The sequence below is a fragment of the Streptomyces sp. NPDC002573 genome (assembly GCF_042889625.1).
GTDB classification, from domain to species: domain Bacteria; phylum Actinomycetota; class Actinomycetes; order Streptomycetales; family Streptomycetaceae; genus Streptomyces; species Streptomyces gibsoniae.
This window is the reverse complement of record NZ_JBIARC010000005.1, coordinates 113,124-170,068: the sequence shown is the minus strand read 5'-3', so window position 1 is coordinate 170,068 and position 56,945 is coordinate 113,124. Positions and strand designations below refer to the sequence as shown.

The 56,945-nt window shown below is 71.3% G+C and carries 53 protein-coding genes and 1 pseudogene (2 of these 54 cut by a window edge); 25 read left to right on the top strand and 29 right to left on the bottom strand.

Features of this window, described 5'->3' with window-relative positions; translation table 11 throughout:
* Positions 1-117, bottom strand: partial view of a hypothetical protein gene (locus ACFYX0_RS07275; RefSeq protein WP_388967355.1) — the 5' portion only. It extends 354 nt beyond the left edge of the window; the window shows 117 of its 471 coding nt (coding positions 1-117); the start codon lies at positions 115-117; its stop codon lies off the left edge, out of view.
* Between the two features lie 154 nt (positions 118-271).
* Positions 272-751 carry an ATP-binding protein gene (locus tag ACFYX0_RS07270; protein WP_388967352.1) on the bottom strand — a complete coding sequence of 160 codons (480 nt, stop codon included), beginning with the start codon at positions 749-751 and terminating at the stop codon, positions 272-274.
* Between the two features lie 293 nt (positions 752-1,044).
* Between ACFYX0_RS07270 and ACFYX0_RS07265 the strand changes: the two genes are divergently transcribed.
* Together ACFYX0_RS07265 and ACFYX0_RS07260 are read left to right on the top strand one after the other, a co-directional pair.
* Complete coding sequence (locus ACFYX0_RS07265; protein ID WP_388967348.1) at positions 1,045-1,920, top strand: helix-turn-helix domain-containing protein; 876 nt, start codon at positions 1,045-1,047, stop codon at positions 1,918-1,920.
* A 95-nt stretch (positions 1,921-2,015) separates the two neighbouring features.
* Complete coding sequence (locus ACFYX0_RS07260) at positions 2,016-2,831, top strand: SAM-dependent methyltransferase (protein WP_355906036.1); 816 nt, start codon at positions 2,016-2,018, stop codon at positions 2,829-2,831.
* 15 nt (positions 2,832-2,846) lie between these two features.
* On the opposite strand, the gene ACFYX0_RS07255 is transcribed toward ACFYX0_RS07260, so the two are convergent.
* Positions 2,847-4,343 (bottom strand): aromatic amino acid ammonia-lyase, encoded by a 1,497-nt coding sequence (locus ACFYX0_RS07255; protein WP_388967345.1) that lies wholly within the window; start codon positions 4,341-4,343, stop codon positions 2,847-2,849.
* Between the two features lie 10 nt (positions 4,344-4,353).
* On the bottom strand, positions 4,354-5,313 hold the full coding sequence (locus tag ACFYX0_RS07250) for an ABC transporter substrate-binding protein (protein WP_388967342.1): 960 nt from the start codon (positions 5,311-5,313) through the stop codon (positions 4,354-4,356).
* A gap of 429 nt (positions 5,314-5,742) precedes the next feature.
* Between ACFYX0_RS07250 and ACFYX0_RS07245 the strand changes: the two genes are divergently transcribed.
* From ACFYX0_RS07245 to ACFYX0_RS07230, 4 genes are read left to right on the top strand one after another with little or no spacing between them, the layout of a single operon-like run.
* On the top strand, positions 5,743-8,199 hold the full coding sequence (locus ACFYX0_RS07245) for an ATP-binding protein (protein ID WP_388967339.1): 2,457 nt from the start codon (positions 5,743-5,745) through the stop codon (positions 8,197-8,199).
* The gene (locus tag ACFYX0_RS07240; RefSeq protein WP_355906048.1) at positions 8,196-8,672 is read left to right on the top strand and encodes a roadblock/LC7 domain-containing protein; all 477 of its coding nucleotides are present in this window, start codon (positions 8,196-8,198) and stop codon (positions 8,670-8,672) included. The genes ACFYX0_RS07245 and ACFYX0_RS07240 overlap by 4 nt, the downstream gene beginning before the upstream one ends.
* Before the next feature lie 36 nt (positions 8,673-8,708).
* On the top strand, positions 8,709-9,143 hold the full coding sequence (locus ACFYX0_RS07235) for a DUF742 domain-containing protein (protein ID WP_311699768.1): 435 nt from the start codon (positions 8,709-8,711) through the stop codon (positions 9,141-9,143).
* A complete protein-coding gene (locus tag ACFYX0_RS07230; RefSeq protein ID WP_388967336.1) occupies positions 9,130-9,729 on the top strand; it encodes an ATP/GTP-binding protein in 600 nt (199 codons plus the stop codon). Before ACFYX0_RS07235 ends, ACFYX0_RS07230 begins: the two co-directional genes overlap by 14 nt.
* Positions 9,730-9,780: 51 nt before the next feature.
* On the opposite strand, the gene ACFYX0_RS07225 is transcribed toward ACFYX0_RS07230, so the two are convergent.
* The 8 genes from ACFYX0_RS07225 to ACFYX0_RS07190 all read right to left on the bottom strand — a co-directional run bounded on the left by ACFYX0_RS07225 (position 9,781) and on the right by ACFYX0_RS07190 (position 16,525).
* Entirely contained in the window at positions 9,781-10,449 is a 669-nt protein-coding gene (locus ACFYX0_RS07225) for an ABC transporter permease (RefSeq protein WP_388967333.1), read from the bottom strand.
* Positions 10,446-11,162: an ABC transporter permease gene (locus ACFYX0_RS07220; protein WP_388967330.1), complete on the bottom strand. Its 717-nt coding sequence runs from the start codon at positions 11,160-11,162 to the stop codon at positions 10,446-10,448. Before ACFYX0_RS07220 ends, ACFYX0_RS07225 begins: the two co-directional genes overlap by 4 nt.
* Positions 11,159-12,325 carry an ABC transporter ATP-binding protein gene (locus ACFYX0_RS07215; RefSeq protein ID WP_388967327.1) on the bottom strand — a complete coding sequence of 389 codons (1,167 nt, stop codon included), beginning with the start codon at positions 12,323-12,325 and terminating at the stop codon, positions 11,159-11,161. The genes ACFYX0_RS07220 and ACFYX0_RS07215 overlap by 4 nt, the downstream gene beginning before the upstream one ends.
* A gap of 164 nt (positions 12,326-12,489) precedes the next feature.
* Positions 12,490-12,972 (bottom strand): molybdopterin-dependent oxidoreductase, encoded by a 483-nt coding sequence (locus ACFYX0_RS07210; RefSeq protein WP_388967324.1) that lies wholly within the window; start codon positions 12,970-12,972, stop codon positions 12,490-12,492.
* A gap of 168 nt (positions 12,973-13,140) precedes the next feature.
* A complete protein-coding gene (gene msrB / locus ACFYX0_RS07205; protein ID WP_355906064.1) occupies positions 13,141-13,548 on the bottom strand; it encodes a peptide-methionine (R)-S-oxide reductase MsrB in 408 nt (135 codons plus the stop codon).
* A 14-nt stretch (positions 13,549-13,562) separates the two neighbouring features.
* On the bottom strand, positions 13,563-14,951 hold the full coding sequence (murC, locus tag ACFYX0_RS07200) for a UDP-N-acetylmuramate--L-alanine ligase (RefSeq protein ID WP_388967321.1): 1,389 nt from the start codon (positions 14,949-14,951) through the stop codon (positions 13,563-13,565).
* 84 nt (positions 14,952-15,035) lie between these two features.
* A complete protein-coding gene (locus ACFYX0_RS07195) occupies positions 15,036-15,509 on the bottom strand; it encodes an indole-3-glycerol phosphate synthase (RefSeq protein ID WP_311699760.1) in 474 nt (157 codons plus the stop codon).
* A gap of 185 nt (positions 15,510-15,694) precedes the next feature.
* Positions 15,695-16,525 carry a pyrimidine reductase family protein gene (locus ACFYX0_RS07190; protein WP_388967319.1) on the bottom strand — a complete coding sequence of 277 codons (831 nt, stop codon included), beginning with the start codon at positions 16,523-16,525 and terminating at the stop codon, positions 15,695-15,697.
* Here ACFYX0_RS07190 and zapE point away from each other — a divergent pair.
* From zapE to ACFYX0_RS07150, 8 genes are all read left to right on the top strand, one after another.
* Positions 16,524-17,666, top strand: a complete 1,143-nt coding sequence (zapE, locus tag ACFYX0_RS07185) for a cell division protein ZapE (RefSeq protein ID WP_388967316.1) — start codon at positions 16,524-16,526, stop codon at positions 17,664-17,666. The two genes, ACFYX0_RS07190 and zapE, sit on opposite strands and share 2 nt — an antisense overlap.
* Positions 17,667-17,822: 156 nt before the next feature.
* The gene (locus tag ACFYX0_RS07180; protein WP_355906076.1) at positions 17,823-18,206 is read left to right on the top strand and encodes a hypothetical protein; all 384 of its coding nucleotides are present in this window, start codon (positions 17,823-17,825) and stop codon (positions 18,204-18,206) included.
* A 149-nt stretch (positions 18,207-18,355) separates the two neighbouring features.
* Positions 18,356-18,937: a carbonic anhydrase gene (locus ACFYX0_RS07175; protein WP_355906078.1), complete on the top strand. Its 582-nt coding sequence runs from the start codon at positions 18,356-18,358 to the stop codon at positions 18,935-18,937.
* An 8-nt stretch (positions 18,938-18,945) separates the two neighbouring features.
* Positions 18,946-20,403, top strand: a complete 1,458-nt coding sequence (locus ACFYX0_RS07170) for a SulP family inorganic anion transporter (RefSeq protein WP_388967313.1) — start codon at positions 18,946-18,948, stop codon at positions 20,401-20,403.
* 168 nt (positions 20,404-20,571) lie between these two features.
* On the top strand, positions 20,572-21,627 hold the full coding sequence (locus ACFYX0_RS07165; protein WP_388967311.1) for a slipin family protein: 1,056 nt from the start codon (positions 20,572-20,574) through the stop codon (positions 21,625-21,627).
* Between the two features lie 152 nt (positions 21,628-21,779).
* Positions 21,780-22,622, top strand: a complete 843-nt coding sequence (locus ACFYX0_RS07160) for a polysaccharide deacetylase family protein (protein ID WP_388967309.1) — start codon at positions 21,780-21,782, stop codon at positions 22,620-22,622.
* A 77-nt stretch (positions 22,623-22,699) separates the two neighbouring features.
* A complete protein-coding gene (locus ACFYX0_RS07155; RefSeq protein WP_388967307.1) occupies positions 22,700-23,449 on the top strand; it encodes an aminoacyl-tRNA hydrolase in 750 nt (249 codons plus the stop codon).
* Positions 23,450-23,515: 66 nt separating this feature from the next.
* Positions 23,516-23,809 (top strand): hypothetical protein, encoded by a 294-nt coding sequence (locus tag ACFYX0_RS07150; protein WP_311699751.1) that lies wholly within the window; start codon positions 23,516-23,518, stop codon positions 23,807-23,809.
* 64 nt (positions 23,810-23,873) lie between these two features.
* On the opposite strand, the gene ACFYX0_RS07145 is transcribed toward ACFYX0_RS07150, so the two are convergent.
* A complete protein-coding gene (locus ACFYX0_RS07145) occupies positions 23,874-24,785 on the bottom strand; it encodes a glycosyl hydrolase family 16 (protein ID WP_388967304.1) in 912 nt (303 codons plus the stop codon).
* Positions 24,786-25,157: 372 nt separating this feature from the next.
* On the opposite strand from ACFYX0_RS07145, the gene ACFYX0_RS07140 reads away from it, so the two are divergent.
* Positions 25,158-26,525, top strand: coding sequence for a DUF692 domain-containing protein (locus ACFYX0_RS07140; RefSeq protein WP_388967301.1), 1,368 nt, complete (start codon positions 25,158-25,160; stop codon positions 26,523-26,525).
* A gap of 308 nt (positions 26,526-26,833) precedes the next feature.
* Positions 26,834-27,607 carry a DUF4142 domain-containing protein gene (locus ACFYX0_RS07135; RefSeq protein WP_388967298.1) on the top strand — a complete coding sequence of 258 codons (774 nt, stop codon included), beginning with the start codon at positions 26,834-26,836 and terminating at the stop codon, positions 27,605-27,607.
* Between the two features lie 42 nt (positions 27,608-27,649).
* Here ACFYX0_RS07135 and hemQ read toward each other — a convergent pair whose 3' ends face one another.
* Together hemQ and hemG are read right to left on the bottom strand one after the other, a co-directional pair.
* On the bottom strand, positions 27,650-28,381 hold the full coding sequence (gene hemQ / locus ACFYX0_RS07130; RefSeq protein ID WP_388967296.1) for a hydrogen peroxide-dependent heme synthase: 732 nt from the start codon (positions 28,379-28,381) through the stop codon (positions 27,650-27,652).
* 4 nt (positions 28,382-28,385) lie between these two features.
* Entirely contained in the window at positions 28,386-29,843 is a 1,458-nt protein-coding gene (gene hemG / locus ACFYX0_RS07125) for a protoporphyrinogen oxidase (RefSeq protein WP_388967293.1), read from the bottom strand.
* Between the two features lie 123 nt (positions 29,844-29,966).
* Here hemG and ACFYX0_RS07120 point away from each other — a divergent pair, with 123 nt between their 5' ends.
* On the top strand, positions 29,967-31,364 hold the full coding sequence (locus tag ACFYX0_RS07120; RefSeq protein ID WP_388967290.1) for an FAD-dependent oxidoreductase: 1,398 nt from the start codon (positions 29,967-29,969) through the stop codon (positions 31,362-31,364).
* 49 nt (positions 31,365-31,413) lie between these two features.
* On the opposite strand, the gene ACFYX0_RS07115 is transcribed toward ACFYX0_RS07120, so the two are convergent.
* Positions 31,414-31,755 (bottom strand): hypothetical protein, encoded by a 342-nt coding sequence (locus ACFYX0_RS07115; RefSeq protein ID WP_355906110.1) that lies wholly within the window; start codon positions 31,753-31,755, stop codon positions 31,414-31,416.
* Between the two features lie 125 nt (positions 31,756-31,880).
* On the opposite strand from ACFYX0_RS07115, the gene ACFYX0_RS07110 reads away from it, so the two are divergent.
* A complete protein-coding gene (locus tag ACFYX0_RS07110) occupies positions 31,881-32,699 on the top strand; it encodes a rhomboid family intramembrane serine protease (RefSeq protein WP_355906113.1) in 819 nt (272 codons plus the stop codon).
* A 19-nt stretch (positions 32,700-32,718) separates the two neighbouring features.
* Here the strand turns inward: ACFYX0_RS07110 and hemE are convergent, their stop codons facing one another.
* Positions 32,719-33,786 (bottom strand): uroporphyrinogen decarboxylase, encoded by a 1,068-nt coding sequence (gene hemE / locus ACFYX0_RS07105; protein ID WP_388967287.1) that lies wholly within the window; start codon positions 33,784-33,786, stop codon positions 32,719-32,721.
* A gap of 233 nt (positions 33,787-34,019) precedes the next feature.
* On the opposite strand from hemE, the gene ACFYX0_RS07100 reads away from it, so the two are divergent.
* The 5 genes from ACFYX0_RS07100 to ACFYX0_RS07080 all read left to right on the top strand — a co-directional run bounded on the left by ACFYX0_RS07100 (position 34,020) and on the right by ACFYX0_RS07080 (position 40,922).
* On the top strand, positions 34,020-34,688 hold the full coding sequence (locus ACFYX0_RS07100) for a DUF3000 domain-containing protein (RefSeq protein WP_388967284.1): 669 nt from the start codon (positions 34,020-34,022) through the stop codon (positions 34,686-34,688).
* A gap of 311 nt (positions 34,689-34,999) precedes the next feature.
* Positions 35,000-35,662, top strand: a complete 663-nt coding sequence (locus ACFYX0_RS07095) for a response regulator transcription factor (protein ID WP_003993737.1) — start codon at positions 35,000-35,002, stop codon at positions 35,660-35,662.
* 235 nt (positions 35,663-35,897) lie between these two features.
* Positions 35,898-37,172 carry a ribonuclease D gene (locus ACFYX0_RS07090; RefSeq protein WP_388967282.1) on the top strand — a complete coding sequence of 425 codons (1,275 nt, stop codon included), beginning with the start codon at positions 35,898-35,900 and terminating at the stop codon, positions 37,170-37,172.
* 406 nt (positions 37,173-37,578) lie between these two features.
* Complete coding sequence (locus tag ACFYX0_RS07085; protein WP_355906125.1) at positions 37,579-38,796, top strand: acetyl-CoA C-acyltransferase; 1,218 nt, start codon at positions 37,579-37,581, stop codon at positions 38,794-38,796.
* Positions 38,793-40,922, top strand: a complete 2,130-nt coding sequence (locus tag ACFYX0_RS07080) for a 3-hydroxyacyl-CoA dehydrogenase NAD-binding domain-containing protein (RefSeq protein ID WP_355906128.1) — start codon at positions 38,793-38,795, stop codon at positions 40,920-40,922. Before ACFYX0_RS07085 ends, ACFYX0_RS07080 begins: the two co-directional genes overlap by 4 nt.
* Positions 40,923-41,019: 97 nt before the next feature.
* On the opposite strand, the gene ACFYX0_RS07075 is transcribed toward ACFYX0_RS07080, so the two are convergent.
* From ACFYX0_RS07075 to ACFYX0_RS07065, 3 genes and pseudogenes are all read right to left on the bottom strand, one after another.
* Positions 41,020-41,229, bottom strand: a complete 210-nt coding sequence (locus ACFYX0_RS07075) for a hypothetical protein (protein WP_388967280.1) — start codon at positions 41,227-41,229, stop codon at positions 41,020-41,022.
* 181 nt (positions 41,230-41,410) lie between these two features.
* A complete protein-coding gene (locus ACFYX0_RS07070; protein ID WP_388967277.1) occupies positions 41,411-42,280 on the bottom strand; it encodes a hypothetical protein in 870 nt (289 codons plus the stop codon).
* Positions 42,281-42,725: 445 nt separating this feature from the next.
* A pseudogene (locus ACFYX0_RS07065) lies at positions 42,726-43,610 on the bottom strand (stealth conserved region 3 domain-containing protein); the annotation flags it as partial.
* A gap of 405 nt (positions 43,611-44,015) precedes the next feature.
* Here ACFYX0_RS07065 and ACFYX0_RS07060 point away from each other — a divergent pair.
* Positions 44,016-45,092, top strand: a complete 1,077-nt coding sequence (locus ACFYX0_RS07060) for an LCP family protein (protein ID WP_388967275.1) — start codon at positions 44,016-44,018, stop codon at positions 45,090-45,092.
* Positions 45,093-45,128: 36 nt separating this feature from the next.
* Here ACFYX0_RS07060 and ACFYX0_RS07055 read toward each other — a convergent pair whose 3' ends face one another.
* The gene (locus ACFYX0_RS07055; protein ID WP_388967576.1) at positions 45,129-46,142 is read right to left on the bottom strand and encodes a hypothetical protein; all 1,014 of its coding nucleotides are present in this window, start codon (positions 46,140-46,142) and stop codon (positions 45,129-45,131) included.
* A 79-nt stretch (positions 46,143-46,221) separates the two neighbouring features.
* Between ACFYX0_RS07055 and ACFYX0_RS07050 the strand changes: the two genes are divergently transcribed.
* Positions 46,222-46,620 (top strand): NTP pyrophosphohydrolase, encoded by a 399-nt coding sequence (locus ACFYX0_RS07050; protein ID WP_388967273.1) that lies wholly within the window; start codon positions 46,222-46,224, stop codon positions 46,618-46,620.
* Between the two features lie 15 nt (positions 46,621-46,635).
* Here the strand turns inward: ACFYX0_RS07050 and ACFYX0_RS07045 are convergent, their stop codons facing one another.
* The 8 genes from ACFYX0_RS07045 to ACFYX0_RS07010 form a co-directional block, all read right to left on the bottom strand.
* The gene (locus ACFYX0_RS07045) at positions 46,636-48,156 is read right to left on the bottom strand and encodes an amino acid permease (protein ID WP_388967271.1); all 1,521 of its coding nucleotides are present in this window, start codon (positions 48,154-48,156) and stop codon (positions 46,636-46,638) included.
* A gap of 145 nt (positions 48,157-48,301) precedes the next feature.
* Positions 48,302-50,272 carry a 1-deoxy-D-xylulose-5-phosphate synthase gene (dxs, locus tag ACFYX0_RS07040; RefSeq protein WP_388967269.1) on the bottom strand — a complete coding sequence of 657 codons (1,971 nt, stop codon included), beginning with the start codon at positions 50,270-50,272 and terminating at the stop codon, positions 48,302-48,304.
* Positions 50,273-50,517: 245 nt separating this feature from the next.
* Positions 50,518-51,810, bottom strand: coding sequence for a sugar ABC transporter permease (locus ACFYX0_RS07035; protein ID WP_355906153.1), 1,293 nt, complete (start codon positions 51,808-51,810; stop codon positions 50,518-50,520).
* On the bottom strand, positions 51,807-52,598 hold the full coding sequence (locus ACFYX0_RS07030) for an ATP-binding cassette domain-containing protein (RefSeq protein ID WP_355906156.1): 792 nt from the start codon (positions 52,596-52,598) through the stop codon (positions 51,807-51,809). The genes ACFYX0_RS07035 and ACFYX0_RS07030 overlap by 4 nt, the downstream gene beginning before the upstream one ends.
* Positions 52,599-52,778: 180 nt before the next feature.
* Entirely contained in the window at positions 52,779-53,882 is a 1,104-nt protein-coding gene (locus ACFYX0_RS07025) for a substrate-binding domain-containing protein (protein ID WP_355906325.1), read from the bottom strand.
* 133 nt (positions 53,883-54,015) lie between these two features.
* The gene (locus tag ACFYX0_RS07020; RefSeq protein WP_355906159.1) at positions 54,016-55,215 is read right to left on the bottom strand and encodes an ROK family transcriptional regulator; all 1,200 of its coding nucleotides are present in this window, start codon (positions 55,213-55,215) and stop codon (positions 54,016-54,018) included.
* 197 nt (positions 55,216-55,412) lie between these two features.
* On the bottom strand, positions 55,413-56,336 hold the full coding sequence (locus ACFYX0_RS07015) for a carbohydrate ABC transporter permease (RefSeq protein WP_311692131.1): 924 nt from the start codon (positions 56,334-56,336) through the stop codon (positions 55,413-55,415).
* A 15-nt stretch (positions 56,337-56,351) separates the two neighbouring features.
* Positions 56,352-56,945: the 3' portion of a sugar ABC transporter permease gene (locus ACFYX0_RS07010; RefSeq protein ID WP_355906162.1), read on the bottom strand. Its footprint extends 342 nt past the window's final position; the window shows 594 of its 936 coding nt (coding positions 343-936); its start codon lies off the right edge, out of view; its stop codon occupies positions 56,352-56,354.

Genomic DNA, 56,945 nt, shown 5'->3' with positions numbered 1-56,945 from the left:
GGCGTCGTAGCCCAGGGTGGCGGTCAGGTCATCGGGCAGGACGAGCCGCCCGGCGGGGGCGGACGACCGGTCGGGGGACGGATGCGGCGGCGGGTCGCAGGCGTGCAGTCGGTTCATGGGGGTCCTTGGTGCTCGTACGCCTCCGGGGCCGTGCGCCGGGGTGGAGGGGTCCGGACGTGCTTCCCCTCTCCCACCGGTGCGCCCCGTCGGCTCGGTCGGCCGGGTGGGTGGGGGACAGGCCTAGTGCTGCGACCGGAAAGGTTCACCGGCACTAGAGATGCGGGTCGGTCGTGATCACCTCGCCGGGTTCCGGGGCCAGCTCGGCCCAGACCACGCGCCCGGAGTCGTGCGGGGCGTCCCGCATGCCCCAGTCGCCGCTCAGCGCGCCGACCAGGACCAGCCCACGGCCGCCCTGGTCGTCGGGGCCCGGGCAGCCCCGGGCGGGCACGGTGCCGCTGAGGCTCTGGTCCTCGACCTCGATGCGCAGCCGGTGGCCGTCGGTGCTCACCCGGCACAGGACACGTTCGCTCGCGGTGTGCAGCACCACGTTGGTGACGAGTTCGGAGACCACCAGGACCGCGTTGTCGCCCGTGCCCACGCCGGTGCCCCACCGGCGGAGCAGCCCGCGGACACTGCTGCGGGCCGCGCGGACCGCGGACGGGACGGCCGGAAGGTCGAAGACACCCGATCTACGGGGGGAAGCGCCCGCGGGAAGGCGGGCGGAGGACTGGGGGAGGGAGGGCGGAGCCATCGCCGTACGCCTTTCGTCTGCCTGGGCACCCTGGCCGGTGCCCCGCCGCCGGACGCCCGGACGCGTGCCCCGTGTCCCTCGCGCCGCATATACCGACGCACAGCCCCGTCTCCCCCAACTGGGCTGCTCAGCCGCTCCGTTCAGCGGTCTCCGGCGACAGGAACACTCTGGCATCCGCCAACAGCGGCTCGCAACCGGCAAGTTGAAAATTGCAATTCAAGAGGTGCATGCTGCTTCGGTCGGCGGCTGATCGTGACGGACGGCGACCGTGCATCCCGTGCGAGGGGGTAGGCATGACGGCGGAGACCGACTGGGGCGGCGCCCCCACCGTCCTGCGCATGATCCTCGGCCGGCAGCTGGAGGAGCTGCGGATCCGGGCCGGACTGAGCTACGAGCAGGCCGGCGAGGCGATCGGCGTCAGCCACTCCACGATCCGCCGCATGGAGGCCGCCAAGGTGGCCCGGCTGCGGCTCGCCGACGCCGAGAAGCTGCTGCAGACGTACGGCGTCACGGACCGGCGGGAGATCGACACCTTTCTGCGGTCGGTCCGCGAGGCCAACAAACGCGGCTGGTGGCACACCTACCGCGATGTGCTCCCGGACTGGTTCGACGCGTATCTGAGCCTGGAGCAGGCGGCGCTGCAGATCCGGGCGTACGAGCCGGAGTTCGTGCCCGATCTGCTGCAGACCGAGGACTACGCGCGTGCCCAGCTGAGCGCCACCGATCCGCACGCCCCGGCCGAGGCGACCGAGCGGCGGGTGGCGCTGCGCATGCGGCGCCAGGAGCTGCTGGCACGGCCCGCGCCGCCGCGCGTGTGGGTCGTGCTGGACGAGACGGTGCTGCGCTGGCCGGTCGGCGGCGCGGACGTGATGCGCGGTCAGATCGACCGTCTGAGCGCGATGAACGCACTCCCCCATGTCACCGTGCAGATCATGCCGTTCGGCAACGGCCCGCACCCGGCCCTGCGCTCCGGTGCGTTCCATCTCTTCCGGTTCAGGGCGCCCGAGCTGCCGGACGTCGTATATCTGAGCGGCCTCGTGGGCGCGGTCTACCTCGACAAGACCGACGACGTCGTCGTCCACCGCGAGGCCCTGGACCGGCTGGGCGCGCAGGCGGCGCCCGCGAAGAAGACCGAGGCCGTCCTCGGCGCGCTCCGCAAGGAGTGGTGAGGTGCAGCAGCAGCCGTCCTGCGCGGCTGTGTGCCCTGCCACGCGCCCGGCGTCCTCGACCCCCACCCCCACCACCCCCGACACAGGAGGCAGCGTTGTCCGACAACGGATGGCCGGCCGACCGCATCGACACCGAGAGCGCCCATTCGGCGCGTATCTACGACTACATCCTGGGCGGCAAGGACTACTACCCGGCCGACCGGGAGGCGGGCGACGCCATGACCCGGGAGTGGCCCGCCCTGCCCGTCCATATGCGGGCCAACCGCGACTGGATGAACCGGGCGGTGCGCCGGCTCGCGGAGCGGGAGGGGATCCGCCAGTTCCTGGACATCGGCACCGGCATCCCCACCTCCCCCAACCTCCACGAGATCGCCCAGTCGGTGGCCCCCGAGTCCCGGGTGGTCTACGTCGACAACGACCCGATCGTGCTCACCCTCTCCCAGGGCCTGCTGGCCAGCACGCCCGAGGGAAGGACCGCGTACATCGAGGCCGACTTCCGTGACCCGGAGGCGATCCTCGGGGCCCCGGAGTTCCGCGAGACCCTCGACCTCACCCGGCCGGTCGCCCTCACGGTCATCGCCATCGTCCACTTCATGCTGGACGAGGACGACGCGGTGGGGATCGTACGGCGGTTGCTGGAACCGCTGCCGTCCGGCAGCTGTCTGGCGATGACCATCGGCACGGCCGAGTTCGCGCCCGAGGAGGTGGGAAGGGTCGCGCGCGAGTACGCGGCGCGCGACATGCCGATGCGGCTGCGGACGATCGGCGAGGCCCATGAGTTCTTCGAGGGACTGGAGTTGATGGAGCCCGGCATCGTGCAGGTGCACAAGTGGCATCCGGACGGCATGGGCGAGCAGGACATCCGGGACGAGGACATCGCGATGTACGGAGCGATCGCCCGCAAGCCGTGAGTTACGCGGCGGCCGCTACAACTCAGCGAGCCCGGTGAGGAGTTCCGCGGCCGTCGTCACGTCCGCCGTCAGGGGGCGGTCCTCCGTGTCGTCGGGGAGCGCCGCCGCGGCGGATGTGAACACGGGGACGTCCGGCGGGGCGGGATGCAGGCGCAACGCCCGGACGGCGACGACCAGTTCGCAGGCCAGGACGGTGCGACAGGCGTCGGCCGCCCGCATGGTCTGGCGGGAGGCCTGGGAGGCGAAGCTGGCCGCCTCCTCCAGGCCGTGCGAGAGGACCGCGTGCCCCTCGGACGCCGGTGCCGCGCAGGCGCGCAGTTCGGCGAGCGCCGAGTTGGCGGTGTATTCGAGGATCATCGTGCCCGAGCTGCTCGCGGGCCCCGAGGCGAGGAACGCGGGCAGCCCGGTGAGGTCCGGCCGGCCGAGCGCGGTGAGCCGTGCGACGGACAGCCGGGCGGTGCCCAGCAGGGCGAGGCACAGCCCGTCCAGGGCGAGACCCAGCGGCGCCGCGAAGAAGCCGCCGTGGTGGTGGGCGGTGCCGTCCTCGCCGATCAGCGGGTTCTCCGACGGGCAGTTGATCTCGACCTCGAGGACCCCGCGCAGCCGGTCCGCGGCCTCCAGGGCCGGGCCGTGCACCTGGGGAAAGGCCCGGAAGCCGTACGGGTCCTGGATACGCCCCGGCGCGGGTCCCGGCCGGTCGGGGGCGGCGAGCAGCCGGCGCACCTCCGCGGCGGCACGGGCCGCTCCCGGGTAGGGGCGCAGGGCGTGCACGGGAGCCGCGTACGCCTCCAGGGAGCCGGAGACCGCGGCCAGCGACAGGGCGGCCACCGCGTGCGTGGCGCGCAGCAGCACCGTCAGCTCGTGGCAGGCCAGCGCGGACCGGCCGAGTGCGAGGGCGTTGCTGCTGAGCAGGGCGAGCGCGTCGCCGGGCCCCGGGGTCACGGGTGCGGGCAGACCGTCGGCCAGGTCGCCGAGCCAGGGGCGTTCGCCGATCAGGGTCAGCCCGGTCTGGGCGAGCGCCGTCAGATCGCCGGTGCCGATGCCGCCGTACTCGTTGACGGCGGGGTGCACACCGAGACGCAGCGCCTCGGTGAGCGCGCCGACGAAGGCGGGCTGTATGCCGGAGCCGCCCGCCAGCAGCTGGTTGGCGCGTACGGCGAGCATGGCCCGCACCTCACGCGCCGGGAGCAGGGCGCCCGCACCGCCCGCGTGGCTGCGCAGCACCCGAAGGCCGTGGCCTACCTCGTCGTGTGCCGCGACGGTCACCGAGCGGTGGGCGCCGACTCCGGTGCCCCGGCCGTACAACCGGCCCGTGGCGGCGAGCCGCCGGGCCGCGCGCCAGGACCGGCGGGCGCGCTCCAGCGCCTCCGGGGACACGACGGGCTGGGCCTTGCCGTCGGCGAGGCGGACCACCCCGCCGACGTCGAGGCCGCTGCCGTCCAGGACGACGCGAGGGACCGTGTCCCCGGGGGGCGGAGGCACCCGCGTCGGTCCGTCCGCGGCGGTGTCCACGGCGGGCGGGTCAGTCCAGGCCGGCCGACTTCAGCCAGGCCTTGGCGACGTCGAGCGGGTCCTTGTTGTCGAGCTGCACCTGGCTGTCCAGGTCGAGCAGGGCCGCGGTGTCGAGCTTGGCCGAGACCGCGTTGAGCGCCTCGACGCCCTTCTGGGACAGCCCCGACTTGTAGACCAGCGGCTGCACGTTCTCGAACCCGAAGAGGTTCTCCGTGTCCTGCAGGACGACGAACTTCTCCTTGGAGATGGTCGGGTCCGTGGTGAAGAGGTCCGCGGCCTGCACGGTGTCCTTCTGCAGCGCGGCCTGGGTCAACGGGCCGCCCGCGTCGAGCGCCTTGAAGGACTTGAAGTCCAGCCCGTAGACGTCCGTCAGGCCGGCCAGGCCCTGGTGCCGGGTCTGGAACTCCGGCGAGGCGCCCATGACCAGGTCCTTGGCGACGCTCTTCAGATCCGCGATGCTGGACTTGCCGGTGAGGTGGTACTTCTGCGCGGTGGCCGCGTTGACGGTGACCGAGTCCTTGTCCTGCGCGGGCGCCGGATCGAGCAGCGTCAGCTTGGAGTCGAGCTTGGCGTTGATCGCGGCCGTGGTGGCGGCGACCGTCTTCGGGGCCGCGGTCTTGTCGAGGTAGGCCAGCAGGGCGCCGTTGTACTCCGGAAGGACCGTGACGGAGCCGTTCTTGAGCAGGCCGTAGGTGGTCTCGCGGCTGCCGATGTTGGGCTTGTAGCTGACCTTGACACCCTTGGCCTTGAGTGCCTCACCGTAGATGTCGGCGAGCAGGATGCTCTCGGCGAAGTTGTTGGAGCCGACGACGACGCTGTCACCGCCCGCCTGGCCGCCCCCGAGCGGGTCGCCGGACTTGTCGGAGGACGAGGAACACCCCGCGAGCAGTGCCGCCGTGGCGGCGAGGGCGACGACGGCCGCGCCGGGGAGTCTCCTGCTGGACGTGCTGGTGTTCGCGGTAGAAGTCACGATTCCCGTTCCGGGCTCGGGGGGTTGAGACAGGACATGGCTGAGCTGTGCGGAGATGCGGGCACCGCACCCATCGATCCAATCCAGCCGGTTCTCGGTCAGTCAAGCTCATTCTGGTCACCGATTGGCCTCGAAGCGGGGCCAGTTGTGAATGACCGGTTGTGAAGGAGTGACGCACGGACCGGAACGGAACCAGGCGCTCTTTGTAATGGATTCTTGACGTAGGGCGATCGGATGCGTGGCCTGAAGAGGCGGTAGTCTCCGCACGTCGGCGACGGGCTGCGGTCCTGGTCGGCATCGGCGTTCCAGGCCGCCGCATACCGTTCCGTGTCGACCACGTCCGGTTCCGATGGTGACCCGGGTCGGCCGATCAGTGTCACTTTCCTGTGCAATCCTCGCGCACTCCGAGCGGCCTTCGAAGGAGACTTGGTGTCCACGAACGAGGTGGACGCGCCGGCCCGGCCGGCGCCGTCGTCGCCGCGGACCGGCATCCGCGCCTTCGCCGACCGATGGCCGTTCCGGCGCAAGCTCAACGTCCTCGTCGGCGTCCCGCTCGCGATGGTCGCCGTACTGCTCGCCTACCTCATCACCGACCTGCTGCAGCAGTCGAGCAGCGCCGAGTCGGCGGCCCGGCTCGTCCGGGACAGCACCCAGGTCGCGCGGCTCGTCGACCGGGTGGAGGCCGAGCACCAGCAGGCCGTCCTGCTCTCCGTGCGCTACGAGGCCACCTTCGACGGCGGCACTCCCTCCCTGTCCGACTACCGCGACGCCCAGCGGGCCGTCGACGCCCAGATCCGTACCGTGCGCAGCACCTTCGGCGACCGGCTGCCGGCGACGGAGGACCAGGCCCTGAAGCAGGTCGAGGGGCTCACCAGCCTGCGTGACCGGGTCGAGCAGAGCTATCTGCCCGCCGACAGCATCGACCCGGCCTACACCAACGCCGCCAAGGACCTGATCGACGGACTCGCCCTGGAGCACAACGCGGATCTCGCGACGAGCTTCACCGGCAATCTGCTCGACTCCCTGCTGCGCGCCGATGCCGCCCACGCGGCCTTCGAGACCGGCGTGTTCTCGGCGACGACCGGGGACGCCAACGCGCTCATCGAGTTCACGGGCGCGGTCGGCTCCCACGGGCTGTACACCTACCAGGCCGACCGCTTCGGCCGGTTCGCCGCCGACGACCAGACGGACGAGCTGTCCGGCATGGAACACAGCGCGGCCCAGCAGGAGATCGCGCAGGCCTACGCCGAGCTCCAGATCGACCCCAGCGGACTGCAGGCCGGCACGACGACGCAGGTCCGGCAGACGTTCCTGAACGCGCTGGCCGAGTATCCCGCCTTCCCGAAGCAGGCCGACAGCCGGCTCAGGATCACCTCCTCGCTCATCGGGCAGATCGCCGACCGGGCCGAGGGCGCCTCGAACACGGCGCAGTGGCGGGCGGGACTGCTGCTCAGCCTCGCGCTGATCGGCTTCGTCGTCTGGATCGCCTTCTCCGTGGCGGTGCGCCGCTCGGTGGTCCGCCCGGTGCAGGCCCTCACCGCCGCCGCGCAGCAGGTCGCGGAGGTCGCCGGCCGCGAACTCGCCCGGGTGGCCGACGACGACGCCGAGGACGACGGCCCGTCCCGCCTGCGGGAGATGCCCGTCACCGCGCGCGACGAGATCGGCGAACTCGCCGAGGCCTTCAACCATGTGCAGACCACCGCCGCCGCGCTGCTGGAACGCCAGGTGCTCAGCCGCCGCAACGTCGCCGAGATGTTCGGCAGCGTCGGCCGCCGCGTCAGCAACCTGACGACCCGCCAGCTGTCCCTGATCGACGCGGTGGAGCGCGGCGAGACCGATCCCGCGCTCCTGGAACGCCTCTATTCCATCGACCACATCGCCGTACGCCTGCGCCGCAACGCCGACAGCCTGATGCTGCTCGCCGGCATCCGCGAGACGGTCCTGGACTCCGGCCCCACGGCGCTCACCAATGTCGTACGCGCCGCTCTCGGCCAGATCGAGGGCTTCCAGCGGGTGCGGCTGCGGGCCGGGACCGATGTCATGGTGGAGCCCGACATCATCGGCGATCTGACCCTCATGGTCGCCGAACTCGTCGAGAACGCCGTCTCGTTCTCGCCCGCGGGCAGCCCCGTCGAGGTCACGGTGGCGGCGGGCGCCGAGGGCGCGGTGGTCTCGGTCGCCGACCAGGGCCTGGGCATGAGCGCCGAGCGGCTGGCCGAGGAGAACGCCCGGCTGATCCGCCGCGAGCGCCTGGACGTCGTCCCGACCAAGGTGCTCGGCCTGTTCGTGGTGGGTACGCTGGCGCGCCGCTGGGAGGTCGGGGTCGTGCTGTCCCGTACGCCCGGCGGCGGTGTCACGGCGACGGTCGAGATCCCCTCGTCGCTGCTGCTGAGGATGAGCCCGGTGAGCGCCCCGGCGGCCGCCCTCACCTCCACGCCGGTACCCGCGTCCGCCGTGTCCGGGCCGGTGCCCGCGCGGGCCGCCGTCGCGAAGGAGGCGACGCCCGCGCGACGGACGGACACCGTCGCCGGGGACGCCACGGCGCCGGGATCCGAGCCCGCCCTTGGGAACGGGACGGGATCCCTGCCCCGGAGGGTCCCCCGCCGCGACGCCGACCCGGACCCGGGCACGCCCCGGCCGCTGCGCCGTCGCGTGCGGGGCGCGACGCTGCGGACCACGGCCGACGCCGCCGAGCGGGCCGCATGGCAGGTCTCCCGGTCCACGGACGCGGAGGCCGTACGCGCCGCGCTGGAGGAGTTCGAGGCCGCGGTGGAACGCGCACACCGCGACAGCCCCGCCCCGGCCCGTGCGCACGGCACAGAGGCCATGCACCACACGCAGGACCCGCACGATGAGAACCACCTCCCGGAAGGAGCGGAGCAGTGAGCACGTCGACAGGTGACACCCCCGCAGGAGGCACCACGCCGGCCGACCTCCAGGCCGCCGCAGCAGACTTCACCTGGCTGCTCAACCGTTTCGCCACCGAGACCGCGGGCGTCGTCGACGCCATCGCGGTGTCCTCGGACGGACTGCTCATCGCCGTCTCCGAACTGCGCGAGCCGGCCGATTCGGAGCGGCTCGCCGCCATCGTCTCCGGCATCACCAGCCTGGCCGCCGGTGCCTCCGGCAACTACGGCCTGGGCGGTCTCAACAAGGTCATCATCGATCTGGAGGGCGGCCATGTGCTGGTCTCCGCGATCGGCAGCGGCGCCGTGCTCGGCGTGGTCACCGACAAGGAGGCCAAGCTGGGCAACATCGCCTACGAGATGACCCTGTTCGCCAACCGGGCCGGTGCCGCGCTCAGCCCCCAGCTCGTGCTGGAGCTGAAGAACAGCGTCGGCGCCGCGTCGACGGGGTGACCGGCCTCCGCCCGGTCGAGGAAGGAAGTAGCACCCATGGCGGACGGCCGCACTGCGCGCGGTGCCGGCGCGGAAGGCGAGCCGGGGCCCGTCGGTCCCGCCTCCGCCGTACGGCCGTTCCTGGTCACCGCCGGCCGGGTGGCGCCCACGGCGTCCGGCCGGCCGGTTCCCGTCGAGACCCAGGTGGTGGCCACCGCCGCCGGCCTTGAGGCACTCGACGGGCTGTCGTTCGAGCAGCACGACATCGTGGCCGCGTGCAGACAGCCGCAGTCCATCGCGGAGATCGCGTCCCGGCTGCGGCTGCATCTGAACGTGGTCCGGGTCCTGGCCGAGGACCTGCGCGCCGCCGGGCAGCTGACGGTGCATGTGCCGCAGGCCGACGTCACCCACCACGCATCCGTGCTGCGCAGGGTTATCGATGGCCTCCGGGCCATTCCCGACTCCCGGGGGGTACTCCGTGACACCGACTGAACCCGTCACCCGCGGTGCCGGGACGCAGACCGTCGTACGACCGCCACTCCCGGTCAAGATGGTGATCGCGGGCGGCTTCGGGGTGGGCAAGACCACCGCCGTCGGGTCGATCTCGGAGATCGTGCCGCTGACCACCGAGGCGGCCATCACCGAGGTCGCCGCGGGCGTGGACGACGTCACGCACACCCCGCGCAAGACCACGACCACGGTCGCGATGGACTTCGGCTGCATCACCATCGACCCGACCCTGAAGCTGTATCTGTTCGGCACGCCGGGCCAGGAGCGGTTCGGGTTCATGTGGGACGACATCGTGGAGGGCGCGGTCGGCGCGCTCGTCATCGTCGACACCCGCCGCCTCGACGACTGCTACGCGGCCGTGGACTACTTCGAGCACCGGCAGATCCCGTTCGCGGTCGCCCTCAACGCCTTCGACGGCAAGGTGGAGTACGACGTGGACGAGGTCCGCTGGGCGCTGGACGTCGCCGCGCACGTGCCGGTCATCGTCTTCGACGCGCGCGAGCGCGGCTCGGTGCGGGACGCGCTGCTCGTCGTACTGGAACAGGCACTGGCCCTCACGGAGGCCTGAGCCGGACGGGCGAGGGCCCGGAGGTAGTTCCCTCCGGGCCCTCGCGCGTCGTCAGGCGCTTCTGCGCACCCCGGCCGACACTGCGGTCCGCGCCACGGCCCAGAACACGCCGAGGGTCACCAGCGCCAGTACGGCGACCAGCGTGGCGCCGCCCACGACCTTCTCGTAGTCGCGCTGGTAGAGCCCGTCCACGATGTACCGGCCGAGGCCGCCGAGGCTGACGTACGCGGCGATGGTGGCCGTGGAGACGATCTGGATGGCCGCCGAGCGCAGACCGCTCAGGATCAGCGGCAGCGCGACGGGCACCTCCACCTGGAAGAGGATCCGCGGTTCGGTCATCCCCATGCCCCGCGCGGCGTCCACGGGCGACGGGTCGACGGAGCGCACGGCCTCGTAGGTGGTCACCAGGATCGGCGGCACGGCGAGCACGACCAGCGGGATCATCACGGGCAGCAACCCGAACCCGAGCAGGATGAACATCAGCACCAGCAGGCCGAAGCTGGGGAGCGCCCGGGCCGCGGTGGCGATCAGGGCGAGCGTGTTGCCGCCGCGTCCGGTGTGACCGGTGATCAGGCCGATCGGCAGCCCGATCGCGGCCGCGACGGCGAGCGCGATGAGCGAGTACCGGACGTGTTCGAACAGACGGTGCGGGATGCCGTCGTAGCCGTGCCAGTGGGCGCTGTCGCTGAAGAAGGCGTTGACGAAGTGGAGTACGTTCACCGGACGGCCTCCTCAAGGGCGGGCGGGGCCGGCTCGGGCCGGGCCTCGACGCTCTTCGCCCGCCCGCGGCCCGTGCCCCGCGGCATCCAGGGGGTCAGCAGGACGCGTACGAGGACCAGCAGGCCGTCGGCGAGGATGGCGAGGACCGCCGTGGTGAGCACGGAGTTCCAGGCCAGCTCGGGCCGGTGGTAGATGTTCGCGTCGTTGAGCAGGTTGCCCAGCGCGCCCTGGTTGCCGATCAGCATGCCGACGCTGACCAGGCTGATGCTGGACACGGTCGCCACCCTGAGGCCCGCGAGGATGGCGGGCACGGCGATCGGCAACTGCACCTGGACATAGCGGCGCAGCGGCCCGAAGCCCATGGCGGCGGCCGCGTCGAGGGTCTCCTGCGGCACCGAGCGGACGCCGTCGACGATCGCCGGGACCAGCACGACCAGGCTGTAGACGGCCAGCGGGATCATGACGGTCAGCTCGGTCTGGCCGGTGTAGTCGATGAGGACGACGAAGAACGCCAGCGACGGGATGGCGTACAGCACGGTCGTCACGCCGAGCACCGGCGGGTACAGCCAGCGGAACCGCACGCACAGCTGGGCGATCGGCAGGGCCGCGACCAGACCGGCCAGGACGGGCAGCAGGGCCTCGCGCAGATGCAGCCCGATCAGGCCGAGCCAGCTGTGCTGGAGGTCGCTCGGGATGTCGAAGAACCGGTTCATCCGGCGGCCTTCTCCTTCCGCGCGTCTTCCTGCTCGTCATCGCGCTCGCCCACCGACGCGCCCGCGGCGTGGGCGCTGCGGATGGCCTCGCCGACGGTCTGCTGCGAGACGACCCCGGCCACCCGGCCCTCGTCGTCCACGGCGACCGCCCAGCCGGTGGGAGAGAGCACGGCGCCGTCGAGCGCGGCGCGCAGCGAGTCCCTGCCATGGACGAACGGCCGCCCGTACGGCAGCAGTCGCTCCGGCGCGATGTCCCCCGCGACCAGCTTCTCCGGCTCGCTCCAGCCGAGCGGCCTGCCGTCGAGGTCGGTGACGAGCAGGTACGGCGCCTGCGAGGTGACGCGGGAGGCGATCTGTTCGGCGGTCGAGTCGACGGCCACGATCGGGCTCTTCGTCAACTCCAGTTCGCCGGAGGTGAAGAAGGACAGCCGCCGGATGCCCCGGTCCGTGCCGAGGAAGTCCTCCACGAAGGAGTCGGCCGGGGCGGAGAGCAGTTCGGCGGGCGGGGCGAACTGGGCGAGCCGGCCACCGGTGCGCAGCACGGCGACCATCGTGCCGAGCCGGATCGCCTCGTCGATGTCATGAGTGACGAAGACGATCGTCTTGCCCAATTCGTCCTGGATTCGGAGCAGTTCCTCCTGAAGGCCCTTGCGCACGATCGGGTCGACGGCGGAGAACGGCTCGTCCATCAGCAGCACCGGCGGGTCCGCGGCGAGCGCGCGCGCCACACCGACGCGCTGCTGCTGCCCGCCGGAGAGCTGATAGGGGTACCGCTTGGCGAGCGAGGCGTCGAGGCCGACCCGTTCCATCAGCTCCCGGGCGCGCGTGCGGGCGCGGTCCTTGCTCCAGCCGAGCAGCCGGGGCACGGTCGCGATGTTGTCGACGATGGTGCGGTGCTGGAAGAGGCCCGCGTTCTGGATGACGTAACCCATGGACCGGCGCAACGAGTTCACGGGCTGCCGGCCGATGTCGACGCCGTCGATGGTGATCGTGCCCTCGCTCGGCTCGACCATCCGGTTGATCATGCGCAGGGTCGTGGTCTTGCCGCAGCCGGAGGGACCGACGAGGACGGTGATCGAGCGGTCCGGTATCTCCAGGGACAGCCGGTCGACCGCCACCGTGCCGTCCGGGTACCGCTTGCTGACTGAATCTATCCGTATCAAAGCGCCGAATACCCTTCGGGTGTGGCAGGAGCGGCCCGTTCCCGGCCGATGTCGCACGGGCCGTTGCGGGGAAGAGTGTAGACGGCCGGTGTTGCGGCCCTATGGCGGGTGACCTGGCGGTCGGCCCGGGTCCTACGCCGGGAACGCCGCCGTCGCCGCCGTCGTCAGGCCCACGCCCGGAAGGCGCCGTCCACCCGGATCGCGTTCACGCCACTGACGTACCGCGCCCCGCAGCGGTCCTGGGGCAGGACCAGTTGGGGCCCCGCCCGGTCGAGCGGGGTGTCGTCGATGCTGCCCGCGAGCAGCACGGGCGCACGCCCGAAGTCGGGGTCGATCTCGGCCCAGGACAACAGCACATGATGACCGTCGGCGCCGGTCACGGCGATCAGGAAGCGGAGCCGGTCCTTGCGCCGGGCGGGGTCGAAGCCGGGGCCCGCGGCGGACAGCACGTCGTACAGCAGCGGGCCGGTGAACCGGTGTCGCCGTACGCCGCTGGTGGCGCACTCGAAGGTCACCCCTACCCGGTGCTGGGGCCAGGCGCCGAGGTCGGGCACGGTCAGCCGGACCGGACGCGCGAGGTCCCCGGTCAGCGCGAGCTGCGCCGCCGGCCCGGTGCCGACGGCCGGCCCCACGGGGGACGGGCTCACGGGCCACCACCTCCGCGGGCAACGGTACCCACACGGAGACCCTCCACAAACGCATCCGCCCGCTGAAACGCGAGAAGGCCCTGGCTCCTGCGGCAGGGAAGGGCCTCCTGCCTCGCAGATACGACTGCGGCTCCCCCGGTGTCCGGGGGAGCCGCGAGCCGTCCGGTGTCAGCCCTCGTCGGGCTGCAGCCGCAAAGAGATCGAGTTGATGCAGTACCGCTGGTCCGTCGGGGTCGGATAGCCCTCGCCCTCGAAGACATGCCCGAGGTGCGATCCGCAGCGGGCGCAGCGCACCTCGGTGCGGACCATCCCGTGCGAGCGGTCCTCGATCAGTTCCACCGCGTCGGTGTCCTTCGGGTCGTAGAAGGACGGCCAGCCGCAGTGGGACTCGAACTTCGTGCCCGAGGTGAAGAGTTCGGCACCGCAGGCCCGGCAGGAGTAGACGCCCTTGGTCTTGGTGTCGGTGTACTCACCGGTGAAGGCGGGCTCCGTCGCGGCCTGACGCAAGACCGCGTACTCGGACGGGTTCAGCTCCGCGCGCCACTGCTCGTCCGGCTTCTCGACGTCGTACGCCATGCTGTGTCAGCCCCTTACTTCGACAGACGATCCAGGATGTGCGGGCCGAGGTCGGTGACATCGCCCGCGCCCATGGTGAGAACCAGATCCCCCGGCTTCACCATTCCCGCCACCGTCTCGGGGACCTCCGCCTTGTCGTGGACGGCCTGCACGTCGGCGCCCGCCGCCCGGGCCGCCGCGATGATCAGCTCGCTCGTCACGCCCGGGATCGGGTCCTCGCGGGCCGGGTAGATGTCCAGGACCACGGAGGCGTCCGCGAGGGCCAGCGCCGCACCCATCTCCTTGCCCAGTTCCTGGGTGCGGGAGAAGAGGTGGGGCTGGAAGACGACCAGGATGCGGGAGCCGTCGGCCGCGGCCCGCATCGCCTCCAGGTCCGCGGTCATCTCCGTGGGGTGGTGCGCGTAGGAGTCGATGACCTGGACGCCGGCCTCCTCGCCCTTGAGCTGGAGGCGGCGCTTGACGCCCGTGTACGCGGCCAGGGCCGGGGCCAGCTCGGCCGCCGGGACGCCCAGCGCCACGCCCGCCGCCAGCGCCGCGACCGCGTTGTGCGCGTAGTGGCGGCCCGGGACGGAGACCGTGAAGGTCAGCTCCGCACCCTCCAGGACCACCGTCACCCGGCTCTTCAGGCCTTGCGGGACCACCGAGAGGATGCGTACGTCGGCGTCCTCCGACTCGCCGTACGTCACCGTCCGCACCGAGCCGTCCAGCCGTCGCGTGAGCTCGCGCGCGCCCTCGTGGTCGGCCGTGATCACCAGCGTGCCGCCGGACACGATCTTGCCCGCGAACGTCTGGAAGGACTCGTAGATCTCCTCCATGGACGCGTAGTTCGCGTGGTGGTCCAGCTCGACGTTGAGGACGATGGCGACCTCGGGCGCGTACTTGTGGAAGCTGCGGTCGCTCTCGTCGGCCTCGGCGACGAAGATGTCGCCCTCGCCGTGCAGCGCGTTGGAGCCGGGGGCGTCCAGGTCGCCGCCGATGGCGTACGACGGGGCGAGGCCCAGCTCGGTGAGGGACACCGCGAGCATCGACGTGGTGGTCGTCTTGCCGTGGGTGCCGGCGACCGCGATCGGGCGCAGACCGTCCATCAGGCGGGCGAGCGCGTCCGAGCGGTGCACCACGGGGATGCCCAGCTCCGTCGCGCGCGCCAGCTCCGGGTTGTCGGCCCGGATCGCGGAGGAGACGACCACGCAGGTGGCGTCGTCGGCGAGGTGCTCGGCGGCGTGCCCGATGTGCACGGTCACCCCCAGCTCCCGCAGCGCCTCGGCGGTCGCCGAGTCCTTGGCGTCGCTGCCCGCCACCCGGGCGCCGCGCTGCGCGAGGATCTTGGCGATGCCCGACATTCCGGCGCCGCCGATGCCGATGAAGTGCGGTCGGTCCATGGCGGTGGGAAGGCCGGGCGCCATATGCGTCTCCTGGAGTGGTGCGGCGAAGGTCGAGCGGCACACCACCCTAGTCCCATCGCGTACGCAATAGGATTTCGGCGCTGCTCACGCCTTGCTGTGCGAGAACAGCTTCAGCACCGGCACGCCCACCTTGTGCCGGGCCCTGGACGCCCAGTCGCGGTGGAAGAACTCCTCCACGTAGTGCGGGTCGGTCAGGACGATCACCTCGTCCGCCTCGACCTCGTCGACCAGCTTCTTCAGCGCGTCCAGCGGATGGTCCTCGATGAGGCGGCCCTCCGCCTCGCTGCCGGTCGCCCGCAGCGCGGTCAGCGACACCTCCAGGGCCTGCTGGCCGAGGGCCGCGGCGTCCTTGCCCTCCGGGGTCTCCCGCTCGTGCGCGGCCTCGTCCAGCTCGCCGAGGGCGATGTCGTCGATGGCCCGCAGCAGGCGGTCGGCCTGGTCGCCGCGCGGCTGCAGCAGCACGCGGAACGCGACCGCCTCCTCACCGTGCAAGGTCGTCACGAACTCCACGTCGGCCGTCGTGAGGGCTTTCTCGATCATCAGTACGCTCGTGAACACGGCAGGCGCCCCTTCCTGTGAGGACCCCGCCGGGGGCCTCTGTCGTCCGTGGGCCGTAGAGGCCCTGCGGAAACCATCCTGCCCCGTGATCGCACAGGGTTTGCAAGATCTAGTCTGCCTGGGGAGGACTGGCGGGTCCGACCGGGGTCGTCGCCGTCGCGTCCGGCCGGAGCGGCTGGACGCCGTCAGGTCCTGCGGTAGCGGCTGAAGAGGAATCCCTCCTCCTCCAGCAGCGACACCAGCCCGAAGCGCTCGGGCACCGCCACCGACGGGCCCCCCGCGATCCGCTGCGCGTCACCCGCCGTGAGCATCGGGGAGACCGTCAGACACAGCTCGTCCAGGACGCCCGCGGCGATCAGCTGCCCGAGCAGACGGGGGCCGCCCTCGGTGAGCAGCCGGGTCATCCCGAGGTCCGCCAGCGCCCGTACGGCGCGGGCGGGGTCCACCCCCATGCCGTCCCCGGCGATCAGCACGCGGGCGCCCGCCCGCTCGGCCGCGGCCACCCGGTCCGGCGCCGCGGCGGCCCCGGTCAGCACCAGCGTGGGCACCAGCGGCGAGGTGAACAGTGGCCAGGAGAAGTCCAGGTCGAGGCTCGCGCTGACCACGGCGATCGCGGGCGCGGCGGCCTGCCCGGCCGCCTCCCGGAGCCCCGCGAAGGCCGCACGCGCGCGTGCCGGGCGATAGCCCTCCTGCCGTACCGTCTGGGCGCCCACCAGCACGACGTCCGCCAGCCCCCGCAGCGTGCCGAAGATCCGCATGTCGGCGGCGTCGGAGATGGGCTGGGAGCGCCCGTCGTGCTGTGCGGCGCCGTCGAGGGTGCTGACCATGTTGGCGCGCAGCCAGGGCTCCCGGCCGCCGGGGCCGGGCTCGGGGTACGCGTACGCCGCGGCCAGCTCCTGCAGGCTCCACTCCCGGTCGGCGGTGTCCGTGGCGGGCGGTCCGCCCGCCACACCCCCGGGGGGTGTGCCGCCCGGTCGGGGCGCTGTCTCGTCGGTCACAGGGAACAGGCGTCGCATGACGTGCAGTGTGGCACGGCCCTTAGCATGGACAACCGTGTCCTCCTCCTCCGCCGCCGCCACCGGGATCGAACCGATAGCCGACGCGGTCCCGTTGTCCCTGTGCGCCCGCGAGCCGCACGTCCCCGCCGACCGGCTCGTCGCCGAGATGGTGCCGCCCCCGCGCTTCGACTCGGTCCGCTTCTCGACCTACATCCCGGACCCGAACCAGCCCAGCCAGAGCGAGGCCGTGCGCGTCCTGGAGAGTTTCGCCACGGGTCTCGGCGGCGCCCCGGCCGCGTCCGCCAGGCGTTCGCTCTTCGGCTTCGGCAGGGCGAAGACCCCCAAGACCCCGGCCGGACCCCGCGGTGTCTACCTCGACGGCGGCTACGGCGTCGGCAAGACCCATCTGCTCGCCTCCCTGTGGCACGCCACCCCGGCCGAGCCCGAGCTCAAGGCCTTCGGCACCTTCGTGGAGCTGACCAACCTGGTCGGCGCGCTCGGCTTCCAGCAGACGGTACGCACGCTCTCCGGGCACCGGCTGCTGTGTATCGACGAGTTCGAGCTCGACGACCCCGGTGACACCGTCCTCGTCTCCACCCTGCTCGGCAAGCTCGTCGAGACGGGCGTCGCCCTCGCCGCCACGTCCAACACCCTGCCGGGCAAGCTCGGTGAGGGCCGGTTCGCCGCCGCCGACTTCCTGCGGGAGATCCAGGGTCTGTCCGCGCACTTCCGCGCGCTGCGCATCGACGGCGAGGACTACCGGCACCGCGGACTGCCCGAGGCTCCGGCGCCGTTCACCGAGGAGCAGGTCGCGAAGGCGGCGTACGCCACCGAGGGCGCCTCGCTCGACGCATTCCCCGACCTCCTGGAGCACCTGGCCCGCGTCCATCCGAGCCGCTACGGGGCGCTGACCGACGGGGTGAAGGCCGTCTGCCTGACCGATGTCGGGCCCGTGCCGGACCAGTCGACTGCACTGCGGCTGGTCGTGCTCGCGGACCGGCTCTACGACCGGGAGGTGCCGGTGCTCGCCTCCGGGCTCCCGTTCGACCAGCTGTTCAGCGAGGAGATGCTGAAGGGCGGTTACCGCAAGAAGTACTTCCGCGCGATCTCCCGCCTCACCGCCCTCGCCCGTGACGCAAAGGGTCTCGTGAAGGCGTAACAGTCCCAAACGGTTGTGCGCCGTCGGCGCGTTCCAGCCATCCTCACCTCGGTTTTTGGGCTCTCCTTTACCTGAGACGTGAAGTTGACCCTGCAAACGAGTCGGCCGGGTTAACGTGTTGGTCGTGACGCACGCACGCAGCGGGAAGGGGGGCGCATGGTTCGCGGTACGACGGTCCGGTGGGTGCTGACGGCGCTGTCCGCCCTTCTGCTCGCCCTGCAGCTCTTCGCGCCCACCCCCTCCTTCGCCTCCGCGCACCGGACCCAGCTGACCGCCGCCGGCTCCCCGGAGCCGGTCATGCACAAGCGCGCGGACGACTCGGACGAGACCGTCCACTGCGGCAGGACCGGGCACCCGGCGGTCCCGGCCGGCCCGCCGCGCACCCGCGACCGCCAGCGCACGGCCGTGGAACCGGTGCCGGGGAAACCCGCGCCGGCGTCGTCGGAGTGCGACGCCCCGGCCGCCCGGCCCGCCGGGCCGCACATATCCAGACCCTCGATCGCTCACGCTCCCGCGGCACTCCAGGTGTTCCGCTGCTGAGCCATCCGTCCGGTACGGACTGACAGCGCCCTCCCCTCACCACGCCACGTTGGCCGAGCGCGTCGACGTGGGGCCATGTCGCCGTACCCGCATATGCCACGTTCTCGTACGCCGACGCGCCGAACGAAGCGCGCCAGGAGGAACTGACAATGCAGCCCCTCATCGATCACGCCCGTGCGCACGGACAGCGCCCCGAGCAGTTCGCCCGGCTGGCCGAGGGCCAGTCCCCGCAGGTCCTGTTCATCACCTGCTCCGACTCCCGGGTCGTACCCGCGCTGATCACCGGAGCCCGGCCCGGTGAACTCTTCGAACTGCGCACCGCGGGCAACATCGTGCCCCCGTACGCCTCCGAGCACCCCACCAGCGAGGCGGCCACCATCGAGTACGCCGTGGAGGTGCTCGGCGTCAGGGACGTCGTCGTCTGCGGCCACTCCCACTGCGGTGCCGTCGGCGCGCTGGTGCGCGGCGACGACCTGACCGCCGTCCCCGCCGTGCGCGACTGGCTGGCGCACGCCGCGCCCGAGCCGCGGGCGGCCGACGCGGAGGACCCGGCAGTCGCGGACGCCGTACAGAATCACGTGCTCGCGCAGTTGCTGCGCCTGCGGTCCTACCCGTGTGTGGAACAGCGGCTGACCGCGGGCCTGTTGCGCCTGCACGGCTGGTACTACGAGGTGCACACCGGAGCCGTGCACGAACACCGCAGCGCCACCGACACCTTCGAAGCCCTGTGAGCGGCCCGATGAGCAAATTCCCCTATCTGAGGCAGGACTTCACCGCCTCACTCGTCGTCTTCCTGGTCGCGCTCCCGCTGTGCGTGGGCGTGGCCGTCGCCTCCGGAGTGCCCGCCGAACTCGGCCTGATCACCGGCATCGTGGGCGGCCTGGTCACCGGAGTGCTGCGCGGCAGCAGCCTCCAGGTGTCCGGGCCCGCGGCCGGGCTGACCGTGCTGGTCTTCGAGGCGGTACGGGAGTTCGGACTGCCGCTGCTCGGTGTGATCGTGCTCGCCACCGGTGTGCTCCAGCTGCTCATGGGCGCGCTGCGGCTCGGGCGCTGGTTCCGCGCCATCTCGGTCTCCGTCGTGGAGGGCATGCTGGCCGGCATCGGCCTGGTGCTGATCGCAGGCCAGCTGTACTCCGTGCTCGGCGCGAAGGCCCCGGCCTCGGGCCCGGGCAAGATAGCCGGACTGCCCGGGGCGCTGATCGACGCCGCGTCGAGCACCCGGGCACCGGCCTCCCTAGCCGTCGGCGCGGGCACCATCGCCGTCCTCGTGCTGTGGAAGCATCTGCCGCGCGCGGTGCGCACGGTGCCCGGTCCGCTCGCCGCGGTCGGCCTCGCCACCCTCGCCGGCGTGGTCCTCGGACTGCCGGTGGCGACGGTCGAGGTGAAGGGGCTGCTCGGCTCGGTCCAGCCGCCCTCCCTGAGCGCCTTCGGCGAGCTGGCCAACCCGGGCCTGCTCGGCACGATCGTCGCGTTCACGCTGATCGCGTCCGCCGAGTCGCTCTTCAGCGCCGCCGCCGTGGACCGGCTCCACGACGGTCCGCGCACGCAGTACAACAAGGAGTTGATGGCGCAGGGCGCCGGCAACACGGTGTGCGGGCTGCTCGGGGCGCTGCCGATGACCGCGGTGATCGTACGCAGCGCGGCCAATGTCCAGGCGGGCGCCCGCACCAAGGCGTCACGGGTGCTGCACGGAGTGTGGCTGCTGCTGTTCGCGGCGCTGCTGCCGTCCGTGCTGGCGTACATACCGATCCCGGCGCTGGCCGGTGTTCTCGTGTACTCCGGCGCCAAGCTCGTCCCCGTACGGCCGCTCGTGGCGCTCTGGCGTGAGCACCGGGGCGAGGCGCTGATCCTGCTGGTCACCGCGGTGTCCATCGTGGCGATCAGCATGTTCGAGGGCGTGCTCATCGGGCTCGCGCTGGCCGTGCTGAAGACGGCGTGGGAGGCCTCGCACGTCCGGCTGGAGGTCATCGACAAGGGTGCGGGCCCCGTGCAGGCGTATCTGTCGGGCAATGCGACGTTCCTGCGGCTGCCGAAGATCCTCGACAGTCTGGAGGCGCTGCCGCAGGACCGGCCGGTGCAGCTCGATCTGGCCGGGCTGCATCATCTGGACCATGCCTGCCGCACGGCCCTGGAGAACTGGGCGGAACGGCACAGCGCAGCGGGGACGGAACCCGTCCGCTTGACGTCCGGCGGCTGACCCCCGGACCGTTCCCGACCCCGACGCACAAGGGCCCGCCGGTACCGCACCGGCGGGCCCTCGCTTCGTGGACCTCGACGGAATTATCGTGATTATGAGGCAAGTGCGGATGCATCCGGATATGCCGGGTGCACGGGTTGCACCGGACCTCTCGGTGAGGAGGTCGTCATGCTCTCGGAGCTGGTGGGTGCGCTGGTCGGACTCGGCGCCGTGGGGCTCGTGTACGTGTCCGCGGCGGCCCGGGTGGTCAAGCAGTACGAGCGCGGGATCGTGTTCCGCTTCGGGCGGCTGCTCGGTCCGGCGAGGCCGCCCGGCTTCACCGTGATCGTTCCCTTCGTCGACCGGCTGCAGAAGGTCAACATGCAGATCGTGACGCTGCCGATCCCGGCGCAGGAGGGCATCACTCGGGACAACGTGACGGTGCGCGTGGACGCCGTCGTCTACTTCAAGGTGATCGACCCGGCGAACGCGGTCATCCAGGTCGAGGACTACCGGTTCGCGGTCTCGCAGATGGCGCAGACCTCGCTGCGCTCGATCATCGGCAAGAGCGATCTGGACGATCTGCTGTCCAACCGGGAGAAGCTCAACCAGGGCCTGGAGCTGATGATCGACAGCCCGGCCGTGGGCTGGGGCGTGCAGATCGACCGGGTCGAGATCAAGGACGTGTCGCTGCCCGACACGATGAAGCGGTCGATGGCCCGCCAGGCGGAGGCGGACCGTGAGCGCCGGGCGCGCGTCATCAACGCCGACGCGGAACTCCAGGCGTCCAAGAAGCTGGCGGAGGCCGCCGGGGTGATGTCGCAGCAGCCCGCCGCACTTCAGCTGCGGCTGCTGCAGACCGTGGTGGCGGTCGCGGCGGAGAAGAACTCCACGCTGGTCCTGCCGTTCCCGGTCGAGTTGCTGCGGTTCCTGGAGCGCGCGCAGGGCGCGACGGGGCAGGACGGGGCGCACTCGGCCCTCGACGCATCGGAGCAGCCGGTCTCCGACACTTCGGAGCAGCCGGCCGAGAGCCCGTCGGCGCCGGCGGACGGGACGGTACCGCAGTTGTCGGAGGCAGCCGCCGAGGAGCCGACCGCGGCGCCTGTGCACGGGCTCGCCCAGGTCCCCCTCGGCGAAGGTGCCTCGACCCCGTCGGGCGAGGCCCCTCCGGAACTGTGGGCGGAACCCCCGACCGAGGACGTGCCCCCGGCCCCCGCCCCCGCCTCGGCCACCCGCGACGAGTGACCCTGCGCCGCCCGCCTCGGCCGGCTCCCTTCCGAGGGGCCGACCGGGCCGGGCGTCCGTGGCAGCCCAGCCGGGTGACTTCGCCGTCGTACCGGCCCGGCGCACCGGCGCCGGGACCGATCTCCTCGTAGACGCGACCGTACGTTGGCGCGGTGACCTCTCTTGTACGACGGATCGCCACCGTCTGCGCGTACGGCGCCGTCCTGGCCGCCTGCGGAGCCCCGCACGGCCTCGGACGGCCGTCCGTGCCGTCCTCGGTGGCGCCCTGGACGGCCGTCTCCCGAATGCCGCTGCCCGGTCCCGGGGCCCCGGGACCGACGCCCGTCTTCATGAGCGCGCGGACACAGAAGAAGACCGTCGCCCTCACCTTCGACGCGGACATGACCGCCGACGACGGGCCACGGGCGGCGCACGGCGAACACTTCGACAATCCCGCGCTGATCGAGGCGCTGCGCGAGCTGAAGGTGCCCGCCACCCTGTTCATGACCGGCCGATGGGCCGACCAGTACCCCGGAGAGGCCCGGGACATCGGCAGGGATCCGCTCTTCGAGGTCGCCAACCACTCCTACAGTCACTACTCTTTCACCGACAGTTGCTACGGGCTGCCGGTGCTGCCCCCGTCGAAGATGCGCGCGGACGTGGAGCGCGCCTTCACGGCGATGCGCAAGGCGGGCGTCGCCCGTCCGATGCCGTACTTCCGCTTCCCCGGCGGCTGCTACGACAACCGCGCCCTGCGCGCGCTCGGCCCGCTCGGGATCACCGCGATCCAGTGGGACGTGGTCAGCGGGGACGCGCTCGCCGCGGACGCGGGGGCGGTGGCCCGGCGGGTGCTGCGCGGGGTGCGGCCCGGCTCCGTGGTGATCATGCACTGCACACGGAGTGCCGCGCCGATGACCGAACCGGCGGTGCGCAAGCTGGTGCCCGAGCTGCGCAAGCAGGGCTACCGCTTCGTCAAGGTCTCCGAGCTGGTGGGAGCGCCGGGCGGGCACCGGTAGGCCCCAGCGGCCGCCATCTGCGCCGGAGAAACGGCTCACCCGATGACCCGATCTTCCGCCCTGGCACACTTGGCGTCGTGAGCAGTGACCAGACCCCCGCAACGTCGGCGGACTCCCCGCACGACGGCCAGGACAGCCCCTTCCGCTCCGAGCGCACCGCGCGCGACGAGGCGCCGCAGTTCGTCATGCCGCTGGTGGTGCGCATCGAGCGGGCCGCTCCCCCGGCGCGTACGGACGCGCTGGAGACCGCGGCACGCGCCGTGCTCGTGATGCTCAGCGACGCGCGTTCGCTGGGCGAGGGCGAGTGGGCCCAGGCCATGCGGGACTGGCAGGACGCGCGGATCCGCAAGGTGGTGCGCCGGGCGCGCGGCGCGGAGTGGCTCCGGGCCGAGGCACTGCCCGGCATCACGATCACCGGCAAGTCCGCGGAGGTACGGGTCTTCCCGCCGGTCCCGCTGGACGGCTGGCCCAAGGACCTGGCCCGGCTCCAGGTCTCGGGCACGGACCTCGACGACCCGGAGCCGCCCGTCGATCCGGAGCCGTCGACGCCGGTCCTGTGGCTGAACCCCGACCTGGAGATGTCCGCGGGCAAGGCGATGGCCCAGGCCGGTCACGGCGCGCAGCTCGCCTGGTGGGCCCTGCCGGACGACGAGCGTGCCGTCTGGCGCGACGCCGGCTTCCCGCTCCAGGTCCGCATCGCTCCCCCGGCCCGCTGGGCCGAACTGACCGCGTCCGGCCTGCCGTTGGTGCGCGACGCCGGCTTCACGGAGATCGCCCCCGGCAGCTGCACGGTGGTGGCGGACCACCCGGCCCTGCACCGGCGCTGACCGCGCGCGGCGCGCGCCGTCCCTCCGATGCGGCATCGGGAACACCTTGGTGACAGGATCGGCGTTATGGGCACCGAGACGGACTGGGTGTACCGGGTGTTCGAGCCGCACGGCTCGGAGGGATGGCGCCCCTACGGCAGCGACCCCGCGCGGTGGCGGGGCACGATCAGCGCCGCCGACTCGAGCGAGGGCGCCCAGTACGCCGTCGCCCTCGTCGTCGCCGACCTGATGACCGAGTGGAAGGCGTGCGGCCAGCCCCGGGCCAAGCACGTGCGGGTCTTCCTCTGGCGCGAGGAGGAGGGCGAGGCGGCGGACGCGGACATCATCGTGGAGGTCCGGCCGGACATCCACACCGTGTGACGGAGAGTGTCCGATGTGACGAAGAGTGTCCGATCCGCTTCTCCCGCCCGGCCCCGCGCCGGGGTCATCCGCGCGCCGCCTGGTATCGGTAGCAGGTCAGCCAGGTCGTGTCGATCTGGACGGAGGAGCCCCGGGCGGCGTAGTGACCGCCGAGGCTCGACTCGTTCTGGAGCACCCAGGGCGTGGCGTCGGGGTTGTCGCCCGACACTCCGCCGATCCTCCTGCCGTCCAGGTAGAAGGTGACGCCCGACGGGGTGATCTCGTAGGTGCTGGTGTGCCAGTCGGTCCAGCGTTCGAAGACGTCGGCGTTGTACTCGCGGAAGCCGTGGACGAAGGCGCTGATCGGGTCGTAGGCGAAGTTCTCGCCGGCCTCCGGGAAGTCGATCTCGCTTCCGGCGTAGCGCAGATGGGCCATCTTGTAGCCGTCGAGCGTGCCGTGCACACGCCAGCGCTCGCTGAACTTGCCGTAGCGGATGTTCATACAGCCCAGCGGCACCGGCGCGGACACATGGTTGTCGCCGACCGGCGGCCGGTACATGCGCACGTGCAGCTGCCCGTCGCCGCCGGCGGACGGGCCGATCCAGGTGGTGTCGTCGGCGCGGTACTCGCCGCCGAAGGTGCGGGTGTTGCCGTTGGAGTGGTTCTTGGGGTTGGCCGTGTCGTACCAGCCACGCGGATAGGCGCCGAACTGCTGGTAGACGGCGCCGAACCGCCTGAGGCCCGCGCAGTGGAAGTCGCCGTCCCCGGCACAGCCGGTGAAGGCCCCGAGCGGCACGTACTGGCCGTTGAAGTCGTCGGCGAAGACCTGGCGGAAGGGCCCGCAGTCGCCGTGGGGCATCGCGTCGCCCACGGCGTGACAGGCGTCCTGCGACGGCGCGGCCGCGTGCGCCGGTGCCACGCCGGGGGACGACACGAGGGCGGCCAGGACGAGAGCGACCGCACCGCGCCGGCGGTGCCTGTGGGGACGGGTGATCACGGTTCCTCCAGGTAGGGGTGGGCCAGGGCCTAGAGGCCGCATGGTCACCAGCAGCTCTTCCTGGGGGCCGCGTTCCGTAGTGCCCCCCGTTGGAGTGGAAGTGGGGGCGGGGGCTCGGAGAAGGTCCGGCGACGGGCGGCAGACGGCGGGCAACGGGCCGGACTGCGGGCGCCGGGCAGAACCTCAAATGTTGCTCTGAAGGTCCCCGGGGAGGGTTCGGCGTCGGGGGCCGGGGCCATCACTCCGTCACACCGGCAGCGGCGGTCGTCGACGGGGACGGGCGGGGCGGGGACGGGGCGGGGAGCCACAGGGTCGGCCGGGGCGGCGGCCGGGCGCGGGTGCGCCGGGTGATCCATGGCGGAGGAGGGGACGATGGAGCGTTTGGGTACGGGCATCGGGTGGCGGCCGGAGATCGCCGACGCCGTGGAGCGGATGCCCGGCATCGACTGGGTCGAGACCGTGGCCGAGAACGTGTGCCCCGGTCACCTTCCCGAGTCGCTGGTGCGGCTGCGCGAGCGCGGCGTCACCGTCGTCCCGCACGGCGTCTCCCTCGGTCTCGGCGGCGCGGACCGCCCCGACGAGGCGCGGCTGGCCGCGCTCGCCGAGTGCACGGGGGCCCTGGGCTCGCCACTGGTCACCGAGCACATCGCGTTCGTACGGGCCGGCGGGCCGCTGACCGTCTCGCGGGCGCTGGAGGCGGGCCATCTGCTCCCGGTCCCGCGCACCCGCGACGCCCTGGACGTCCTGTGCGAGAACGTCCGCATCGCCCAGGACGCGCTTCCCGTGCCGCTCGCCGTCGAGAACATCGCGGCGCTGATCTCCTGGCCGGGCGAGGAGATGACCGAGGGACAGTTTCTGTACGATCTGGCCGACCGCACCGGCGTACGACTCCTGATCGACGTCGCCAATCTGCACACCAACCATGTCAACCGGGGCGAGGACCCGGCCAGGGCGCTGGACGAACTGCCCGTGGAGGCCATCGCGTACGTCCATGTCGCGGGCGGCTTCGAACGCGACGGCGTCTGGCACGACAGCCACGCCCACCCGGTGCCGCAACCGGTACTCGACATCCTGGCCGACCTCGCGTCCCGTGCCACGCCGCCCGGATTGCTCCTGGAGCGCGACGAGAACTTCCCCGAACCGGGCGAACTGGAGCGGGAGTTGTCCGCCATCCGGCTGACGGTCGAGAAGGCGAGGGCCGGGTCGGTGGGCCTGGCGGGTGCGGACGAGTCGGCGCGCGACACGGGTCCGGGCAAGTCGGTGGCGGGCCCGGGATCCGGCCGTGGCGATGACGGTGACGGAGTTGGTGGCGGTCGTGGTGGCGCGTCCGCACGGGAGCGGCTCGCGCTCGCGCAGGCCGCGCTGCTGTCCTGCCTCGTCGCCGGCACTCCTGTGCCCGAGGGATTCGACCGGGTACGGCTCGGGGTGCAGGCGCGCGCCCTGGCCGCCAAGCGGGCCGGCGTCGTCGCGAAGGTCGCGCCCGAACTGCCGGTGATCCTCGGGGAGGCGTTCCGGCAGGTCTTCCTGGACTACGCCCAGAGACGTCCGATGACCGGGGGCTACCGGCGCGACGCCCTCGACTTCGCCGAGCATCTGCTGCGGGCCGGGCTCCCCGAGGACGCCGGGGCGCGGCGACGGCTGCACGACTGGTGGCTGGAGCGCTCGGGGCCCACCCCGCCGTCCCGGCATCCCGCGGCCCGGCTGGCCCGGGCCACACGCCGGGCGCTGCTGCGGCACTGAGTCCCCGGAGTCGTACCGCTCACGGGCGCCCGCCCCCTGTCACCCCAGCCCCCGTAGCACTCCCTGCCACATGCCGGAGGCCTTCCCGCGTGTGCCGCGATTAACACAGCGCCTCAAGGCTCGAATACGGCGGTCGTTTTGGACGCCTTCGCAAGGGAATGCCCCTCGCCCTCCACGGGGCATTCCATGTGGCATACCCGCTTTTCCAACTGTTTCTTCCCTCACGACAGTTGACGCAGAGGGCGCAGTAGCATGCCAAATCGCACCCGCAGCGCATTGGCGCGCGGTGCCGCATGCAGGAGGCACCCATGCGATCCAGACCCGTCAGACGCCGCGGAATCCTCAGCGGCACCGGGATCCTCATCACCATGCTCGCGGGGACCCTCGCCGCACTGGTCTTCCCGGTCTGGTCCTACGCGGACCGCTCCGGCACCGGACTGGACACCCTGAACGCCCAGACCGTCCCGACGAGCTACGGCCCGCTGTCCGCGCTGGACCGGGACTTCGTCACCCGGGTCCGGCTGGCCGGGCTGTGGGAACTGCCGGCGGGGCAGCAGGCCGAGGAGAAGGGCACCACCCAGGCCGTCCGCACCGCGGGAGAGCATCTGGTCCAGGGCCACACCTTCCTGGACGCACGGGTCCGTGATGTCGCCGGGCGCCTCGGACTCGCCCTGCCCGATCAGCCGAACGCGCAACAGCAGCAGTGGCTCGCGACGCTGAACACGGCCCAGGGCGAGGAGTACGACCGCGACTTCGCCGATCTGCTGCGCCAGGCCCATGGCAAGGTCTTCACCGTCGTCGCCCAGGTCCGCGCGACCACCCGCAACTCACTGGTGCGAGCCCTCGCCGACGACGCCAACGCCACCGTGCTGGACCACATCAAGGTCCTGGAGGCCACGGGCTTCGTCGACTTCGACGCGCTGGCCCGGGACGCGGCCACCGCCTCCCCGCCGCCACTGACCTACTCCCCCGCACCGCCGGGCCCCACCACGGACCCGGGCACACCGGTTCCGGTGACGCCGTCGGCGACGTATCCGCTGCCGCCCGCCACATCCGGCCCGCCTCCCCCCGTGACAGGCTGACGCGCCGGGCACCCCGGGGCGCCCGGCGCGCATGCGCCGCGGTCAGGCGAGACCGGCGACCAGCTCGGCCACCGACTTAAGGCGGCCGGTGAAGAAGGGGATCTCCTCGCGGACGTGCATCCGGGCCTCGGAGCCGCGCAGATGGCGCATGAGGTCGACGATCCGGTGCAGCTCGTCGGCCTCGAAGGCGAGGACCCACTCGTAGTCACCGAGGGAGAACGAGGCGACCGTGTTGGCGCGCACGTCCGGGTAGCCGCGGGCCATCTTGCCGTGGTCCGCGAGCATCCGGCGGCGGTCCTCGTCCGGCAGCAGGTACCAGTCGTACGAGCGCACGAACGGGTAGACGCTCACATAGTTGCGCGGCGTCTCGTCGGCGAGGAACGCCGGGATGTGCGAGCGGTTGAACTCGGCGGGGCGGTGCAGCGCCATGTTCGACCAGACCGGGGCGAGGGCGCGGCCCAGCTTCGTGCGGCGGAAGAGGTTGTACGCCTCCTGCAGCTGGTCGCTGGTCTCCGCGTGCCACCAGATCATGAGGTCGGCATCGGCGCGCAGGCCCGACAGGTCGTACGTACCGCGGATGGTCACGTCCTTCGCGGCGAGCTGGTCGAACAGCTCCTGGACCTCGTCGGCGTACCCGGCGCGTTCCTCGGGCAGTACGTCCTTCAGCTTGAAGACGGACCACAGCGTGTAGCGGATGACCTCGTTGAGGTCCTTGGCCAGCTTGCCCTTGTTCGGGATCCTGCCGGACTCGGTGGTGGGTGCGTCGTCGCTCATGTGCCTATTCTCCCGCTCCGCCATGGAGGCTCTGCACCGGGTTGGCGGTGAGCTCCTGCACACCGCGCAGATCGCCGCCCAACTGGTCGACGGCCGCGTACGCACTCGCGATGCAGGCGGGGATGCCGACCCCGTCGTAGGCCGCACCGCAGACGGCCAGTCCCGGGAGCTTCGCGACGTACTCGCGGACGCGGGCCACGCGCGCGTGGTGACCGACGGGGTACTGGGGCAGGCCGTCCGTCCAGCGGGTGACGCGGGTCTCCACCGGGGTGGCGTCCAGGCCGGTCGCCTCCCACAGGTCGCTGCGCGAGACGGCCACCAGGTCGGCGTCCTCGTGATCGAGGATCTCGGTCTCCCCGTACCGCCCGACGGACGTCCTCAGGACGAGCAGGTCGGGGTTCTCGTCGGCGATCCAGCCCCACTTCCGGGAGGCGAAGGTCGACGCCTTGATCGTGCGTCCGTCGACCGGCGGCACCAGGAAGCCGCTGCCGTCGGGGAGGGCGGCGTCGGCACGACGGTAGGCGAGGGTGACCAGGGCCATGGAGGCGTACTCGACGGCGCGCAGTTCGGCGGCGGCCTCGGGGGACGCGGTGCGCAGCAGCCGGGCGGCCTGCGGGGCGGGGGTGGCGACGACCACGGCGTCCGCCTCGTACAGACGGTCCTCGACCAGGACCTCCCAGCCCTCGCCGGTGCGGTGCAGCCCCTCCACGACGGAATTCAGCAGGATCTCGCCGCCCCTGGCCCGGACCGACTCCGCGACGGCGAGCGGAAGCCGGCCGACTCCGCCCTCGATGCCCATGAACACCGGGCCCGCCTGCGCGGCCGCGGCGGTCTTCGCCTGGATGTCGCGGACGGCCTCCGTCAGCGAGTCGTGGGACTGCGCGGCCTGGAAGAGCTGCGGTACCGCCGAGCGCATCGAGATGCGGTACGCGTCGCCCGCGTACACCCCGCCCAGCAGGGGTTCCACCAGGCGGTCGACGACCTCGCGGCCGAGGCGGTCCGCCACGTACTCCCCGACCGCGACGTCGTCGCCGACCTCCGTGCGCGGCAGGTGTGCGTCCTCCTCGATGCGGCGCAGGCCCTCGTCGGAGAGGAGGCCGAGGAGCGCGGACGCGGTGCCGGGGACGCCCATGACATGGCCCTTGGGCATCGGCCGCAGGGCGCCGCGGGTCCAGATCGAGGCGGTCGCCGTGGCCGGCGGGTGGAGCCGGTCCCCGAGGCCCACCGCACGGGCCAGCGCCACCGCCTCGGGCCGCCGGGCCAGCATCGACTCGGCCCCGAGGTCGACCCGCACGCCCGCGATCTCGCCGGGCAGCAGCTTGCCGCCGAGCCGGTCCGACGCCTCCAGGACCGTCACCCGCGCGCCCCGGTCCAGCAGCCGGTGAGCGGCGGCCAGTCCCGCGATCCCGCCTCCGATGACGACGACGTGCCCCGCGTCCGCGCGGGCGTGCAGTGCGCTCATGTCCCCCAGCCTCTCAGACACCACCGACAGCCCCGCAGGGGCCAGGTGTCCCCACCGGGCCCGGCCGTCACCGCACCGGGTCCGGATCCGGCCAAAGGTGCCGCGTCCTCGTAGCGTGTTCGCATGAGCATGAGCCGTACGAAAGAGCGCCTCGTCGTCATCGGCGGCGATGCGGCGGGCATGTCCGCCGCATCGCAGGCACGCCGCCTCAAGGGTCCGGACCAATTGGAGATCGTGGCGTTCGAACGCGGCCACTTCTCCTCGTACTCGGCGTGCGGCATCCCGTACTGGGTCGGCGGCGACGTCGACTCCCGGGACCGGCTGATCGCCCGCACGCCGGAGGAGCACCGCGCACGCGCCATCGATCTGCGGATGCGGACGGAGGTCACCGAGATCGATGTGGCCCGGGGCCGGGTACGCGCGCGGGACGTCGATTCCGGGGCCGAGTCGTGGACGTCGTACGACAAGCTCGTGATCGCGACCGGTGCCCGGCCGATCCGTCCCGATCTGCCCGGCGTCGACGCGCCCGGGGTGCACGGGGTGCAGACACTCGACGACGGCCAGGCCCTGCTGGACTCGCTCGCAGCCACGCCGGGGCGTCGCGCGGTGGTCGTCGGCGCGGGTTACATCGGCGTGGAGATGGCCGAGGCGATGATCAACCGCGGCTACGAGGTCACCGTCGTCAACCGTGGCAGCCAGCCCATGGCGACCCTCGACCCGGATATGGGCCGGCTGGTGAACCGCGCCATGGAGGGGCTGGGGATCACCATGGTGAACGACGCCGAGGTCACCAAGATCCTCACGGGGGACGGTGCGGGACGCCGGGTGCGGGCGGTCGGCACGGACGCGGCCGAGTACCCGGCCGACGTGGTCATCCTCGGGATCGGCGTACGCCCGGAGACGGCGCTCGCGCAGGCGGCCGGTCTGCCGCTCGGCGCGCACGGCGGACTGCTCACCGATCTGGCCATGCGGGTGCGCGGCCACGAGAACATCTGGTCGGGCGGCGACTGCGTGGAGGTGCTCGACCTGGTCTCGGGGCGGATGCGGCACATCGCGCTGGGCACCCATGCCAACAAGCACGGCCAGGTCATCGGCACCAATGTGGGCGGGGGCTACGCCACGTTCCCGGGCGTGGTCGGCACGGCCGTGAGCAAGGTCTGCGACCTGGAGATCGCGCGCACCGGGCTGCGGGAGAAGGACGCGCGACGGGCCGGGCTGCAGTACGAGACGGTCGTCATCGAGTCGACCAGCCGCGCGGGCTACTACCCCGACGCCGCCCCCATGACCGTCAAGATGCTCGCCGAGCGCCGTACGGGGCGTCTGCTCGGCGTCCAGATCGTCGGCCGGGAGGGCGCGGCCAAACGCGTCGACATCGCGGCGGTGGCGCTGACGGCACAGATGACGGTGGAGGAGATGACGGCCCTCGACCTGGGCTACGCGCCGCCGTTCTCCCCGGTGTGGGACCCGGTCCTGGTGGCCGCTCGCAAGGCGGCCGCGGCGGTGGCCAAAGCGCCCCGATAGGAGCGGGAGACGGCGCGACCGGCGGCCACCGGTCGCGGTTCCCGTCCGGTCAGGCCGTCTCGTGCTGGCCGACCCCGTTGATCCGCTCGATCGCCTGCCGGGCCTGCTCGGCCGGCGGGCGCGGCGGCAGCGAGGACACGGACGCGCTGGAGGTCACGGCGGCCGGCTGGGGCTGCACGGCGGGCTTGGCGTGCGCGGCGCCGGCCCGGGTGGAGCGCAGCCGGTGGCTGACGGCCTCGTCGAGGGTCACGGGACGCTGCATCTGGGACGCCAGCCGCCCGGCCTCCTGGCCCAGCCGGGCCACGTCCTCCCAGGGCAGATGGATCACGAGCGCCAGCTCGGCCTCGCCGTCGGGCAGGGCGTGTATCGGAGGAGTAACTCGGTCGTTCATCGCCTGTTCCTCACGTCGTCCCCGCGACACGCCTTCCCCGCACCGCGGGCGGTTGAGGAAACATACGCACAGGCGGAGCACCGCGTTCACCGGTTCGCCGGTCGCATCCCGGGCACTAATTTCTTGTGGTCATTCCCGTTCATGACGTCAACCCGGTGCGACGCACGCCCTATGTGACATACGCGCTCATCGCCGCCAACTTCGTCGTCTTCCTGTTCACCCCCGGCATAGCGAGTTCGGTGGCGGGCCAGAGCGACCTGTCCCAGCTGTGTCATCTCCAGGCGTTCCTGGACCACTACGCGGCGGTGCCACGGGAGTTGATCCACGATCAACTGCCACGACTTGTGCCCACGGGCGCGGCGGGCGTCGGCCCGCACGGCCCGGGCTGTGTGGTGGCCCCGCCGGGCTATCACAAGTCGCCGCCGGCGTCCGTCTTCACGGCGATGTTCCTGCACGGCAGCTGGCTTCATCTGCTGGGCAACATGCTGTTCCTGCTGATCTTCGGGAACAACATCGAGGACCGCCTGGGCCACTTCCGCTTCGCGCTCTTCTACGTGGCGTGCGGCTACGCGGCCGGATACGGCTTCGCCCTGCTCAACGACACCTCGGGCGACCCGCTGATCGGCGCGTCCGGTGCGATCGCGGGCGTGCTCGGCGCGTATCTGGTGCTGTATCCGCGGGTCAGGGTATGGATCCTGGTCCCGTTCCTGCTCTTCCTGCCGCTGCGGCTGCCCGCGTGGATCGTGCTGGGGTTCTGGTTCGTGCTCCAGGCGTTCTACTCGTCCGGCCAGGGCGTCTCCAGCGCCGGCACCGTGGCGTACGCAGCCCATGTGGTGGGCTTCGTCGTCGGCATGATCCTGGCCTGGCCGCTGCGCGCGGGCACCCCGGCGCCGCCCGAGCCGCGCGGCCTGCGCTGGGGCAGGCAGGCGCGGCCCGGGTGGTGAACGGGCGGGCGGGGGACGGTCAGCGGGCCGTCCGCGTGTGGACGTACTCCACGAGCCGGGTGAGGGCGTCGGGGTCGGTGGACGGCATCACGCCGTGGCCGAGGTTGAAGACATGGCCCTCGAGGCCCGCGGCGGCGCCCAGCACCTCCCGGGTCTTCGCCTCGACGGCCGCCGTCGGGGCGAAGAGGATCGCCGGGTCGAGGTTGCCCTGGAGGGCCTTGCCGGGGCCGACGCGGCGGGCCGCCTCGTCGAGCGGGACGCGCCAGTCGACACCGACGACGTCCGCGCCGGCCTCGCCCATGAGGCCGAGCAGCTCACCGGTGCCGACACCGAAGTGGATTCGGGGCACGCCGTACCTCTCGACGGCGCGGAAGACCTTGGCCGAGGCGGGCAGCACCGAGCGGCGGTAGTCCACGGGAGCCAGGGCGCCGGCCCAGGAGTCGAAGAGCTGGACGGCCGAGGCGCCCGCCTCGATCTGGACCTTCAGGAAGGCGGCCGTGATCTCCGCGAGCCGGTCCAGCAGGTCGGCCCACAGCTGCGGGTCGCCGTGCATGAGCGCCTTGGTGTGCTCGTACGTCCGGGAGGGGCCGCCCTCGATGAGGTAGCTCGCGAGGGTGAAGGGGGCGCCCGCGAAGCCGATCAGCGGGGTCGCGCCCAGTTCGGCGGTGAGCATCCCGATGGCCTCCGTGACGTACGAGACGTCCTCGGGGGTCAGATCGCGCAGCTGCGCCAGGTCTTCTCGGGTGCGGATCGGGTGCGCGACGACGGGGCCGACGCCCGGCTTGATGTCGAGGTCGACACCGATCGCCTTGAGGGGGACGACGATGTCACTGAAGTAGATCGCCGCGTCCACGCCGTGCCGGCGGACCGGCTGGAGCGTGATCTCGGTGACCAGCTCGGGCCGCATGCAGGACTCCAGCATGGGGACGCCCTCGCGCACCTTGCGGTACTCGGGCAGCGAGCGCCCCGCCTGCCGCATGAACCACACCGGCGTGTGCGGCACGGGCTCGCGCCTGCACGCCTTCAGGAAGGCGGAGTCGTACGTCGCTGTCGGCTGGCCCGTCGCGGGGCGGTCATTGGCACTCACGCGAAAAGTCTCGCACGCCGCACCGACATCCCTGTCCCGGGTCGGCCGCACCCCGCGGAGGGGGCTCGCCAGTGCTGCGCCCGGAGCGCGGGGCTGTCGGACCTCACGCCCGGCGCGCGGTGGTGCCCCGGCGCCGACGGCCGCAACCACACCGCGCCGTTCCCCGCCAAACCGCCGCCGGCTTCGGGTGTCTCTCCCTGCGAACGCGCTTTCTTCCCCTTACCCTTCCCCGCATGGCTGCGGCTCAGGAACGACTGACGGACGGCACTGACGGAATGGACGACGCGAAGGAGGAGGACCCCGATGGGAGGGATACGGCCCCGGCGCCCTTCCGTGCCGCCGTCGACGCGCTGACGGCCGCGCGCCTTCGGGCCGAGATCGAGGCCGAGCCCACGCGCCCGCCGCAGCGGCTGGCGCCGTTCTCCTATGCCCTGGAGGCGGCGGTCGTCCAGGAGGACGAGGATCTGGCCGACGGACGTCTCGTCCTGCTCCACGACCCCGCCGGACACGAGGCATGGCAGGGCACCTTTCGTCTGGTCACCCTGGTGCGCGCGGAACTCGAACCGGAGATGGCCGCGGATCCCCTGCTGCCCGAGGTGTGCTGGTCCTGGCTGACCGGCGCCCTGCAGTCCCGCGGGCTGTCCTACGGCGAACCGAGCGGCACCGTCACGCGCGCGAGTTCGCACTACTTCGGGGGGCTCGCCGCCCGGCCAGCCGCCTCGCAGATCGAGATCCGCGCCTCCTGGACACCGCGTGAGGGTCTCGGCGGCATTCCGGACACCGCCGCCCATCTGGCCTCCTGGTGCGAGCTGCTGGCACAGGTGGCGGGTCTGCCCCCGGCGGCCCCGGGGGACGGCTCGGTGGTGACGCTGCCGCAGCGGCGGGGGCCGCAGCCCCGTTGACGCCCTCGGCGGCGAGTGCAGTGAAGGTCACACGCGCGTAGGCCTCGATCTTGTCAACCCCGACTTGACCGTTCTTGCCGTCTCTTTGTCGATACGACCACTTTCGGCCCCTTATCCACAAAAGACCGAACCCATTCGATCTTCCCTTGATCGCTCGCGCATCCGAATTGCCCGGATTGTTACTCACCAAATCGTGATCATTCTCTAAAGGAGCACGGGTTTGGTGCCGAAGACGACTGTGACCTTGAAAGCACGGTTCGTCCCGGCTTCATCCCCAGAGCCGGCCCCGTCCCGCACCCCCAGGAGGCCTGGTGTCCGTTCTCCTCGAGCAGCCCGCAAGCCTGGTCGCCTACCGCCCGAACAAGCCGACCGCCATGGTGGTCGTCGCCGACCCCCGGGTCCGTTCCACCGTCACCCGCCACCTCTGGGCGCTCGGAGTGCGCGACGTCATCGAGGCGTCGTCGATCGCGGAGGCCCGCCCCCGTATCGGCAACCCGCGTGACATCTGCGTCGCCGACGTCCACCTCCCCGACGGCTCCGGCCTCACCCTCCTGTCGGAGACCCGAGCCGCGGGCTGGCCCAACGGTCTCGCCCTGTCCGCCGCCGACGACATCGGCGCGGTCCGCAACGCCCTCGCGGGCGGTGTGAAGGGCTACGTCGTCACCGGTACGCGCACGAACGTCGGGCTCCCCACCCGGCCCGGCGCCGCCCCCATCGGCGCCGCGGCCGCGCGCCTGCACCGCCGCCCCCCGGGTGCCCCGAGCCACCCGGGCGGCTACCGCGAGCTGTCCGGCCGCGAGGTCGAGGTGCTGCGCCTCGTCGCCGAGGGCCAGTCGAACAAGGCGATCGGCGTCTCCATGGGCCTGTCCGCACTGACCGTCAAGAGCCATCTCGCCCGCATCGCCCGCAAGCTGGGCACCGGCGACCGCGCCGGAATGGTGGCGGTGGCCCTGCGCACCGGCATCATCCACTGACCGCCCCCGACCCCCCGTCCCCGCACCCCACACCCCCGGCCGTGCCGACACCGAGTCGCCGCCGACACGAGTCCGGGTCACCGACCACCCCCTGGACGCACGCGCCCCGCGCCGCCCGCGAGCACGGGAAGCGCACGCCGCCATGTCTCACACGTGACTGGTTTACGCCCCTCCGGCGCCCGACGACGGAACGTTCCGTCGTCGGGCGCCGTCCACGCACAGATACCCTTGACAGGTGACCGACGCCCAAGAGACCGCAGCAGACAGCCCACTGCGAACCACCGGAGGCGCCCCTCCGGACGATGTCGAAGCAGCGCCGATCCCCTTGCTGGAGCCGCGCGACGGCATTCCGCCCGTGATCGCCGACGAGGCCTCGCTCGCCCAGGTGATCGCCGCGTTCGCCGCCGGCAGCGGCCCCGTCGCCGTCGACGCCGAACGCGCGTCCGGCTACCGGTACGGCCAGCGCGCCTATCTGGTCCAGCTGCGCCGCGAGGGCGCGGGCACGGCACTGATCGACCCGGCGGCCTGCCCCGATCTGTCGGGCCTGGGCGAGGCACTCAGCGGTGTGGAGTGGGTGCTGCACGCCGCCACCCAGGACCTGCCCTGTCTGCGCGAGATAGGCATGGTGCCCACGCGCCTGTTCGACACCGAGCTGGCGGGTCGCCTCGCCGGGTATCCGCGGGTGGGCCTCGGCGCCATGGTGGAGAGCGTCCTGGGCTTCGTCCTGGAGAAGGGGCACTCGGCCGTCGACTGGTCGACCCGGCCGCTGCCCGAGCCGTGGCTGCGCTACGCCGCCCTCGACGTGGAGCTGCTCGTCGACCTGCGGGACGCCCTGGAGAAGGAGCTGGACCGGCAGGGCAAGCTGGACTGGGCCCAGCAGGAGTTCCAGGCGATCGCCTCCGCGCCGCCCGCCGAGCCGCGCAAGGACCCCTGGCGCCGTACGTCCGGGATGCACAAGGTGCGCCGCCGCCGGCAGATGGCGGCCGTCCGCGAGCTGTGGCAGACCCGGGACCGGATCGCCCGGCGCCGCGACGTCTCGCCGGGCAAGGTGATCGGGGACGCCTCGATCGTCGAGGCCGCACTGGCCCTGCCGCCGAACGTGCACGCCCTGGCCGCGCTGAACGGTTTCGGTCACCGCATGGGCCGGCGTCAGCTGGAGCAGTGGCAGGCCGCGATCGACCGGGCGAGGGCTCTGCCCGAGGCCGAGCTCCCGCAGCCCGGGCAGCCGGTGGCCGGTCCCCCGCCGCCGCGGGCCTGGGCCGACCGCGACCCGGCGGCCGCGGCCCGGCTCTCCGCCGCGCGCGCCGCGGTCTCGACGCTCGCCGAGCAGCTCTCCATGCCGCAGGAGAACCTGATCTCCCCGGACGTCGTACGGCGCCTGTGCTGGGAGCCCCCGAAGCCGGTCGACGCCGCGTCGGTCACGACCGTGCTCACCGGACACGGCGCCCGGCCCTGGCAGGTAGAGCAGGTCACCCCGGCACTGGTGACCGCGCTGTCCGTGAACAGCTGAGGCGGCCGGGGCGAGACGCCCCGGCACGAAGGACGGGGGCGCGGCCGCGCGCCGCCCTGCCACCGTACGAACGCGGCCGCGCGCCGCCCCGCCGCTGCACGAACACGGCCGCGACCTCGCACGCGACCGCCGGACCGGCATGACCGCGCCCCCCTGTGCCCCCCTGTGCCCCCCGGAAGCCGAGTGATCGCGTCGACCTCACGCCAACCGGCCGCCCCTCCACAGCATCCCCCTGCTCTCCACCCTCCTGCCCCTCTCCTCCCTTTCCGCCCCTGCGCCGACGGTGTGACCTTCACCGCTTGGCCCGGCGGGGCTGGGCAGCTTGGTTACCCACAAGTAGCATGGTGCTGAGCGCGCGCTCAGCGTGTCGCAGCAGTGCCATCCCGCACCCTGGAGGAGAGCCATCGTGCCTCGTACCGTCAGGGACGTCGTCTTCGTCGACGGCGTCCGCACCCCGTTCGGCAAGGCGGGCCCGAAGGGCATCTACCACGAGACCCGCGCCGACGACCTCGTCGTGAAGGCGATCCGGGAGCTGCTGCGCCGCAACCCGGGTCTCGACCCGAAGAAGATCGACGAGGTCGCCATCGCCGCGACCACCCAGATCGGCGACCAGGGCCTGACCCTCGGCCGCACCGCGGGCATCCTCGCGGGCCTGCCGACCTCGGTGCCCGGCTACTCCATCGACCGTATGTGCGCGGGCGCACTGACGGCCGTGACGACCACGGCGGGCTCCATCGCGTTCGGCGCCTACGACGCCGTCATCGCCGGTGGTGTCGAGCACATGGGCCGCCACCCGATGGGCGAGGGCGTCGACCCGAACCCGCGGTTCGTGAGCGAGAAGCTGGTCGACGAGTCCGCCCTGTTCATGGGCATGACGGCGGAGAACCTGCACGACCGCTACCCGCACATCACCAAGCTGCGTGCCGACGAGTACGCGGTGCGCTCGCAGGAGAAGGCCGCCAAGGCGTACGCCAACGGCAAGATCCAGCAGGACCTGGTGCCGATCTCGGTCCGCCGCACCAGCCCCGAGGCCGGCGAGACGGGCTGGGGCCTGGTCACGGCCGACGAGCCGATGCGCCCGGGCACCACGCTGGAGAACCTGGCGAACCTCAAGACGCCGTTTCGCGTCCACGGCCGGGTCACCGCGGGCAACGCGGCCGGTCTGAACGACGGCGCCACCGCCTCGATCATCGCCTCCGAGGACTTCGCGCGCGAGAACGGCCTGCCCGTCAAGATGCGTCTGGTCTCCTACGCCTTCGCGGGCGTCGAGCCGGAGGTCATGGGTTACGGCCCGATCCCGGCGACGGAGAAGGCTCTCGCCAAGGCGGGTCTGTCCATCTCCGACATCGGCCTGTTCGAGATCAACGAGGCCTTCGCGGTGCAGGTCCTGGCCTTCCTGGACCACTACGGCATCGCGGACGACGACGAGCGCGTCAACCAGTACGGCGGCGCCATCGCCTTCGGTCACCCGCTCGCCTCCTCCGGCGTCCGTCTGATGACGCAGCTGGCCCGCCAGTTCGAGGAGCAGCCGCAGGTCCGTTACGGCCTCACCACCATGTGCGTCGGCTTCGGCATGGGCGCGACGGTCATCTGGGAGAACCCGCACTTCGAGGGGGACAAGTGAGCACCACCGCTGAGCTGCTGAAGGGTGCGGCCGAGCTGTTCCCCGGCGAGGTCGTCACGCAGGCGCACGTACGCCACTTCGACCTGCCGCTGAACGCCGGGCGCTTCGCCCTGATCACCCTCGACAACGGCCTGGACCACACCAAGCCGACCACCTTCGGCCCGCAGTCGCTCGCGAACCTCAACACCGCGATCGACCAGGTCGAGAAGGAGGCCGCGGACGGCGACATCGTCGGTGTCGGCATCACCGGCAAGCCGTTCATCTTCGCGGTCGGCGCCGACCTCAAGGGCGTCGAGCTGCTGAAGCGGCACGAGGACGCGCTGGCCATCGGCAAGGGCGGCCACGAGGTCTTCAAGCGCCTGTCGAAGCTGGCCGTCCCGACGTTCGCGTACTACAACGGCGCGGCGATGGGCGGCGGCGTCGAGGTCGGCCTGCACTGCACCTACCGCACGGTGTCCGCGGCCCTCCCGGCGTTCTCCCTGCCCGAGGTGTTCCTCGGTCTCGTTCCGGGCTGGGGCGGCTGCGCCCTGCTGCCGAACCTGATCGGCGCCGACAAGGCCGTCTCGGTCATCATCGAGAACTCGCTCAACCAGAACAAGCAGCTCAAGGGCAAGCAGGTCTACGAACTGGGCATCGCCGACGCCCTGTTCGAGGGCGCCGACTTCCTGGAGCAGTCGCTGATCTGGACGGCGTCCGTCCTCAAGGGCGAGATCGAGATCGAGCGCCCGGTGATCGACCGCGGCGAGGCCTGGGACCAGGCCGTCGCCCGGGGCCGCTTCATCGCGGACAGCAAGGTGCACGGCGCGGCTCCGGCCGCCTACCGCGCGCTCGACATCATCGCCGCGGCCAAGAACGGCGACCTGCAGCAGGGCTACGACGCCGAGGACAAGGCGCTCGCGGACCTGATCATGGGCGGCGAACTGCGCTCCGGCATCTACGCGTTCAACCTCGTCCAGAAGCGCGGCAAGCGTCCGGCGGGCGCCCCCGACAAGAGCCTGGCGCGTCCGGTCACCAAGGTGGGCGTGGTCGGCGCGGGTCTGATGGCCTCGCAGCTCGCCCTGCTCTTCCTGCGTCGCCTCGAGGTCCCGGTCGTCCTCACGGACATCGACCAGCAGCGCATCGACAAGGGTGTGGGCTACGTCCACGCCGAGATCGACAAGCTGCTCGCCAAGGGCCGCGTCAACCAGGACAAGGCCAACCGCCTCAAGGCGCTGGTCTCCGGTGTCCTGGACAAGGCCGAGGGCTTCGCGGACGCGGACTTCGTCATCGAGGCCGTGTTCGAGGAGATGTCGGTCAAGCAGCAGGTGTTCGCCGAGGTCGAGGCGGTCGCGCCCGCGCACGCGATCCTCGCGACCAACACCTCCTCCCTCTCCGTCTCGGAGATGGCGTCGAAGCTCCAGCACCCCGAGCGGGTCGTCGGCTTCCACTTCTTCAACCCGGTCGCGGTGCTGCCGCTGCTGGAGATCGTCCGCGGCGAGAAGACCGACGAGGCCTCGCTCGCCACGGCGTTCGCCGTCGCCAAGAAGCTGAAGAAGACCGCGGTTCTGGTCAAGGACGCCCCGGCGTTCGTCGTGAACCGCATCCTCACCCGCTTCATGGGCGAGATCCAGAACGTCATCGACGAGGGCACCCCGGTCGAGGTCGCGGAGAAGGCGGTCGAGCCGCTGGGCCTCCCGATGTCCCCGCTGGTGCTGCTGGAGCTGGTCGGCCCGGCGATCGGTCTGCATGTCTCGGAGACCCTCAACAAGGCGTTCCCGGACCGCTTCACGGTCTCCTCGAACCTCAAGGCGGTCGTCGAGGCAGGCAAGCGCGGCTTCTACGTCTACGACAGCGGCAAGCCGGAGCTGGACCCGGAGGTCGCCGCGCTGCTGAAGCAGGGCGACTCGGTGCTGACCGAGGAGCAGGTCCGCGTCCGGGTGCTGGACGCGGTTACGCAGGAGATCGGTCTGATGCTCGACGAGGGCGTCGTGGCCGAGGCCCAGGACATCGACCTGTGCCTGATCACGGGCGCCGGCTGGCCCTTCCACCTGGGCGGCATCACGCCGTACCTGGACCGCGAGGGTGTCTCCGAGCGCGTGAACGGCAAGAGGTTCCTGGCGCAGGGCCTGGCGTCGGTCCCGGCGTAACCGCCGTAGCCGATCCCGGCGGCAACTGCCGTACATGACAAGGGCCTCCGCATCGCGCGGAGGCCCTTCGTCGTACGCGGCTGGACCGGCGACCGGGTCAGCCGGTGATCTGCCAGGGGCCGAACTCCGGTGAGCCAGGGGCGGTCTGGCGGGCGACGGCCAGCCGGCCGTCCGCGCCGAGGACCGCGATGGTGGCGCGGCCCAGCGCGTCAAAGGCGGCCGCGGGCGCGTGCGCGATCGTGCCGCCCAGCGCGGTCGTGGGCAGCTCCCGCCAGGACTCGTCGCCCGGCAGGAAGCGGTAGGCCAACCGCCCAGGTCGCCTCGGGTGGCGACGAGGGTGCCCGCCTCGGGCGACGGTCCCGCCGCGAGGGCGATCGCGCCGAAGCCGCCGCGGCCCCCGATCGAGGCCGCCGGCCGGGCCCACCGGCCTCCGGGAGCGTCCTCCCGCGCCATCAGCAGACGGCCCGATCCTGGCTGCCGGTAGACCGTCATGACCTGGCCGCCGGGCTGGACGACGGCCGCGGCGGGACCGGCCGGCTCGGTGAGCCGGAAGCGGGGTGCCCGGCTGGGCGGCGTGTCGAGGTTGCTCTGCGACCAGTGGAAGACGCCCTCGCGACTGGCGGCGAACACCTCCACATGGCCGTTCGGCGCGGTGAGCGCGGTGAGTCCCTCCTGAATTCATGGCCGCGCAGGTCGGTCCACTCGCCCCAGGAGCCGTCGGTCTCCTGGACACGGCTGTGCAGCCCCTGGCCGGCGTTGCGCACGAAGAGGTGCAGCCGGCCTCTGCCGTCCCTGGTCACCGCGGGTGCGCCGAGGTGGCGGTCGCGCTGCGGGTCGCCCGCGGAGGGGTTGCCCAGGGTGATCCAGCCGGGGAACACCCCGTCCGGCTCGGACTGTTCGAGCAGCACGATCTCGCGGGCGTTGGCGCCGTCCGGGGCGAGACGGGACAGTCGCAGGGCGAAGATCTGCCAGCGGCCGTCCGGGGTGAGGCTCACCGCGAGGTTCGGTGCGAGCGGGCCGCCGCCGAGGAAGAAGGGGCCGCGCCACTGGTCGGCGCCGGGCTGGGCCTCCAGCCACACCGCGGCCTGCTGGTTGACCACGGCGAAGGCCGCCAGTCGGCCCCGCCGGTCAGCGAGCAGCCAGTTCGTCCCGGACGGATGGCGTGGTGCGGTGCTCTGCACCCAGCCCGTGCGCCGGGCGTTCAGACCGACCGCGTAGTCGCCGCTGCCGGCGGGGTCCCCGCCGTCGTACCCATCCGCGGCGCCGTAGACGTTGAGGAAGTACTCCTTCAGGGAGACGGCCTGCGGGCTGAGGTTGTGCGGCCAGCGTTCGTTGTAGTAGCCGCGGTACGCCTCCACCGTGAAGGCGCGGTTCTCGGCCGGGCCCTGGTAGCGGTCCAGGGCGAGCCAGGAGAACAGGGCGGCGGCGGTGTGGTCGCAGGACCGCCAGGTCGCCGTGGTCGTGCCGCTGCGGGAAGTTCTCGTCGTGCACCAGCCGGTCGGGGTCCGGGTCCATGGTGCGCACCAGCGTCGGCCGGACGATCCCCATGATCTGGACCAGCGTGTCCACCAGACCGGCCCGGGTGTACGGGTGCGTCTCGGCCACGAGGCCGCCGCTGACCGCGAGCGTCGGGACCTCGTCGGTCTCCTCGTGCCACAGCGCGTGCAGGCTGCGCGGCGGACCCTCCGGCGTGCCGTGCTGGCGGATGTTGAGGAAGATCAGCGTCACTCAGGGCGCGTCGGCGAGGGAGTACTGTTCACGTGGTTGCTCCTCCTGACGGCGCGAACGGCGGGGACGGCATGGTCACAGCGGCCATCCCGGCAGATAGCCCGCGTGGGCGCGCTGGTTGCGCGTCGATCCGGTCTCGAACTGGCTCGGCACCGGGAAGTAGCTCGGCAGGAACGCAGCGAGGATCGCGTCCTGCTCGTCCTCGGGGACATCACCGTCGTGGTAGTCGTTGAGGCAGAACATGTCGTGGGGGCGCACGGTGAGGATCCGGTTCAGCCGGGCGGCGTGCTCGCTCAGACCGACGTTGACGAATCCGCACGAGATGCTGCCGGGCACACTGCGCAGGGTGTGGAAGCCGAAGTAGTGGTGCAGCGACGAGGCGACGGACAGGTCGTGGTGGCTGCGCAGCCGGCTGGCCGCGGTGGCCGCCACCGCCTGCTGGTAGCGGTGCTCGATGTCCGCGAGCACACCGCGCCGCAAGGGGTGCGGCGCGTGCAGGAAGGAGTGCACCAGCGTCTGCCCGAAGTCCCGTTCGACCAGGGCCCGGTTGTTCTTCGCGGCGCTGATGTTGAACTCGTCCTCGGCCGACCCGGGTGCCATCGGCACGGCCGTGGGCGACATGAAGTGCTTGGCCTGGCCGTTGCCGAGGAAGAACATGTCGGGCCGCACGGTCCGGCCGAGGAACACATCGTCGTTGAAGTAGAGGAAGTGCTCGGCCAGCCCCTCGATGTGGTGCAGCTGACTCTCGATGGCATGCGAGTTGTAGGTGGGCAGCACACCCCGGTCGCGGAAGATCTCGACGTGGTCCACGACCCGCACCCGCGGATGGCCGAGGTCCAGCCAGTGCGGCACCTGCTGGTCGGTGACGAGGTAGATGTTGCGGATCCACGGGGCGTACATGTCGATGGACCGCAGGGAGTAGCGCAGTTCGTCGCGGTCCCGGAAGCGGGCGGCGCTCGCACGGGGCATAGGCGGTGAGCCTGCCGTCCTTGCCGCGCACCAGCCACGAACCGGCGGCGGTGCCGGTCACGACAGATGACGGCGCGCCCGCCGCCACCGCGGGGGTACGGCGTCGCTGCGCGGTGCGCACGGACCGGCCCCGCATGACCATGACGGACTCCTTGCAGAACACGCCCGGCCACAGCACTGGGCCCGGGAACCCGAAATTCACTCCCCCCGGCTCGGACCGAGGGCCCGGCACCGCCTCCCGGGCGGCGCCAAGACGGCGTCAGGGGACATGACGAACCATCACCGCAGGTCGTGTGATTCGGATCACCGTCGTACAACGCCCGGGGCGGGTGACCGGTCTGTCCGATCACCCGAGCACTCCTTGCCCGGCCGAGAGATGACGAGGACACCGATCCGATGACGACCCCAGCCGCCGAGAGCCCACGCGGATCGCGCCCCGCCTCCAAGGCCGACAAGCCCCGCCGCCGCAAGGGCCGGTGGGTCCTGCTCTCGCTGGCCGTGCTCGTCGTGGCCGCGGGCGGCACCGGCTACTGGCTCTACAGCGGTCTCGACAACAACATCCAGGGTGTCGACATCGACAGGGCGCTCGGCGACGACCGGCCGGAGAAACTGCCCACTTCGGGACAGAACATCCTCGTCCTGGGGTCCGACTCACGGGCCGGCGCCAACGCCGCCCTCCACACCGGCAATGTCTCCGGGGCGCGTTCCGACACGGCGCTGGTGATGCACATACCCGACGGCCGCACCAAGGCCGTCGCGGTCAGCATCCCCCGCGACACCCTGGTCACGCGCCCCGAGTGCGCCAGGTCCGACGGCACCCAGGTGCCCTCGGCGAAGCGCGTCATGTTCAACTCCATCTACTCCCAGGTGGGTCCGGCCTGTGTGGTCAAGACCGTGGAGCAGATGTCCGGGGTGCGCATGGACCACTACGTCGAGATCGACTTCGCCGGTTTCAAGGGGCTGGTGGACGCGATAGGCGGGGTCACCGTCACCGTCGACCAGAACATCCACGACAAGTCCAGCGGTCTGGACATCACCGCGGGCACGCACCGGCTGAACGGCACGCAGTCGCTGGAGTTCGTGCGCACCCGGCACGGCATCGGGGACGGCAGCGACCTCGGCCGCATCGGGCTCCAACAGCAGTTCATGCTGGCGCTGTTGAGCGAGATCAAGAAGCAGGACCTGCTGGGCAGCCCGACGAAGGCCTACAAGATCGCCGACAGCCTGACCTCGGCGCTGACCACCGACTCGGGTCTCGCCTCCCTGGCCAAACTGGCGGAGTTCGGCCGCAGCATGAACGGGGTGGAGCCGTCCACCATGGAGACGATCATGCTTCCGGTGGCGTACGACAAGGTCGACCCCAACCGGGTGGTCGCCGCCGAACCGCAGGCGAGCACGCTGTGGAAGGCGATCCGTACCGACTCGGCCATCCCGGCGTCGGCGAAGAAGTCCCCGGCCACCGGCGGCTCCTGACGAGCGATCGCCGGGAGCGGCGCCCCCGGCGAGCCGTCACACCGACTGCCAGGCCGCCAGCGCCAGCCCCGGCTCGTCCTCCTGGCGGGCCACGCCGAGTTCACCGTCCGGGGTCAGGCTCGCGGCCGTCACCCGTCCCTCGGCGTCCTCGGCCAGCGCGACCCGCGTGCCCACCGGCAGCTGCGGGCCCGACTCGCTCCACCACAGGCCGGCCGACTCCTGTTCGGTGGGGCAGGCCGCGAGCACGACCCGGCCGGAGTCCGAACGCTGGGCGAGCAGCGTGCAGTCGTAGCCGTCGACGGCGCAGCGCAGTGCCGCCACCGGGCCCGCTCCCGCGGTGCGCAGCAGCGGGAGCGGGTCGCCGCCCGGACGCCAGGCGTGCAGCATGCCCTCGGGGTCCGCGAAGAACAGGGTGGTGTGCTCCTTGGAGGTGGGCAGGGCGGTCAGCGTGCCCGGCTGCACGGCCACCTCCAGCGCCTCGTCGGGGACCAGGGCCCCGCCGGGCTCCTCCTGGCGCCAGCGCAGAATGCCGTCCGACGTGGTGGCGAACAGCTCGACGCGCCCTGGTCCCCCGGCCACGGCGGCGAGTTCCTCGTGCGCGCCCGGGCCTCCGATGTCGCGCCAGGGGCCCCAGCCACCGTGCTCCTTCTGGGCGAGCATGCTGACGCCGCCGGCCTTGTTGCGCGTGAAGACATGGGCGCGGCCCTCGGCGTCCACCGCCACCGCCGGCATCCCGGTCCGGTCGCCCTTCTTGTCCGGGTGGCCGATCGGGGTCCAGTCGAGCGCGGACAGGTGAGGACGGAAGTGGGTGGAGTGGACGAGCCCCGACTCCCCCGGGACCGTGGGGCGCCATGCGACGAGGTGGGCATACCCGTCGGCGCCCTGGCCGAGCCCCAGTTGGGGGTGGAGCCGCTGGTCCCCGCCGACCTTGCGCGGGGGCGTCCAGGGAAGACCCGGTTGGTGTTCGGCCCGGCACCACACCGCTTCGTCCCGCGAGGCGTAGGTGCACAGGCTGCCGTCCCGGCCGCGGAGCAGCCAGGGACCGTTCAGAGTACGGACCGTTGACACTCCCCCACTCTAATCCGGAGTCCGCGGGGCCGGTGGCGCAGGCTCGTGCGAGGCTGTGGGCATGAGCGCCCCGCCCGTGGTGATCGTCGACGCCGCGAACGTCGTCGGATCCGTGCCCGACGGCTGGTGGCGGGACCGGCGCGGCGCCGCGGAGCGACTGCGGGACCGCCTGGTGGGATACGCCGAGAGAGGGCTGCCCGGCCGCCCCGGTCCGGTGGAGTTGGTGCTCGTGGTCGAGGGCGCGGCGCGCGGGGTGGAGTCCGTGCCGGGCGTACGGGTGGAGGCGGCGTCCGGCAGCGGTGACGACCGCATCGTCGAACTGGTGGCGGCGGCCGGGGACCGTCCCGTCCTGGTCGTCACCGCGGACCGGGAGCTGCGCCGCCGGGTCGGCGAGCGGGGTGCGCAGGTCACGGGCCCGCGGTCGGTGCGCGACCCGGAACCACCGGCGGATCCGCGCTGAAGAGGGGTCACGGGGTCACGGGGTCGCGTCGCCCGGCCGCCCGGACGCCCGCCCGGCCGCGCGCTGCTCCTCGGCCACCCCGCTGTGCGTGCGGCCGTAGAGGAGGTACACGAGGAAACCGATCACCAGCCAGACGGCGAACCGCAGCCAGGTCTTGGCGGGCAGGTTCAGCATCAGCCACAGCGAGGCGCACACCGAGAGGGCCGGCACCACCGGCACGAACGGGGTGCGGAAGGCGCGCTGCAGATCGGGGCGGGTGCGGCGCAGGATGACCACGCCGATCGCGACGACGACAAAGGCGAAGAGCGTACCGATGTTGACGAGTTCGGCGAGTTCGCTGAGGCTGGTGAAGCCCGCGACGACGGCGATGACCACGCCGAGCAGGACGGTCGGCCGGTGCGGGGTCCTGAAGCGCGGGTGGACCCGGGAGAAGAACCGGGGCAGCAGTCCGTCGCGGCTCATCGCGAAGAAGACCCGGGTCTGGCCGAGGAGCAGGATCAGGCACACCGTGGTCAGGCCGACGGCGGCACCGAAGCTGATCACTCCCGCGTACCAGGGGTGCCCGATGCTCTTGAAGGCGTCGGCGAGCGGTGCGTCGACGGACAGGTCGTCGTAGTGCTGCATCCCGGTGACGACGATCGACACCGCCACGTACAGCATGGTGCAGATCAGCAGGGAGCCGAGGATGCCGCGGGGCATGTCGCGCTGCGGGTTGCGGGTCTCCTCGGCCGTCGTCGCCACGATGTCGAAGCCGATGAAGGCGAAGAAGACGACGGATGCGGCGGTGAAGATCCCGAGCACTCCGAAGTTGGAGGGCACCCACCCGGCGATGAGCTGGATGAGCGGTGCCTTGAGGCTGCCGGACGCCGGTACGGGCTCGGCCTTCGGGACGAACGGCTTGTAGTTGGCGGTGTTGATGAAGAAGGCACCCGCGACGATCACGATCAGCACGACGGCGACCTTGACGGCGACAACGAACCGGGTCACCCGGGCCGACAGCCTCATCCCGACGACGAGGATGACGGTGAGCAGCAGGACGAGCCCGGCGGCGAGGATGTCGAAGCCGAACCCGCCGGCCCCCTCGCGACCGCTGAGCGACGGGGGCAGATGCAGGCCCGCGTTGTCGAGCAGGGAGCGGATGTACCCGGACCAGCCGACGGCGACCACCGCCGTGCCCAGCGCGAACTCCAGGACCAGGTCCCAGCCGATGATCCAGGCGGGCAGCTCGCCGAGGGTGGCGTACGAGAACGTGTAGGCGGATCCCGCTACCGGGACCGTCGAGGCGAACTCGGCGTAGCAGAGTGCGGCGAGCGCGCAGACGACGGCGGCCACGACGAAGGACAGCGAGACGGCCGGTCCCGCGTTCTCCTTGGCGACCTTGCCGGTGAGCACGAAGATGCCGGTGCCGATGATGACCCCGACTCCGAACACGGTCAGATCCAGCGCGGAGAGGGTCTTCTTGAGCGCGTGCTCCGGCTCCTCCGTGTCCTGGATCGACCGCTCGATGTTCTTGGTCCGGAAGAGGGTGCTGCCCACGGCGTACCTCCCACGCTTGTCGTCCTCGACATGATCGAGAGGGGGCGTAGTGCGTATGCCCCGAAAGGGTGGGATTCACGCAAATAGGCCGGTCCCGCCACCGTAAAGGATGGCGGAACCGGCTCATGCCGATCGGGCGGGAGGGTCAGTCCCGTGCGGACTCCACCGAGTCCACGGCCCGCGCGGCGGCCGTGCCGTCGGCGGAGGTCCCCCCGTTCGAGCGGAGCGGGGAGTGGGGCAGGCCGTCGAGCTTGGCGACGAGCCCGGTGACCTGGCGGGCGATGTCCGGCGCGGTCAGTCCGATCTCCGCCATGACCTCCTTGCGGGAGGCGTGGTCGAGGAAGCGCGGCGGGACACCGAAGTCGCGCAGCGGCACATCGACGCCCGCGTCGCGCAGGGCCTGCGCGACCGCCGAACCGACACCGCCGACACGCGAGTTGTCCTCGACGGTGACGACCACCCGGTGCTGCTCCGCGAGCGGGGCGAGCGCCTCGTCGACGGGCTTGACCCAGCGGGGGTCGACGACGGTGGTGGAGATGCCCTGCTTCTTGAGCAGGTCGGCGATCTCCAGGCACATGGGCGCGAGCGCGCCGACGGACACCAGCAGCACGTCCGGCACCGGGGCGTCGGCCTTGCGCAGCACGTCCATCCCGCCGACCTTGCCCACCGCGGGGACCGCCGGGCCGACGACGCCCTTGGAGTAGCGCACCACGGTCGGCGCGTCGTCGACCTCCACGGCCTCGCGCAGCTGGGCCCGCAGCTGCTCGGCGTCGCGCGGGGCGGCGATCCTGATGCCGGGGACGACCTGGAGCATCGACATGTCCCACATGCCGTTGTGCGAGGCGCCGTCGTCGCCGGTGACGCCGGCCCGGTCCAGCACGAAGGTCACTCCGCACTTGTGCAGGGCGACGTCCATGAGGACCTGGTCGAAGGCGCGGTTGAGGAAGGTCGCGTACACCGCGAAGACCGGGTGCAGTCCGCCGGTGGCGAGGCCGGCCGCGGAGACCGCGCCGTGCTGCTCGGCGATGCCGACGTCGTAGATCCGGTTCGGGAAGGCCTCCGCGAACTTCTTCAGGCCCACGGGGTGGAGCATGGCCGCGGTGATGCCGACGATGTCCTTGCGCTCGTGGCCGAGCTTGACCATCTCGTCGCCGAATACCGACGTCCAGCTGGCGGCGGCGGCCTTGATCGGCAGGCCGGTGTCGGGGTGGATGGGACCGATGCCGTGGAAGCGGTCGGCCTCGTCCTGCTCGGCGGGCTTGTAGCCGCGGCCCTTCTCGGTGATGCAGTGCACGATGACCGGGCCGCCGAACCGCTTGGCGCGGGCGAGGGCGGACTCCAGGGCCTCGATGTTGTGGCCGTCGATCGGGCCGACGTACTTCAGGCCCAGGTCCTCGAACATGCCCTGCGGGGCGATGAAGTCCTTCAGGCCCTTCTTGGCGCCGTGCAGGGTCTCGTAGAGGGGCTTGCCGACGACGGGGGTGCGCTCCAGCACCTCCCTGGTGCGGGTCAGGAACTTCTCGTAGCCGTCGGTGGTGCGCAGGGTGGCCAGATGGTTGGCGAGGCCGCCGATCGTCGGGGAGTACGAGCGCTCGTTGTCGTTGACGACGATGACCAGGGGGCGGTCCTTGGCGTCCGCGATGTTGTTGAGCGCCTCCCAGGCCATGCCGCCGGTCAGCGCACCGTCGCCGATGACGGCGACGACATGGCTGTCCCGCTCCAGCAGCTCGTTGGCCTTGGCGAGGCCGTCGGCCCAGCCGAGGACCGTCGAGGCGTGCGAGTTCTCGATGATGTCGTGCTCGGACTCGGCGCGCGAGGGGTAGCCGGACAGGCCGCCCTTGCTGCGCAGCTTCGAGAAGTCCTGGCGGCCGGTGAGCAGCTTGTGCACATAGGCCTGGTGGCCGGTGTCGAAGAGGACCTTGTCCTTGGGCGAGTCGAAGACGCGGTGCAGGGCGATGGTGAGCTCGACCACACCGAGGTTGGGGCCGAGGTGGCCACCGGTCTTGGACACGGCGCCCACGAGGAAGGTCCGGATCTCCTCTGCCAGCTGGTCCAGCTCCTCCAAGCTGAGCCGGTCCAGATCGCGCGGTCCCCTGATGCGGGTCAGCAGCGGCACCCGTGCCTCCTTGCAGTAGAGCTGAGTCGAGCTTTTGCTGGGCCTGTCGAGTCTAATGTTCCGTCTGTGCGGATCATGAGCGGCCCTGGCGTTCGGGGGGTATCCGTTTTCCGCCGCGTCATGCCGCCGGTGCCGGGCAAAGCCGGACAAGACTGTGCCCGGCACCGCCATGGGTGCCGGGCACAGGCCGAAGGGGGACGGTCGCGTCCCGCCTGCGGGGCGCGCGGCGCCCCGCAGGCGCCGGACTACGCGCGACCGGCCGACTTCTGCGTCTTGCGGGTGACGGCGTCGATGACGACGGTCGCCAGCAGAACACCACCGGTGATCATGTACTGGACCGGGGAGGCGATGCCCTCCAGGGCGAGGCCGTACTGGATCGAGACGATGACCAGCACACCGAGCAGCGCGTTCCAGGTGCGGCCACGGCCACCGAACAGCGACGTACCACCGATCACCGCGGCGGCGATCGCGTTCATCAGCAGGTCACCGGAACCGGCGCCCTGGTTGGCGGAGGCGATCTTCGAGGCGATGAACAGACCACCGATCGCGGCGAAGGTGCCGGAGATCGCGAAGACCGAGATCCGGACCGCGGCCACGTTGATACCGGCACGGCGGGACGCCTCGACGCTGCCGCCGAGCGCGAACACCTTGCGGCCGTACGCGGTGCGGCGCAGCACGAAGTCCGTGATCAGCAGCACCGCGATGAAGATCACCACGGCGAGCGGCAGGCCCTTGTACTGGTTGTAGACGGCGGCCACGGCGAAGGACAGGACCGCCAGCAGCGCCGTCCGCAGGATCGTCTCGCTCAGCGGCCGGGACGGCACACCGGCGGCGTCGCGCCGCTTGTTGCCGAAGTAGGCGCTGAGGAAGTACAGCACGGTCACCGCGAACGCGAGCCCGTAGGCGGCGGCCACGTCGGAGAAGTAGTACGTCGTCAGCTTGGCGACCAGGCCGTCGCTGTTCAGGTTGATCGTGCCGCTGTCGCCCAGGATCTGGAGCATGAAGCCGTTCCAGAAGAGCAGACCGGCCAGGGTGACGGCGAACGCCGGCACACCGATCTTCGCGAAGACGAGGCCGTGGAGTGCTCCGGCGACCGTACCGGTGAGGATGGCCAGCACGAAGGCCAGCACCTCGTTCATGCCGTGGGTGATGTTCAGCACCGCGAAGGCGGCGCCCGCGACACCGGACACCGAGCCGACCGACAGGTCGATCTCACCGAGCAGCAGCACGAAGACGATACCGACAGCGATCATGCCCGTGCCGACCATGGCGACGGAGATGTCGGAGAGGTTGCCCGCGGTGAGGAAGTTCGAGTTCAGGCTCTGGAAGATGATCCAGATGATGGCCAGACCGACGACGACCGGGATCGCGCCCAGGTCGCCCGCCTTCATCTTGCGCTTGAACTCGCCGATGTAGCCCGCGAAGCCCTGTTCGCGCACCAGCAGCCGGGGGTCGATCGCGGTGACCGCCTTCGCGGCGGCCTCGGGGTTCTCCACGACGGATTCCTCGGGGGGTGTCGAGGTGTTGTCGATGCTCACTTCTTGATCTCCCCATTGCTGCGCGCCGCACGACGGGTCACGGCGTTGTCCGTGGCGCCGGTGATGGCGGAGATGATCTCTTCCTGCGAGGTCGACTTGACCTCGAAGATGCCGTTGTTGCGTCCGAGACGCAGCACCGCCACCTTGTCGGCGACGGCCTTCACATCGGCCATGTTGTGGCTGATGAGGATGACCGCGTGACCGCGCTCGCGCAGCCGCTCCACCAGGTCGAGGACCTGGGCGGTCTGCTCGACACCGAGGGCCGCGGTGGGCTCGTCGAGGATGACCAGCTTGGGCTCGCCGAGCATGGAACGGGCGATGGCCACGACCTGGCGCTGACCGCCGGAGAGCGAGGCGATCGGAATACGGACGCTCGGGATGCGGATGGACAGCTGGTCCAGCAGCTCGCGCGAGCGCCGCTCCATCTCCACCTCGTCCAGCACACCGCGCCGGCGGATCTCCCGGCCCAGGTACAGGTTGCCGACGACGTCGATGTTGTCGCACAGCGCGAGGTCCTGGTAGACCGTCGCGATGCCCAGGTTCTGGGCGTCGTTCGGCTTGCCGATGTTGACGGTCTTGCCTTCCCACTCGATGACGCCCTCATCGATGGGGTGCACGCCGGCGATCGTCTTGACCAGCGTGGATTTTCCGGCGCCGTTGTCGCCCACGAGGGCGACCACCTCTCCGGCGTGGACCTCAAGCTCTACGTCGGTGAGCGCCTGAACGGCACCGAACCGCTTGGAGACCCCGCGCAACGCCAGCACGGGCGTAGCGGACACGTGAACCATCTCCTTCGCCGCCTGACCCGGCGGGAGGTTGTGCAGAAGTTTGGGGGGATGTTCCGTCCGGCGCCCCGCTACGAGCTTGCGGGGCTGGTGAGAGCGGGGCGCCGGAGGAGCCTGCGTGTGCCCAGTCCCGTACGGGAATTCAAGGACGAATTCCCGTACGGGGAAAGGACTCTTGGCGTATTACTTCAGGCCGAGCTTGTCGCAGGCCGCCTTGTACTGGCTGGTGCAGATGTCGGCGACCGTGTAGACGCCGTCCTTGATGACGGTGTCCTTGATGTTGTCCTTGGTCAGCGACTGGACCGGGACCAGTACCGACGGGACCTGCTTGGTCGTCGGGCTGTCGACCTTGTCCTTGGCGATCGAGTCGAGCGCCTTGCCCTGGGCGAGCGCGACAGCCATCTCGGCGGCGGCGTCGGCCTCGGGGGCGTACGGCTTGTAGACGCTCATGTACTGCTCACCCGTGACGATGCGCTGCACACCCGCGAGCTCCGCGTCCTGGCCCGTGACCGGGATGTTGGTCAGGCCGGCGGACTTGAGGGCGGTGATGATACCGCCGGCCATGCCGTCGTTGGCGGAGTAGACGCCGACGATGTTCTGCTTGCCGAGGGCGGAGATGGCGCCCTCCATGTTGGTGTTGGCGTTCTCCGGCTTCCAGTCCTTGGTGTCGTACTCCTTGCCGACGTTCACCTTGCCGTCGAGCACCTCGTGGGCGCCCTTCTTGAACTGCGCGGCGTTCGGGTCGGTGACGGAGCCGTTCATCATGACGATCTTGCCGGACTTGGCCTTGGAGCCGAGCGCCTTGAGGAGGGCCTCGCCCTGGGTCTTGCCCACGGTCTCGTTGTCGAACGAGGTGTAGGCGCTGATCGGACCCTGCGCCAGTCGGTCGTAGGCGACGACCGGGATGCCGGCGTCCTTCGCCTTCTGGACCGAGCTCTTTATGGCCGCGGAGTCCACCGCGTCCACGATCAGCACGTCGACCTTGTTGGTGACCATGGTGTCGACCTGCTGGTTCTGCGTGGTGGCGTCCTGCTTGGCGTTGGCGTAGACCACCTCGCCCTTGCCGTTCGTGAGCTCCTTGACCTTCTTCTCGATCAAGGGGCGGTCGAACTTCTCGTAACGCGCGGTCTGGTTCTCGGGGAGAAGCAGACCCACCTTGATGGCGTCGCCCTTCTTGGCGCTCGGCGCGGACGAGGAGGAGCCGCCACCCGACTCCTTGGCGCTGCCACATGCGGCCAGAGAAACGGCCATGGCACCAGCAGCAACGGCGAAGGCCGCACGACGCATACGCGTGTTCACTTCAGAAACCTCCCTGACGAGGCCGCGTCGTTGCGGCCGAGGTGGCTGGAAGTCAACTCGGCCGCACGTGCGACGTCAAGAAGTAAATCCTTAACGAGATGGCAACGGTGCCATCCGTTCTCTAAGTGAAGGCAGGCGCGACGGCAGAAAGAGTGCCGTCCAAAAGGGTCGAATCACCCATCTCACTGAGCGCGAGAGCGAGCGCTCCGAGCACCTCGGCACGGCCCCCGAGCGCCCCCGGCAGCACCGACAACTGCCGTGCGGCGCTGGGGATCGCGTACCGGCCCACCGACTCCCTGATGGGCCCGAGAACCAGCTCCCCCGCCTCGGCGAGATCACCGCCCAGGACGACCCGGCTCGGGTTCAGCAGATTGCAGAGATTGGCGACCCCACTGCCGATGTGGCGGCCGACGTCGGCGATCACCCGGCGGCAGCCCGGATCCCCGTCCCGTGCCAGCCTGACCACGCCTTCCATGGTCAGATCGGCCCCGTGGCTGGGCTGGAGCAACGGCAGCACGTACCGCGCCGCCGTGAACGTCTCCAGGCAGCCGCGGTTGCCGCAGCGGCAGACGGGACCGGATTCATCAAGGGTGATATGCCCGATTTCTCCAGCCGTACCGCCGGGCCCCCGGTAGATCGTCCCGTCGATCACCAGTCCGGCGCCGACACCGCTCGCGACCTTGATGTACGCGAGGTCCTTGACCCCCCGGCCGCTGCCCCAGACCAGCTCGCCGAGGGCGCCCAGGTTGGCGTCGTTGTCCACGTGCACCGGCACGCCGAGCCGCCCCCGCAGCTCCTCGGCGGGCCTGGCGCCGGTCCAGCCCGGCAGGATGGCGGTGGAGCCGAGCGTGCCCGACTCGACATCGATGGGACCGGGCACACCGAGACCCACGCCGGCGATCTTCGACCGGTCCACCCCGGTCGCCGCGATCAGCCTGCTGACCAGCTCTTCCGCCCGGTCGAAGCCCTGCGCGGCGGAGGCGTCCACATCCAGTGGCTCCGACTCCTCGGCCAGCACCTGATGGGCGAGGTTTCCTACCGCGACACGCAAATGGGTGTGCCCGAAGTCGATGCCGATCACGATGCCGGCATCACCGCTCAGAGAGACGCTACGGGCCCGCCGGCCACCCGACGACGTGGGCGTGACCTCGACGGTTCCGCCGTCCTTGAGCTCCCGCACGATATTGGAGACCGTTGCCGCGGACAGGCCCGTCGTCCTCGCGATCTCCGCCTGTGTGAGGGATCCGGCCAGCCGCACGGCACGTACAACCCGCTCCAGGTTGGCTCGGTGCAGCGACGACTGCGACCCTGGAGTCTCCACGACGACCTCCTGAGCACGGGACCGCTTCGGTGAGGCCCCGCCTATGTCCAACTAGTGAACTCTAAGCTGAGCCGTTCGGGTTGCCTCCCGTCAAGAGGTTGAACCGCATCCGGGTCCTTGGACACAATGCCGCGCGCCGCGCGGGAGCCCCGAGCGGCGCGCACCGGAGACGTCACGGAGAGTGACGAATCCTTGGATTACTTGAGAGTCGCCGAGGTCAGGCCCGACTGCACCTGACGCTGGAAGGAGAGATAGACCACAAGCATCGGGATCATCGCGATGGTCACGCCTGCGAACAGAACCGGCAGATCGGAGGCGTATCCCTGCTGTTGCTGGAGCTGGATGAGGCCCTGGGTGAGCACATAGCGTTCGGGGTCCGAACCGCTCTGCGGCTGCATCAGGACCGTCGGCAGGATGAACTGGTTCCACTGACCCAGAGTGTTGAAGATCCCGACGCTGACCAGACCCGGTTTCGCCATCGGCAGCATCACCTGGAAGAACGTCCGGGTGTGCGAGGCCCCGTCCAGGACGGCCGCCTCGAAGACCGCCGTCGGCAGGGTACGGAAGAAGGCGTGCATGAAGAACACCGTGAACGGCATCGAGTAGGCGATGTAGACCAGGATCAGACCCTGGTAGGTGTTCAGCATGTCCAGCCGTTTGACCATGAAGAACAGCGGGACCAGAGCGAGGAACACCGGGAACATCGCACCCGCGACGAAGAAGTAGTACAGGAACCGGTTGCCCGGGAACGGGTAGCGGGCGAGGACGTACGCGGCCATGGAGCCGAACAGCATCGTCAGCGGCACGGAGAACACCAGCACGATCACGGTGTTCAGGAAGTAGTCGCCGATCCCCTTGTCCCAGGCGCGCCGGAACACGTCGAAGGACCAGTCGTGCGGCCAGCCGAAGGCCGAGCCGCCGATCTGGGCGTCGGTCTTGAAGGAGCTGAGCACCAGCCACAGCAGCGGCAGCACGATCAGCAGGGCCCACAGGGCGAGGAAGCCGTGCGAGAAGACGTTCAGGACCACGCCCTCGCTGCGCCGGTCGCCGGGGCGGAGGGGAACCTTGGCCGCGGACCGCTGGGCGGGCACGGCCGCGGTCTGCTGGATGGGTGCGCTCATCGTCGTCTCTCCCGCTCAGAACTCGATGCGCTCGCGGCGGGTGGCGCGCAGCGTGACCACGGACAGGACCAGGGTGAGCAGCAACATGACGACGCCCATGGCGCAGGCATAGCCGCTCTTGCCGAAATAGAGGAAGTTGCGCATCATCACGGTCGACATGACGTCGCTGTGATGGTCGGGGCCGCCGCCGTAGGCGCCCATGTTCTGGGTCATGGACGAGACCAGGACGAACATGTCCATGGCCACGATGCCCAGATACACCCATGCGGTCTGCACGGTGTCCCACAGCAGCGGCAGCGTGATGCGGAAGAAGGACTGGGAACGGTTCGCCCCGTCGATGAGCGCCGCCTCGTAGATGTCCTTGGGAATGGACTGCATGGCGGCCGAGAACAGCACCAGATAGAAGCCGACGCCGTGCCAGACCACGACCAGGATCAGGGCCCACAGCACCAGGTTGGGCTCGTTGAGCCATTCCACGGGATTGTCGGGGTCGACCAGGCTGAGTTTGATGAGGACGCCGTTCAGCAGGCCGCCGCCGTCACTGCGGTAGACCGCGTTGAACAGCACCGCGAGAATCGCGAGTGACAGCACCTGGGGGAAGAAGTAGAC

Excerpts from the sequence above, each read along its gene's own strand:
- ACFYX0_RS07270 (WP_388967352.1), bottom strand. The coding sequence starts at position 751 with ATGGCTCCGCCCTCCCTCCCCCAGTCCTCCGCCCGCCTTCCCGCGGGC.
- ACFYX0_RS07015 (WP_311692131.1), bottom strand. The coding sequence starts at position 56,336 with ATGAGCGCACCCATCCAGCAGACCGCGGCCGTGCCCGCCCAGCGGTCC.
- ACFYX0_RS07180 (WP_355906076.1), top strand. The coding sequence starts at position 17,823 with ATGGTTCGCGGTACGACGGTCCGGTGGGTGCTGACGGCGCTGTCCGCC.
- msrB (WP_355906064.1), bottom strand. The coding sequence starts at position 13,548 with ATGGCGTACGACGTCGAGAAGCCGGACGAGCAGTGGCGCGCGGAGCTG.
- ACFYX0_RS07150 (WP_311699751.1), top strand. The coding sequence starts at position 23,516 with ATGGGCACCGAGACGGACTGGGTGTACCGGGTGTTCGAGCCGCACGGC.
- ACFYX0_RS07060 (WP_388967275.1), top strand. The coding sequence starts at position 44,016 with ATGACGACCCCAGCCGCCGAGAGCCCACGCGGATCGCGCCCCGCCTCC.
- ACFYX0_RS07220 (WP_388967330.1), bottom strand. The coding sequence starts at position 11,162 with ATGAACCGGTTCTTCGACATCCCGAGCGACCTCCAGCACAGCTGGCTC.
- ACFYX0_RS07030 (WP_355906156.1), bottom strand. The coding sequence starts at position 52,598 with ATGGTTCACGTGTCCGCTACGCCCGTGCTGGCGTTGCGCGGGGTCTCC.
- ACFYX0_RS07025 (WP_355906325.1), bottom strand. The coding sequence starts at position 53,882 with ATGCGTCGTGCGGCCTTCGCCGTTGCTGCTGGTGCCATGGCCGTTTCT.
- murC (WP_388967321.1), bottom strand. The coding sequence starts at position 14,951 with ATGGCGCCCGGCCTTCCCACCGCCATGGACCGACCGCACTTCATCGGC.
- hemG (WP_388967293.1), bottom strand. The coding sequence starts at position 29,843 with ATGAGCGCACTGCACGCCCGCGCGGACGCGGGGCACGTCGTCGTCATC.
- ACFYX0_RS07165 (WP_388967311.1), top strand. The coding sequence starts at position 20,572 with ATGCTCTCGGAGCTGGTGGGTGCGCTGGTCGGACTCGGCGCCGTGGGG.
- ACFYX0_RS07265 (WP_388967348.1), top strand. The coding sequence starts at position 1,045 with ATGACGGCGGAGACCGACTGGGGCGGCGCCCCCACCGTCCTGCGCATG.
- ACFYX0_RS07050 (WP_388967273.1), top strand. The coding sequence starts at position 46,222 with ATGAGCGCCCCGCCCGTGGTGATCGTCGACGCCGCGAACGTCGTCGGA.
- ACFYX0_RS07235 (WP_311699768.1), top strand. The coding sequence starts at position 8,709 with ATGGCGGACGGCCGCACTGCGCGCGGTGCCGGCGCGGAAGGCGAGCCG.
- ACFYX0_RS07190 (WP_388967319.1), bottom strand. The coding sequence starts at position 16,525 with ATGCGACGCCTGTTCCCTGTGACCGACGAGACAGCGCCCCGACCGGGC.
- ACFYX0_RS07115 (WP_355906110.1), bottom strand. The coding sequence starts at position 31,755 with ATGAACGACCGAGTTACTCCTCCGATACACGCCCTGCCCGACGGCGAG.
- ACFYX0_RS07135 (WP_388967298.1), top strand. The coding sequence starts at position 26,834 with ATGCGATCCAGACCCGTCAGACGCCGCGGAATCCTCAGCGGCACCGGG.
- hemQ (WP_388967296.1), bottom strand. The coding sequence starts at position 28,381 with ATGAGCGACGACGCACCCACCACCGAGTCCGGCAGGATCCCGAACAAG.
- ACFYX0_RS07120 (WP_388967290.1), top strand. The coding sequence starts at position 29,967 with ATGAGCATGAGCCGTACGAAAGAGCGCCTCGTCGTCATCGGCGGCGAT.
- ACFYX0_RS07100 (WP_388967284.1), top strand. The coding sequence starts at position 34,020 with ATGGCTGCGGCTCAGGAACGACTGACGGACGGCACTGACGGAATGGAC.
- zapE (WP_388967316.1), top strand. The coding sequence starts at position 16,524 with ATGACGTGCAGTGTGGCACGGCCCTTAGCATGGACAACCGTGTCCTCC.
- ACFYX0_RS07170 (WP_388967313.1), top strand. The coding sequence starts at position 18,946 with ATGAGCAAATTCCCCTATCTGAGGCAGGACTTCACCGCCTCACTCGTC.
- ACFYX0_RS07175 (WP_355906078.1), top strand. The coding sequence starts at position 18,356 with ATGCAGCCCCTCATCGATCACGCCCGTGCGCACGGACAGCGCCCCGAG.
- ACFYX0_RS07140 (WP_388967301.1), top strand. The coding sequence starts at position 25,158 with ATGGAGCGTTTGGGTACGGGCATCGGGTGGCGGCCGGAGATCGCCGAC.